Origin of the sequence: Alistipes sp. UBA1686, assembly GCF_002320215.1 — a bacterium.
GTDB lineage: Bacteria > Bacteroidota > Bacteroidia > Bacteroidales > Rikenellaceae > Alistipes > Alistipes onderdonkii.
Map to the genome: position 1 here is coordinate 56,715 of NZ_DCKA01000007.1, position 55,952 is coordinate 112,666.

Here is a 55,952-nt window from a genome sequence, read left to right on the forward strand (position 1 = left end):
CGTGGTGAACTGCATCATTCTGGGGCGTGCCGAGGCTTTCGCCTCGAAGAATACGCCGCTGGACTCGGTGCTCGACGGTGTCGGGATCGGTTTGGGCTTTACGCTTTCCCTGACGGCCGTAGGTGCCGTGCGCGAGATCCTGGGCAGCGGCGCGATCTTCGGCATCAGCCTCGGAACGGCCGATTACATGCCGCTGATCTTCGTCCTCGCACCGGGGGCATTCCTGGTGCTGGGGTACCTCATGGTATTGTTTAATAAATTAGCCAAGAAATAGTTATGGAGCTTTCATATTTCGCAATCATCATCGGCGCCATCTTCGTCAACAACGTCGTGCTGGCGCAGTTCCTCGGCATCTGCCCGTTCCTGGGCGTGTCGTCGAAGGTCGAGACCTCGATGGGTATGGGCGCTGCCGTAACGTTCGTCATGGCAATCGCCGCCGTGGTGGCCTGGCTGATCCAGGCTTATGTGCTTGTGCCGCTGGACATCGTCTACATGCAGACGATCGTTTTCATTCTCGTGATCGCCGCGTTGGTGCAGATGGTCGAGATCATGCTCAAGAAACTTTCGCCTTCGTTATATCAGGCACTGGGCATCTTCCTGCCCCTGATCACGACCAACTGCGCCGTGCTGGGCGTGGCGATCCTGATGATCCAGAAAGAGTTCAACCTTTTGCAGAGCGTCACCTACTCGGTGGCTACGGCGCTGGGATTCGCCCTGGCGCTGGTGCTTTTCGCCGGTATCCGCGAGAGGCTCGAATTCGAGGACGTGCCCAAGGCTTTCAGGGGCGTGCCTATCGCGCTGATCACGGCCGGCATCCTCGCCATGGCCTTCATGGGATTCTCGGGGCTGGTATAACGACGTCCCGCAATGCGAAACAGCCACCTTCGGAAATGAGGGTGGCTGTTTTTGTGGAACGGAGGGGGATTGTGGTTACCGGTATATCCGAACCCGGGCGGCGCCGATCACGCCTTCCTGGTCGATGCCGAAGGCGAAGCCGTAGCGGTTGCCGTTTTCAGGCTTGCGGATGAAGACCGGGACGTAATCGGATTCACGGGGCCGTCCGTCGATTGGCAATGGTGTTCGAAGATCCCACGGTTGCAGGGTAAATCCGTTTTCGGCCCGGAAGGTTTGTCGAGGCCGCGAATTTTTACCGGATTTTCTTCCGGATGGATAAAAGTAAGGCGGTCAACTTCGTCGGAGGTCGAAAATTTACCGGAAAGCCTCTCTTGTGTGCCTTTCGCGGGGGTAAATCGGGTGTCCGGCGTTGCGGATGAGGAAAAAATGTGTAATTTAGAATTCCGAAAACTACCGTTCATGCGTCCGAATCTGATACTTTCCCGCCTTTTTGCAGCTGTGTCGGCCATGCTTGCCATGGTGGGGTACGTGTCTGCCGAACCCTATTCCAAAATCCGGTTCGAGCCGATCCCTTCCGACATCCTGCCGTCGAGCGAAGTGCGCAAGCTCTATCAGGATTCCGACGGGTATATCTGGATTCCGACCTATAACGGCCTGGCACGGTATGACGGGTACGGAGTGGTCACTTACGGTATGCACGACGTTTCGGGCGTGGCGTTCAATTCGTTCGTGAATGTCGTGGCCGAAGACCGCGACAAGGTGATCTGGATCGGGACGGAACGCGGGTTGTTCCGGCTCGACAAGAAGACGGGCACGATCTCGGCGACGGGCTGCGAAGCGGTCGACGATTGCAACATTTCGGTCATTATCTGCGATACGGGTAACGGGATATGGGTCGGAAGCGACAAAGGCCTGTTCCGGAAAAATGCCTCGGAACATTATTTCCGTCCGGTTACGATGCGCAATGCCGACGGGAAGCTCGTCACGGACATCACTTCGGTCGTCAAGGATGCCAATTGCAGCCTGTGGGTCGCCTCCTACGGCAGCGGATTGCTGCGCTACGATCTCCGCGAAGAACGTACCTACACGTATGACGACGAAATCCTGCGGCATGCGCATGTCGTCTTCTGCGATGCGGACGGGAATGTCTGGGTGGGCACATGGGGCGCGGGACTGATCCGCCTGATAAACCCCTATGCTCCCGGGCGGATGCAATATGCCCGTTACATGCACCGTGAAGACGACGATACGGCGCTGCTCGACGACATTGTCTATGCCATCGAAGAGGATATTACGCAGAACACGCTGTGGGTGGGAACCCGCAGCGGACTGAGTATCCTGCATGACCCGGATCACCGGCCCTCGTTCCAGAATTTCAAACCCGGCGAGGATGTGGGCGACCTGCCATACAACGAGGTCAATTCGATTATGCGGGCCCGGGACAACCTCATGTGGATCGGGATGCTGGGCGGCGGCGTCTGCAAGATACAGACCGCAGGCATGAAATTCGAATTCAACCGGCTCGATCCGGTGCGTGCCCGCTTCAACACCAGTTCCGTACGGAGTATGTATTACATCGGCGAGGGCGAATATTGGCTCGGGCTGCTCGATTTCGGGCTGATCAGGTATAATACCCGCAGCGGCCGTATCGTCAGCTACCGGGAGCATCCCGACCTGTGTGTGCTGCCTTATACTTCGACCGTCAATGCCATAATCAGGAGGAACGCCACTTCGGAACTGTGCTTTGCGACGTGGAGTTCGGGTGTATGGTGCTACGACGAGAAACGCCATCGCGTGCGCCAGATCAACCGGAATACGCTGCCGCTGTTTGCCGACGACTGCGTGCTCGCGCTGCGGGAGGATCCGGACGGGAATTTGTGGATCGGTTCGAGGTCGGGAATTTATATCGAATCGGCGTCCGGGCAGCTCTCGACGCTCGACATGTGGCTGGGGCGGAAGACGCCCTTCGCATCGACGCGCATATTCGATATCTGCTGCGTCGGCGGCGGGGTCGTATGGATTGCGACCAACGGAGACGGGATCATCCGTGTCGATACGAAAAGACGTGACTGGATCCAGTATCGACGCGGGGCGGGGATGACGGCCGATAACGTCTATTGCCTCGGTACGGACGATGCGGGTAACCTCTGGGCGGGGACGATTGCCGACGGACTGGCGGTATATTCGCCCTCGGAGGATCGTTTCAAGGCGGTCACGGCATTTCCCAACATCGAGAAAAAGGGGATCACCAACATTGCAAGGGATGAGAACGGCCGCATGTGGATTACGACCAACGATGCCGTGTTCTCGTTCTCGCCCGACGAAAACGGTACTCCCGAGCATATCAACACCTATATTATTACGGCAGACCTGCAATCGTTCTTCTTCAACCGCAATGCATCGGCACGTGTCGAATACGGACGCATGGCGTTCGGCGGTTCGAACGGACTGCGCATCTTTACGGGCAACCGCATCCAGCCCCACCAGTCGAAACTTCCGATCGTATTGACCGATTTCCGGGTTCACAACCAGTCCCTGCGTACCATGCCGGAAAAGGAGCGGGAGCATATCAGCTCCCGGGAGATCGACTATGCAGATGAGGTGACGCTGACCCACCGGCAAAACAATTTCTATATCGAATTTTCGATGCTTTCCTATGCCAATCCGAGGGACAACATCTTTAAATACAAGCTGGACGGGTTCGACAAGGAGTACGTATTGGTCGATTCACAGCACCGCTTCGCCTCCTACAACAACCTGCCTGCGGGCATTTATACCTTCCATTTGCAGGCGGCGGGCGGCAACGGTGTCTGGAGCAGCAACGAGCGGGTGCTGAAGGTGCGTATCCTGCCGGCACCCTGGCGCTCGTGGTGGGCCGTGGCGTTCTATCTCGCAGCCCTTGCGGGGGTGGCCTACGGCGCGATCCGCTTCCTGCGCTACCGACTGCGTATGCAGCATGAAATCCGCATTTCGAAATTCGAACGCCGGAAAACCGAGGAGCTGAACCACGCGAAATTGCAGTTCTTTACCAATGTCACCCACGAGCTGATGACGCCCCTGACGATCATCATTACCTCGCTTGACAGCCTGCGCAGCACCTCCACAGACCGGGAGGCGCTCTACAACGTAATCTCGGTCAACGCGACGCGTCTGATGCGCCTCATCCAGCAGATACTCGAATTCCGCAAGGTCGAGAGTGGTAACCTGAAGATCCGGGTTTCGCAAGGCGATGTGGCGGCATTCGTTCGCAAATGTGTCGAGGCATTCGCCCCGCTGGTATCGAAAAAGCGCCTTCGGGTCTACTTCCAGAGTTCTGCCGACCGTATCGAAGGCTGGTTCGATTCCGACAAACTCGATAAGATCGTCTACAACCTGCTTTCCAACGCTGCCAAATACACACCCGACGAAGGGGAAATAAAAATCCGTGTGGGGATGGAAAGCCCCGGTTTTGTCGGTATAATGATCGCCAATAGCGGTGAATGCATGAGCCAGCAGACTATCGACGGGCTTTTCAAGCGCTTCTACGACGGTAATTACCGTAAGTTCCATACCATCGGTACGGGTATCGGGTTGTCGCTGGTGAAGGATCTGACCGATATCCACAAGGGGCATATCCGGGTTTCGAGCAGCGAACGGGAGGGAAATTGTTTCCGGGTCGTATTGCCCATAGGCCGGGACGCCTACTCCGGGGAAGAGGTCGACGAATCGGTGCCAGGGCCCGATTCGGCGGATTTGATGCCGGGATCGGCGGAGTTGCCGTCCATGCGGCCGGACGAGGCGGTTGCCGGAGACGGGCTGATGTATACGATTCTGATCGTGGATGACAACGAGGAACTGCGGGTGCTGGTGTCCAACTTGCTGGCGGCTTATTTCCACATCGAAATGGCATCCGGAGGCGAAGAGGCACTGCAACTTTTGGCCGAAAAACCGGTCGATCTGGTCGTTTCCGACATCATGATGCCCGGGATGGACGGGATCGAGTTGTGCGCCAAGATCAAGGGGACGTTCGAATATTGCCATATCCCTGTCATCCTTCTGACGGCCAAAAATACGGACGACAGCCGTATCGAAGGGTATGACTCGGGGGCTGACGGTTATGTTACCAAGCCGTTCAACTTCAAGCTGCTCCATGCACAGATCGTGAACCAGCTCAGAAAGCAGGAGCGCAAAGGTTCGCATTTCCGCAACCAGCTTGTCTTTGAGATCGAAGCGTTGGAATATACCTCGATGGACGAAGATTTCATGCGCCGGGCGATGGCGTGCGTCAATGCGCATATCGACGACGGTGAATTTTCGCAGGCCGATTTCACACGGGAAATGAACACGTCGCGTACCGTCCTCACCGAGAAACTCAAATCGCTGACCGGGCTTACTCCGACCGCGTTTATGGTCGACATACGGCTGCGCGCGGCTTACCGGTTGCTGGAACAGCAGCGCCACATGCGGATCGCTGACCTGGCTTATGCCGTAGGGTTCAACGACCCGAAGTATTTCAGCACCTGTTTCCGGAAGAAGTTCGGGATCAGCCCCAAGGAATTCATCGAACAACTCGAGGGCAAGGGTGAAAAAATCGTATAACCCGGATATTTTCCGAAGGTGTTTGTGTAATGTGTTGTTATGCATTGTATTGCCTGCATTGTGTCGGTCGGCTGTTGCAGCCGGCCGATTTGCGTCAGAGCCGTTTTACGGTAAAATTTCAACCTCGAAGCCGTCCGGGCAGAGTATTTTCGTATCCGGCAAAAGCCCTTTGGACGGGCTGGCGGAACCGAAAACTAACCTAAAAAACAATGCCATGACATGTTGCAGCCATCCCGGATGAACCGTAGTGTCCGATCCCTTTCCCTTCTTTCCGAATAAACCAACTAAACCCTAACCTATGAAAGCAGATTTCTACAAGAATTACGTGAATTACGTGAGCGCCGTATTCGTCGCGGCGGCGCTGTCCTTCTGTTCCTGTTCCGACGACCGGACGGTCGCGTCCGGCGGTCTGCCTTATAAGTCAATCCGCGTGACCGTCGACGGCGAGACGGTTACGGCGGAGCGGATAGATGATAAAAACCTAGCCCTGAGATTCGATATGGCCGAGGATTTCTCACATGCCCGGATCGACGTCGAGCTCAGCGAGGGCTATTCGGTCATTTTCCCGACGGACGTTACCGCCGCCGACCTGGATACCTATCCGGTGCTGAACTTCCGGGCACCCGACAACCGGATCGTCAAGGTGTGGTTCACGATTTCGTCGAAGGCATTTCCGATTATCGATGCCACGAAGGTGACCGCTTCGGGAATCGGGGGCTGCGTCTCCGTATCGGGCAAGACGCTTACGATCACTTATGAACGGAGTATGGATCGGGGTGAAATCGAACTCGATTTTGCCGAAGGTGCTCTGATGGAGGGGGCTTCGATCGCCTCGTCTACGACGTTCGATTTCACGGAGTCGCTTACCCGGCAACTGAAAGTCGAGATGGATGGCAAAGAGCGCATCTACAACGTCAGGATCGACTATTCGAAAGTGATGGACAAACCGATCGTCTACGGGTTTAGCGAGGTCACGGGCAATTATGTCGACCAGCAACTCTATCCGTTCCTCAATGTCTATAAGGCAACTACGGTCAACAGCGTACCCGTACGCGGTGCGGCAACATCCGAAACCCCATGGAGCTGGGATCCCGGTGCCGGTGACCTGGACGTTTACCTTGCCTTTATCGGCAACTGGGCCGCAAACCGCCCGACCGAAACGATCGAGGGAATCGAATTCGCCTTCGCCACGATCGACATTGACAAGGCGAAAGCCTATATGGTCAGCAACGATGCCCGCTCGGTGGTCATGGACGACGTTGCCTCGCTGGTCGCACTCACGGGGATGATGACCAAGGAGAGCACGATGATTTACTACAATGGGAAAGTGCTCTCCGACCGCAATTCCGAGGGCGACTGGCGCGGAACGGTCGGTTTTTACGAGGACGGGCACATCGAATTCTGGAACGCGGGGATCCGCGACGGCGGACTGGTCAGGATGACCCAATGGGTCGATGAGGCGGGACGCGACGGGTATCTTGCGTCGGGGATTCCGTGGGACGTGGTCTCCGCAGCGTCGGGACATCCGTGGTTGGTACGCGAGGGGCATCTGCTGACCCGCCTGGAGATGTATTGGAACGATTCGGGATGGGAAACGGCCCTGGGCGAAGCCTGGAACGGCACGCGCAGCCGTTCGTACATCGGGCTGACCTATGACAACAAACTCGGTGTCGCCGCCGTGTCCGAGGGGACGGGAACCTGCCAGGCTGCGTGGCTGCTCTACAAGATGGGCTGGAAAGACGTGTTCTACGTGGCCGGAAGCAACTACCTGGATGACGGTTTCACGCCGACGCTCAAGGTGGGCGGAAACGTCGTCGTGGGAAAGGCCGACCAGGCCGCGCAATATGCAATCGCCATAGATGTCAAACAGTAACAACTCGCAAATCATGAAGCAAACCATATATCTGATCGCCGTCTGCCTGATGTTCCCGGCTTTTGCACTTGCCGCCGGCGCGGGAGAGCCGGATGCGGCGGGCTTGCAGGCCATCCAGGGCGGCAGCCGGTCGGTAACGTATAAGGGCCGTGTGGTCGACGAAAGAAGTTCCGTACCGCTCGCCGGTGTCGCCATTGTTGTCAAGGACGCCCCGCAAATCGGTATGACGACCAACTCCGAGGGTGAATTCCGGATCACGATTCCCGTCCGCTATCAACCGCTCGTGTCGGTTTCCTATATTGGCTACCAGCCCCGGGAGTCGGTGCTCGTGGCTGCGGCGGACAATGAAATCCGCCTGAAGGAAGAGGCGCAGGCGCTGGAGGAGGTGCAGGTCATCGCCTACGGGCAACAGAAAAAGGTGTCGGTGACGGGCGCCATCGCCTCGATCAATACCAAAGACCTGCTCAAGTCACCGAGCGGCAGTGCCGGCAGTGCCCTTGCGGGGGCCGTGACAGGCATTTCGTCGGTACAGATTTCCGGACAGCCCGGTGCCGAAGACCCCGACATTTATGTCCGCGGTACGGGATCGCTTTCGAACGAGGCGTCGAAGCCGCTTATCCTGGTGGACGGTGTCGAGCGTTCGTTTTTCCAGATGGACTCGCACGAGATCGAGAGTGTGACCGTCCTCAAGGATGCATCATCGACGGCCGTATTCGGTGTCCGCGGCGCCAATGGCGTCATCCTGGTCACGACACGGCGCGGTACGAAGGGCAAGCCACAGATTTCGTGGAATTCGACCTTCGGACTGACTCAGTCGCTGCGCCACCTGACCGGTGTCGACAGTTATACTTACGCTACGCTCTATTCCGAGGCCCAGCGCTCCGACAATCCCGGCATTAAGGATGACCAGCTCACCTTTTCGCCGTTCGTAACGGAAATGTTCCGCACGAAGGCCGATCCGATCATGTTCCCGGATGTGGACTGGAGCAAATACATCTTCAAGAACGTCGCCTGGCAGACACAGCACAACGCGACCCTGTCGGGCGGCGGTGACCGCATCCGCTATTTCGTGTCGTTGGGTTACCTCGACCAGGACGGTATGATGAAGCGTTTCGACGAGAGTTATGACCCGAATTACAATTATCAGCGCTTCAACTACCGCTCGAACATCGACGTAGACATTACGAATACGACTCAGTTGAAAGTCAATATCGGCGGGCGCGTGAGCGACAAACGAGAACCGCTGACCTATTCGCTCTGGCAGAATATCATGTGGTGTACGCCGTTCGCAAGTCCGGGTTTCGTCGACGGGAAGTACATCTACAATTACAAGAACAACTACATCCCACTTACGGAACTCACGAGCGGGCTGGACTGCTACTACAACTGGGGTTACCGCAAAACGACCCAGAATGAACTGAACCTCGACCTTGCGCTTTCCCAGAACCTCGATGTGATTACCAAGGGATTGACCCTCAATGTGAAGGGAGCGTACAATACTTCCTACTATCTGGCGACCAAACGCGCGCCGACCGGTACGAACAGTTCCTATACGCCGATTTATCTGGGGTCGATCACCCAACCCGGAATGGATGTTTCAGACCCGCGGTTCGACAATACGATCGTCTACCAGACCGACGGCGTGACGGGTATGCGCGAGCCGATGACCTATGGTGAGGACGGGTCGGGCAAATTACGCAACTGGTATGTCGAGGCGAGCCTCAATTATCAGCGTACGTTCGGCGACCATGCGGTGTCGGCACTGTTGCTTTACAACCAGTCGAAGACCTACTACCCGGGCCAGTATACCGACATCCCGACCGCCTATGTGGGGTATGTGGGGCGTTTGACCTATGCCTACAAGAACCGCTACCTGGTCGATTTCAACGCCGGTTACAACGGCTCCGAGAATTTCGCCCCCAAAAAGCGCTACGGGTTCTTCCCTGCAGGTTCCGTGGGTTGGATCGTCTCCGAGGAGAATTTCATGAAGAACCAGCAAACCGTCGACTTCCTGAAGCTGAGGGCCTCGTTCGGACTGGTCGGGAACGACAAGTACAGCGGTGCCCGTTTCCTCTACCTCGACGGCTCGTGGACGGGCAACCATGCCGTATGGCAGAACGGCTACGGCAGCTACCAGTTCGGTATGGGCGGAAGTATGACGATGCTGCCCGATGCGGTCGAAAATACGGTCGGGAACTCCGAGGTGACGTGGGAAAAAGTACGCAAGCAGAACTATGGCATCGACCTCAAAATGTTCGGTGCGCGCCTCAGCCTGACGGCCGACTACTTCTTCGAACACCGCTACGACATTCTTTCGACCCGCAATACGCTGCCGTCGATCGTCGCCATCGAGCTGCCGCTGATCAATCTGGGAGAGGTCGATAACCGGGGCTATGAAATCTCACTGGGCTGGAATTCGCGTACCGAGAAGATCGACTGGTGGGTACAGGGCAACGTCTCCTACTCGAAGAACAAGATTATTTTTATGGACGAAGTCATGCCCAACTATCCGTGGATGGCTCAGACCGGACGCAGCACGGGACTGAACTACGGGTACAGGTTCGACCGTTTCCTGCAAGCCGATGACTTCGATGCCGACGGGGCCCTGAAGACCGACGGCGAGGGGAAGCCGCTGCTACCCGTCATGTCGCTGGGATCACCCCGCCCAGGCGACGCGCTCTTTAAAGACCTCAACGGGGACGGCAAGATCGACGGCAACGACAAGACCTACTTCGGTTACAGTCAGCGTCCGGACTACGTGCTCGGCCTGCTGGGCGGATTCCGGTACAAGAATTTCGAAATTTCGATGCAGTGGACGGCCGGCCTGCATGCCTCGCGTATGCTCAGCGGCGAATACCGTAATGCTTTCGGCAGTACAAACGGCCGTGCGCTGCTCAAATTCCTGGCCGACGGGCGTTGGACGCCCGAGAACCCCGATGCGCGTTTTCCACGGCTGACCTTCCTCAACAAGTCGCACTACCTGGAGGATTCCGACCTGTGGCTGATGGACGGCTCGTACCTGCGGCTGAAGGTTGCCGAAATAGGTTATACGTTCAGGGATATTCCGGCATTCCGGAAGGTCGGCGTCAAGTCGCTGAAGGTTTATTTCAGCGGGTACAACCTGTTGACGCTTTTCTCGGATCTCAACGACATCGATATCGACCCCGAGGGGGCGACGAGCGGTTCGAATATCGATTCCTACCCGAACGTGCGCATTTTCAACTTCGGTGTTAACATCACATTCTAATCGACACTCCACTATGAAAAAGACGATAATATCCATTCTGATCTTGGGCGGTTTCGTGTCGGGACTGACCAATTGCAGCGACCTGAAATTCGGGGACGGGTTCCTGGAGAAAGCGCCCGGCGGCGATGTGACCGTCGACACGATCTTCTCGTCGAAGCTCTATGCCGACCGGGCCCTCAATTCGGCCTATGCCACGTTGCGCTGCGGGCTCACGATGCACAATCCCAGCGTTAACGGCGGGTCGTACGAACACCAGAATGCCGGTAACAAACTGGCATGGGACAACCTCGATGCCCTGACCGATATCATCAGCACGCATTGTTCGTGGGGCGGCGTTTACAGCATGTATTACGGGGGCGCATACGACGCCGAGACCGAGAATGAGTCGAGTGGTACGAAGATGGGGTTTAACCCCGAGCAGGACGTGACGTGGACGGGTATCCGCAAGGCGTTCCTCTACATCGAGAATGTTGACCGTGTGCCCGATATGAGCGAGGCGGAAAAGATTCGGCGCAAGGGCGAGGCCCGAATGGTCATTGCGTGCCAGTACCACGAATTGCTGCGCCACTTCGGTGGGGTTCCCCTGCTCAAGACAGCCGTCGAGGCGGGTAAGGAGGCCGATATAGACTATTCGCGCCGGACTTTCGAAGAGACGGTCGAATACATCGTCGCGCTGTGCGAACAGGCTGCCCGGGAGCTCCCATGGACGGTCGACCCGGCCGATGACGGGCGTTTTACGAAAGCTTCGGCGCTGGCGCTCAAGATTCGTGTGCTGCTCTATGCGGCCAGCCCCTTGTTCAATGCGAACCAGCCTTATGCCGAGCCGCAACAACCGGTACTGGGCAATATCGGCAAGATCGCCGAGGAGAGTGTCCGTAAAGTGGCATGGTACGGCAATTACGATGCCCAGCGCTGGAACCGCGTGGTTACGGCTTGCGAAGAGTTCATCACGGAGAATGCCAACAACGGCAATCCCTATAAACTCGTCGAGGCGACCGAAAAGACGGCCGAAGGTTACGGAAAGGCATTCGGTGCATGCTATGCAGACCGTTACAACGGCGAAATACTGATTGCCACCGGGCGGTCGAAGCGTACCTACGGCGATACTTACCATGCCTATTACTTCGGCATTTCGACCGATTTCAACGGCGCGAACGCCCAGGGGTACGGCGGTGGCTGCGTGACGCTTAACTATGTCGATAAATTCCCTTTCTCGAACGGGGAACCGGCGCCTTATGCCGAATGGATCCGGACGCACAATTCGGCCGGAACGGTGACGGACAATCCTTTCTCGAACCGGGATCCGCGCCTCTACCAGTCGGTGATGGTGCCCGGCGGCCCGTTCCGCGACCGTGTGGCCCAGATGTGGGAAGGCGGTGGCAGCGAGGATTTGGTGAACTATGCCAAGGATCGGGCCGCAACGGGTTTCTGCAACCGTAAATACCTCTGGGACTATAACCGTGCGACGTTCTACGACAAACCGATGAACTATTCCTATATGCGCCTGGCCGAGGTTTACCTGGCCTATGCCGAGGCACTGAACGAGACGGGGCGCAAGGACGAGGCCTGCAAGTGGCTCGACAAAACCCGCAACCGCGTGGGGCTGCCCTCCATGACCGACGAATTGCTGCACCGCCTGCACCGCGACAAGGTGCTGCCGTCCTATCCCGAATGTGCGCTTGCCGGGGATGCCGAGCTGCGCGAGGAGATACTCGACGAGCGGGCCCGGGAATTCGCCTTCGAGGAGATTCGTTGGTTCGACATCGTGCGCTGGAAACGTGCCGATATTTTCCGGCAGACGCTTTACGGGATCAGGGTGACGATCCTGGACGGAACGGATTCCTCGAATTTCCGGTTCAATTTCTCTGAGCCGGTTCCCGAAACCGACCGCGCCTGGAAGAACAGCTTTGATCCGAAGTGGTATCTGAGTGCCTTTCCTTCGAACGAAGTCAACAAGGGGTACGGCCTGACTCAGAATGCCGGATGGTAGACATACATGGTTAAACAAACAGAGAGCATACAATGAAAAAGATATCAATCATACTGCTGTTCCTGACTGCCGTTTGCCCGCTGGCACAGGCGCAGCGCGTCAAGGTGTATGTGACCGATGCATGGGACAAGCCGCTGGGCGAGGTTGCCGTGACGCTCGGCCGCGGGCGAACCCCCGTGGCGGTTACGGGCGCCGACGGCATGGCCGAGGTCGATGCCGGGGAGGGTGACCGCATGACGCTTACCCTTCTGAACCGCATGAGCCGCACGGTAGCCGTCAGCGGTGGCGAGATGCATATCCGTCTGACGGACGATGACGTGCTGTTCGACGTGGGCTATGACGAGCGCATCCGCAAAGGCTCCGCGTCGGCATCGCTCGCCGGCGCTACGGCACGTGAGATCGAAGCGGGCGGCCGTACCGACCTGATGAGCAACCTTTACGGCCTGATTCCGGGACTTGGCGTGCGCCAGGGCGAGAACCTGCCGTGGGACTCGGCGCCCGACCTGAATGTGCGCGGCGTCGGTTCGTTCGGCGGGAACAGTGTGGTCGTACTGGTCGACGGCATCGAACGCGATGCGGCCTGCCTGGATCGGGAGGAAGTGGAGCACATCACCGTGCTGAAGGACGCCGCATCGCTGGCACTCTACGGTAACCGGGGCGCCGACGGTATCGTCGCCATTACGACCCGGCGCGGCGGCGACCACGGCCTGCGTACCCGTATCGACTACAATTTCAGTGTGCAGACCCCGTTCCGGATTCCCGATATGGCCGATGCCGCGACCTATGCGACGGCTGTCAACGAGGCGTTGGAAAACGACGGGCTCGCACCCCGCTATACGCAGCGCGACATCCGTTCGATGGTGCGGGGGGAGCGCACCGATGTACTGCCCAATGTCGACTGGCGGAAGGCCGTGCTCCGCAATGCGGGTTTCAACCACGACCTGAATCTCTCGTTCGACGGGAGCGGCGGCAGTATGCGCTATTTCGTGCTGGCCAACTACAACTCCAACCGCGGGTTCCTGGATAATACCGACCTGAACGACGGCTATTCGACCCAGGTCGAGATGTACTCCCTCAAGCTGCGTTCGAATCTCGAGGCCGCGATCACGAAAACCACGACTGCACGGATGAACCTGATGGGGCGGCTGATGCAATACCAACTGCCAAATGCGGGCGTCGCGCTCGACGATATGTACGACACGCCGTCGGCAGCGTTCCCGATCCGGGTTCCCGGCGGGGGCTGGGCCCGCAGCCAGCTGTTCGCCAATCCCCTGGCCGACAAGACCGCGGGCGGGTACAACACGCTGCTGCAACGTACGCTGTTCGCCGACCTGACGATCGATCAGGACTTGTCGGCACTAACCCCGGGACTTTCGGTACAGGTGCGTGTCGCCTATGACAATTCCGCGGAGATTACCGATGCGCACTCACGCAAATACGCCTATTCGAATACCTCGACGGTCTTCGATGCGGACGGCAATGCCGCTTCCCTGGCATTCGTTCCGCAGGGGAACGATACCGAACTGGCATTCGACAGCTTCCTTTCCTATTCGGTCATGCGGGCGTCGGTGTGGGCCAAGGTGCTCTACGACCGTTCTTTCGGAAAACATACGGTGACGGGGCGCCTGATTTTCAGCGAGAACAAATCCCGTTACCGCGGAGCCAACAATACGTACATGTACCGTGACTATATTGCCAGCGCCGGCTACAATTACGACGACCGCTACGTGGTCAATGCCGTCGCTACTTACGGCGGGAGCAGCCGTATGCCCTACGGGGACAAGTACCGCTTCTATCCTGCCGTGTCGGGCGCATGGATCATCTCGAACGAGGCGTTCCTGCGTGACAGCCGTGTCGTCGACCTGCTGAAACTGCGCGCGTCGTTCGGCATTGTGGGTATGGACGCGCGATTGTCGTATGACATGGACAAGCAGTTCAACGGCCCGGGCAACAGTTATATTTTTGCCGGGATCACTTCGTCGAACAGCCTCGCGCAAGGGGCGTTGCCGTCTGCGGGGATCGAACCCGAACGCGACTATAAAACCAATGTCGGGTTGGAACTCAGCCTGCTGGGAAGCCTGAGCGTCGAGGTGGATTTCTTCCGCAACATGCGTCATAACATCCGGACGTCGGCCGCGGGTACCGTTTCCAGCGTGCTGGGAGTCGGCGTGCCCGACGTCTTTACCGGTAAGGTGCGCAACTATGGCGGGGAATTGGCTGTGGGATGGCGCCGCCGCACAGGCGACTTCGGATATGCCGTGCGGGGGAATATCGCCTATGCCCGCAATAAGATACTCAACAAGGAAGAGGAATACAAACCTTTTGACTATATGCGTATTACAGGGCAGCCGGTAGGGACGTTCTACGGATTGGTGGCCGATGGGATGTACCAGGACGGCGATTTCAATGCCGACGGTTCGCTCCGGGAGGGGCTTCCTGTCTCCTCGTACCAGAATACGGTACGCCCGGGCGACGTGAAATACCGCGACCTGAACCGCGATGGCAGGATCGACGACTACGACCGCACCTACCAGCTCTATGCCGCGGTGCCCGAGATTTATTACGGCTTCAGCGTCGAGCTGAAATACAGGGGCTTCGGTGTCAGCGCCTATTTCCAGGGTGTCGCCCATTCGACGCTGGAGACGACGCTGTCGAGCATCTACCAGCCGCTGTACGGCAACGACCGCAACGTTTCGGAGTACTATATGGAGCACCGCTGGTCACGCTTCAATACCGAAGGCCGCTATCCGCGCCTGACCACATTGGCAAACGGGAATAACTACACGCAAAGTTCACTATGGACGGAAAACGGCAATTTCCTGAAATTGCGTACATTGCAGGCTTACTACAAATTGCCGTCGAAGATTGCCCGCAAACTGCGTATGCGCGAATGCAGCTTCTATTTCCGCGGCCTGAACCTTTTCTCGGCCGACCATGTCGGTATTCTCGATCCGGAATACGTCAGCACGGGGTATCCCTCGTCACGCAGCTACCAGATCGGCCTGAATGTCATATTCTAAATACGCCACAACGATGAAAAAATACCTGATCCTATTAGCCGGATGCACGCTCCTGATGGCTGCGTGCAGCGATTTCCTGGAACTCGACGAGTCGGTGTACCAGACGACGAAATATCAATTCTCGACCTTCGACCGCGTGAAGCAGAGTGCGACGAACGTCTACTCGTATGTGCAGGAAGGGTTGCTGGATGTCGAAGGTACGATGATCGACGCTGCGACCGACGATGCGGTATACGCCTGGTCTACGGGCGGTATCAAACGCTTTTACGACGGGAGCTGGAACGGTACGAATCTGATCGACGACCGCTGGGCTTCGCTCTATTCGGCTATTGCCGCGGCCAACTATTTCCTCGACAACTGCCCGGATGATTTTCCCGAGGCACAGTATCAGGACAATTACAAGACGAATCTGGCGGAGCTCAAGAACTATCCGTTCGAAGTGAGGGCCCTGCGTGCCTATTTCCATTTCGAATTGCTCCGGCGCTATAACCGGATCGTGATCGGTGACCGTTCGTTCACGATGCAGGAGGTCAATACGCTCGTTCCGGTCTCGTACGACGATGCCGCCGGATGGATCGTCTCGGAATGCGATGCCGTAATCCCGTCGTTGCCCAAGACCTATCTGGGGACGGAAAAGGGTGAAGTCGCCCGTGTGACAAAGGGCATGGCGATGGCGCTCAAGGCGCGTATGCTGCTATATGCCGCCAGTCCGCTCAACAACCCCGGCGGTGATGCAGGCCGTTACCTGGAAGCCGCGGCCGCGGCCAAGGAGCTCATAGATGCCGGTATTTACAAGCTTGTCAGCGAGGAAACCACGAACAATGCCGATGCGCAGGGACTGATCTTCGGCAAGTGGTGCCCGGTGAGCAGCGATTTCGAGGCGGCCAATTTCCCGGTAGGCTTCGAAGGCGGGAATTCGGGCGTCTGCCCGTCGCAGAACCTCGCCGAGGCATTCGATATGGCGACGGGCGAACCGTTCGACTGGAACGACGAGTCGATGCGGTCGCGGATGTTCATTGCGTCGGCACGCGATCCGCGCTTTGCCAGGACGCTGATATACAACGGGGCGACGTTCAAGGGACAGCCCGTCCAGTCGTATGTCGGCGGCCGTAATGGCCGGCCGCTCGACGGTGCTACACCGACTTCGTACTACCTGCGCAAACACATTGTCGAGGCGACGAGTTTCGTGACGGGCAGCGAGATGAGTTATCAGCACATCTTTCCCTTCTTCCGTTATGCCGAGGTGTTGCTGAACTATGCCGAGGCATTGGCTGCCGCTACGCAGAACCCCGATTTTACGGGCATGAAGGGGGAGGTGGAGTATACGCTCTCACCACGCGAGGCGCTCAATGCAGTCCGTGCCCGGTACAATATGCCGGGGATTACGGAAACGGATTATGCGGCCTTCGTGAAGCGTCTGCGCAACGAGCGTCGTGTGGAACTGGCCTTCGAGGGGCATCGTTTCTGGGACATCCGCCGCTGGAAGATCGGTGCCGAAACGACGAAGGTTTATGGGCTTACGATTACTCCGCAGAACGATGGCTCGTTCAGCTATATGCGGTCGGTGATCCAGCAGCGCGGCTGGGAGGACAGGATGAATTTCTATCCGATTGCGGATGCCGAGCTTTTCAAAAATCACAACCTCGTCCAAAACGACGGTTGGAAATAGTCAAACCGATAAAAATACGATACGATGAAAAACAAGATTTGGGCGACATTCGCGTTTGCGGCGATCTTCTGTTCGGCATCCTGCGCCGAGGACGATACGTTTGCCTTCAATCCCGATTACAACACTCAGGACGGGTATACTCCTGACGGGATCGCCTCTTGGCCGCAGGCTATCTTCTGCTTCGACGACAACCGCTGTACGGAGGTGGAAATGGCTCCCAGCCAGGCTGCCCTGCGGGGGATCGAAACATCCGGCAACCGGGCGACGGCGCTCGCATTCGCCTCGCAGGACAACCTCTCGTTTACGAACACCTCCACCGGGGCGCACTCGACCGAGTATATCCTGCGTGTGGAGGATATCGACGCCGAAATCCCTGCGATCTGGATGCAATGCGCGACGCGGCAGCAGATAAGCAAGGGTTTTACGCTCAAACCGCTTACCTCGTCCGTGAAGGTGGTACTGGTAAATGCCCCCGATACGCTGCGATCCGTCGTACTCACCCTTCCGCGTATGACCGATGCGCTTTACATCGCTTCGGGAAAGACCGAACCTTTCGGTGAGGCGCTGGAAAAACAGGTCGAGGTAGGCCGCGCGGGGGCGGAGTTCAACATCTTCCCGATGGCCCGGCAGACAGCGGCCTGGAAATTGGGGTTCAAGGTCAGGTTCCCCAATTCGGAAGCAGATGGTTACATGATGCTGCGGGAGGGTGTCGCTGCAGGGCAGACGATCGACCTGGAGATAGACTTCTCGAAACTGGAAGAGGAGTTCACGTACGATGTGGCTTACCGCGTTGCGGCCTACGGTGAACAGGGCGGTGAATTGACGAAGGGCGAATTCTTCCCGGTGCTGCCGGGCGATGACAAGTTCAGGGACGCGAATCCCTATTACAACGTATACGTGCTCAAGGATCGCCGCTGGCAGACCGTCGAGGTGCGCAATGCCCTTTGTTCCGATTCCCCGAACCATCACGAGGAAATATGGAATGACTGGGACAACTCCAAGAAACTGCGCGATACGATGTGTTATGCGCTCTTTACCCACGATTTTGCGGATGCCGTGCGTGTGAAGGTCGAAAAACGCAGCGGATTTTCGCGTGTGGCCGTACGTCCGTCGGCGTACGGGATTACGACCAAGGAGAGCGCCAGCAGCAATACGGTCGAATTCACGCTTCCGGCGTATGAGAAACGCAAGGTGTCGGTCGAGTTCGACGGCGACCGCTACCACAACCTGTTCCTCATGCCGAGCCGTCCCGATACACGGAAGCCTGCGGTGTCGGGCGGCAATGTGAGCTACTATGGCCCCGGTGAGCATACGGAAGGCATTATCGTCCTGACCGAGGGGCAAACGCTCTATGTCGACGAAGGGGCGGTGCTCTATCCGCAGAACATACAGGTCAGGGGCAACGGCGTGACGATTGCAGGCCGGGGCGTCATCTCCGGCGAGAAGATGCGCCATTGGGGCGAGGAGTTTTCCAACGCCGATGTGATGATCGACGTGCAGGGGAACAAACACGAGGGCGGCTATACGGACTTCCGGATCGAAGGCGTTACGATGATCGATGCCCCGAGTTGGTGCCTGCGCGTCATGAATACCGATAACGTGGCCATTGAAAACATCAATATGATCCACTGGGATCTCAACGGCGACGGTATCGACCTGTGTACGGTCACCGGGGCCACGATCAACGATTGCATGTTGCGTGCTTACGACGATTGCATCACGCTCAAGGTGCGTTCCAATGCCGATCCCTATGGCAATGTCCACGACATCAGGATCACCAACTGTATCATCTGGGGCGACTATGCCCGCGGCATCGTCGTGGGCCCCGAGTGCGGCAACGTATGGTGGGCATCGGGCGATATCCGCAATATCGAGATCCGCAACTGTACCGTGCTGGAGGCTGCCCGCGGACAGGCGCTCGCCATTATGCAGGAACTGGGCGATTTTTCGGAGGCCGGAGGGCCGGCGCTGATCGACAACGTGCTCTTCGAAGACTGCGTGGTGGACAATATCCATTCTTCGGGCACCCCGATCTATACCAGCCAGGTCAACAAAGGCGAGTCCTGCGAGATGAAGAATGTGGTCTTCCGCAATGTGACGATCCTCGACGGGCTCGGGTGCCAGCCCTCGCAGGTAAATGTCAACAATACCTATACGAGTATAGATTTCGACAACCTGATCTATAATTCGCGCAAGATCACCTCCTTCGGCAAGGAGATCGTCCTGAAAGATGCTTCGAGCGAGCCTTGGGAACACACCTGGATATCGTTCAAATAGTACATTCAATCCATTTTATTCATTCCTGCCCTTTCCGGCGGAGCCCGGTTGTCCGGGCTCCCCGGCAAGGAGTATTAATTTCTATTCCGTATATGAGAATCATTTCAGAGATTTCCGTTGCCGCGAGCCTGCTTTTTGCGGTGGCATGCCACGATCCGCAGCCGGGTGCAGACCTTGTTCCCCTGCCCGCGGAGATGACCTTTACCGGCGGCTATTTCCAGACCGACAGCGTGTCTTTCGCCCGGGGTGTCGCCGACGGCAGGGTCGTCTGTGAACTCGATGCCTCTTCGCCGAACCTTTCACGCGAGGGGTATGGGCTCGAAGTCCGCAGCGACGGCATCCGGATCACCGCGGCCGACTCCGCCGGGCTGTTCTATGCCCGGCAGACGCTGCTGCAGCTGCTCACGGCAAAAGGTATCCCGTGTGTGAAGATTACCGATAATCCGCGTTTCGGCTACCGGGGTATCCATCTCGACGTTTCGCGCCATTTCTTTGCCAAAGAAGAGGTTTTCAAGATACTCGATGAAATGGCACGTTACAAGCTTAATGTCTTCCACCTGCACCTGACCGACAACGGTGGCTGGCGCATTCAGATCGACAGGTACCCTTTGCTGACCCGGCTCGGAGCTTTCCGGACGGAGGCCGACTGGCTCAAGTGGTGGGAATTCGGCGACAGACGCTACGTTCCGGAGGGGACGCCCGGGGCCTATGGCGGTTATTATACGAAGGATGACATCCGGCAGATCGTGGCTTATGCTGCGGCCCGTTATATCGAGGTGATTCCCGAGATTGAATTCCCGGCGCACTCCGACGAGGTTTTTATCGGCTATCCGGAATTGTGTTGCAGCGGAAAGCCCTATACGAGCGGCGAATTCTGCGTAGGCAATCCCGCAACTTTCGAATTCATGGACGGTGTGCTGACCGAGGTTATGGAGCTTTTTCCTTCCCGGCGGATACACATCGGCGGCGACGAAGCCCGCAAGGCCGCCTGGAAAACCTGCCCCAAATGCCAGTTGCTCGCCAAGGAGCTGGGTGGTCTGGACGAAGTGCAGTGTTACCTGATCGAACATGCCGAAAAATTCCTTGCCGAACACGGCCGGATGATGGTCGGGTGGGACGAGATACTGCGGAACAATCTGCGGCCTACGTCCGTTGCGATTTCGTACCGCGGACAGAGGGGGGCTATCGAAGCCGCCAACCGCGGGTACGACGCGGTCATGTCTCCGGGCGAAATCATCTATTTCGACTGGTACCAGGCTAATCCGCACACGCAGCCGCGGGCGATGAGCGGATTCTCACCCATCAAGAAAATGTACAGCTTCGAACCTGTCCCCGATACGCCCGAAAGGGCTGCGGCCAACGAGTCGCTTGTTAAAGGCGAATATGTGGCCCCGGATTCGGTCGAGCACATCCGCCCGAATGCTGCATCGCATATTATCGGGGTGCAGGGATGCACATGGGCCGAGTTCATAGGTACTCCCGAGCATTTGGAATACATGATTTTTCCGCGCCTGCTCGCCATTGCCGAATTGGGATGGACACCCCGGGAGCGCCGTCTGTGGGCGGACTTCCGCCGTCGTGTCAATAGCCAGATCCCCCGCTTGCTTGCCCGTGGGGTCAATGCCTTCACGCTTAGCAACGATGTCGAGATCACGGCACGCATCGTCAGGGAGGGCCGCAAGGCCCGGGTTACGCTGGATACGGAAAAATATCCGGCCGAAGTGCGTTATACGCTCGACGGCAGCGACCCGACGGTCGGGTCGGACATCTACTCCGGCCCGTTCGTCGTGGAGGCCGGGACGACCGTGAAGGCGGCCCTGTTTGCCGGAGGGAAACCTGCCGGCAGCATTGCCGAACTCTACGTCGACGCGTGTCATGATGTGGAGAATTATTATACCTATCTCGAAACTCCCGAGGTATATGCTTCGACGAACCGCTGATGCCCCCCCCCTGATTCTCTCGTGCCGGAACCCGGACAGCATGGCCTCCGGGGTTTGTACCTGTGGTATTTGCGTTGCCGGTACGGATTCGGGGCAGGTGCCGGTTCAGAAAAGACCTTGAGTGGATATACCAGAAAACCGAATATCAAAAATAGAAATGAAAAAAATTCCGATTTTGTTTCTGGGCTTGCTGGGCGGACTGGCCGCATGTACCCGGATACCCCCGGCCATAGCGCCCGATAAAAAGATAGAAACCCGCATCGGGGAGCTGCTCCAAAAGATGACCCTCGAAGAGAAGATCGGGCAGATGTGCCAGTTGACGGCCGGGGTGGTGATCGACCAGAGCGACCCGCAGCACCCGGTGTTGAGCGAGGCGCTGCTCGATACGGTGATCGGCCGCTATAAGGTTGGGTCGATCCTGAATATTCCCTTCGGCGTGGGGCAGCCCCGTGAGGTGTGGGCCAGGTTTATCAATTGCATCCAGCAACGTTCGCTCGACGAACTGGGGATTCCCTGTATCTATGGGGTAGACCAGATTCACGGCGCATCCTATACGCAGGGGGCGACCCTCTTTCCGCAGGGCATCAATATGGGGGCGTCGTTCAATCGCGGACTCATGCGCAGATGCTCCGAAATTTCGGCTTATGAGACCCGGGCATGTGCGATACCGTGGACCTTTGCCCCGGTCATGGATCTGGGGCGCGATCCGCGCTGGCCGCGCATGTGGGAGAGTTACGGCGAGGACACTTACGTCAATTCGCAGATGGCCGTGGCGTCGGTGCTCGGATTCCAGGGGGATGATCCCAACCGTGTCGACGACCGTCATGTCGCGGCCTGCATCAAGCATTTCATGGCCTATGGCGTACCCGTGTCGGGCAAGGATCGCACACCCTCTTCGGTGACTCGAAATGTGTTGAGGGAGAAGTATTTCGCTCCTTTTATGGAGTGCATTCGGGCCGGGGCGCTGTCGCTGATGGTCAACTCGGCCAGCAACGGCGGTATGCCGTTCCATGCAGACCGGGAGTTGCTCACGGGATGGGTCAAGGAGGAACTCAACTGGGACGGTCTGATCGTGACGGACTGGAATGACATCTACAACCTTTGCGAGCGCGACCATATTGCCGCGAGCCGTAAGGATGCCGTGCGCATTGCGGTCAATGCCGGTATCGACATGGCTATGGTACCGTCGAGTTGGGATTTCTGTATCTATCTCAGGGAACTTGTCGAGGAGGGGCAGGTCTCCATGGAGCGCATCGACGATGCGGTGAGCCGTGTGCTGCGCCTGAAATTCCGCCTCGGCCTTTTCGAAAAACCGTTTTGGAATACCGGCGATTTCCCGGAATTCGCCAGTGACGAATATGCTGCCGTGGCATTGCAGGCTGCCGTGGAGTCGGAGGTACTGCTCAAGAACGAAGGCGGCCTGTTGCCGCTGGAGCGGTCTGCACGGATACTGCTCGCGGGGCCGAATGCCAATTCGATGCGCTGCCTCAACGGAGGATGGTCGTATTCGTGGCAGGGCGACCGCTGTGACGAATTTGCCGGGGACTACAATACCATTTATGAGGCTTTACGCAATAAATTCGACCATGTGGACTATGTCCCCGGTGTGGAGTATGCGCCGCCCCGCTATGACAACTGGCAGGAAGAGTGCGTGACAGGGATCGACAAGGCCGTATCAGCGGCGGCCGGAGCCGATGTGATTATTGCCTGTATAGGCGAAAATTCCTACTGCGAAACGCCTGGTAACATGGATGACCTGAACCTTTCTCAGAACCAGAAGGAGCTGGTGCGGGCCCTTGCGGCGACCGGGAAGCCGCTTGTGCTGATCCTCAATGAAGGCCGCCCGCGCGTCATAGGCGATATCGAGCCGCTTGCGCAGGCCGTGGTCGACATCCTGCTGCCGGGCAATTACGGCGGCGATGCCCTGGCCGACCTGCTTGCGGGAGATGCAAATTTCAGCGCCCGATTGCCGTTCACTTATCCGCGCATGGTCGGTGCATTGGCGACTTACGACTATAAGCCCTGCGAGAATATGGCAGCCATGACGGGCGAATACAATTACGACGCCGTGATGGATGTGCAGTGGCCGTTCGGGCATGGGCTGAGCTATACGGAATTTGCATATAGCAATTTCGGTGTCGACCGCCGCATGTTCGGTGCCGACGATGTGCTGACCTTTACGGTCGATGTGACCAACGTCGGTAAAGTGGCCGGCAAGGAGGCCGTGATGCTCTATTCGAGCGACCTGGTCGCCAGCCTTACACCGGATGTAATCCGCCTGCGTGATTTCGAGAAGGTTGCGCTCGAACCGGGCGAATCCCGCACGGTGACGTTCGCTGTTCCGGCCAGCGACCTGGCCTTCGTCGGGCACGACGGCTGCTGGAGGCTCGAGGAGGGGGAATTCAGGATGCGCTGCGGCAGTGAAACGCTTCGGATCAGTTGCACGCAAACCAAAGTCTGGGATACACCCAATATCCCGTAAGTACGATTAGGTGTAATATTGAAAGGCCGTCCTCACTGCATGGGACGGTTTTTTCTTGCCTCCTGCCGGAATTATGTGTTGTCGATCCGGCCTGCTGCCGGCTCGGAAACGGGCAACAGCCTTTGGGGGATTCGCATTATTTCGGATTATTTTTGTCGGAATCGTTCGTTTCTTGCAGGCAAATAGTTATTTTTGCACAAATAACCGTAACTGAAATGGAGGATATCATCAAACTTCACGACAAAAAGTTCAGGATCATGATCCCCGCCGCCAAGATCGACGAGGCCGTGGCCGCCGTAGCCTGCCGCATCAACGAGGACTACCGCGACAAGGAGACGCCGTTGTTCGTGGGCGTACTGAACGGCTCGTTCATGTTCATGAGCGACCTGATCAAGAAAATCGAGTTCAACAACGAGCTGTCGTTCGTGAAGCTGGCCTCGTACGAAGGTACTTGCTCGACGGGGTGCGTGAAGAACCTGATCGGGCTGAACAACAGCATCGAAGGCCGCCATGTGATCATCGTCGAGGACATCGTCGACACGGGCGAGAGCATCGAGCACATGATCGGCGAGCTGAAGTCGCATAATCCCGCGAGCATCGAGGTCTGCACGCTTTTTTTCAAACCGGGTTCCTACCGCAAGCAACTGCCGATCAAGTACCGCGCCATGGAGATCGGCAACGAGTTCATCGTGGGCTACGGCCTGGACTACGACCAGTTGGGACGCAGCCTGAAGGATATTTACGTGGTTACCGAATAGATGGCTCTGAAGACCGATATCGAACAGCTCGACGGCGGGCGCAAGCTGCCCCTGGTCGAAGATTTCTACACGATCCAGGGCGAGGGCTTCCATGCCGGGAAACCCGCCTATTTCATCCGCCTGGGCGGATGCGACGTGGGATGCCGCTGGTGCGACGCCAAATACACGTGGAACCCCAGGCTCTATCCCCCGACCGACGTACGGACGGTGATCGACCGTGCTACGGCATGTCCTGCGCAGGCGATCGTCATCACGGGCGGCGAACCGCTGCTTTATCCGCTGGGGGTGCTGACCGAAACACTGCACGCCAAGGGGCTGGAGATATTCCTCGAAACGTCGGGGACGCACCCCTTCTCGGGGTATTTCGACTGGGTGTGCCTGTCGCCCAAGCGGCAGCAACCGCCGCTGGACGAAGCGTTCGGGAAGGCGCACGAACTGAAGGTGATCGTCGGGGACGAGGCCGATTTCGAATGGGCCGAGCGCAATGCCGCACGGGTGGGAGCCGGGTGCATCCTCTACCTGCAACCCGAGTGGAGCGTTGCGGAACGCATGATGCCCGCGATCGTCGAGTATGCGAAGGCGCATCCGAAATGGAATATCTCGATCCAGACTCATAAATACATGCACATACCCTGATGGGCTTCGAAGTAGGCAAAAAGTTCTGGATCGCCGCCACGGCGGTCATCGTCGTCGTCACGTTGTTCGTGGTGGGGCGGAACCTTTTGCATGCAGTGAAGATCAAGCGGCAGATCAACGCCCTGGAGCGGGAACGGGAGTTTTACCGGGCCAGGATCGAACAGGACAGCACGCTGCTGGAGCGCCTGCGCTACGATGACTATCTGGAGGAGTATGCCCGCGAGAACTATCACATGCAGCGCAGCGACGAGCATGTATACATCATCAAGGAGTGATTTTTCCGATCCGTATGACTTGACGGCGACCCGGCGGGCTGCCGTTTTTTTGTGTTACAGCCGTGCCTGCCGGGATGCGGCCGTTTTCCGCCTGCCCGGTAAATCCGGGGTGGTGGCCGTTGCCAACACCCGGTCAGTAATGCGTGAACCCGTGCCAGTCCAGGGCCCGGGGCCGGCCGTTTTCGAGCCACTCCAATTTGCCGCTGCCCGTGATGCGGCCGACGGGGTGGAGCGGCGTGCCGAAGCGTGCGCGGAAATCGGCGGCGAGCCTGTCGGCGGCCGCCGTGTCGGCCGTGAGCAGGAGCTTGTAATCCTCGCCCCCGCAGGCGGCTGTTTCGACGTCTGCCCCTTGGGCGAGGGGGATACGGCCGATGTCGATCGCGGCGCCTACCCCCGAGCGCTCCATGATGTGGCGGATGTCCGAGGCCAGCCCGTCCGAAATGTCCATCATGGCGTGTATTTCGGGGCGTGCGCCGAGCCAGATGCCTTCGGCCACTTGGGGCTGCGGGTTGCGGTGGGCTGCGGCGGCGGGGGTGTCGTAGCGTCCGGCGAGGATGTCATGCAGTCCGGCGCCCGAAAGTCCGAGTTCTCCGGCGACGAGTATCGCGTCGCCGGGGCGTGCCCCGCTGCGGCGCTTGATGTGTGCGTCGGCGATGCGGCCGATGGCCGTGACATTGATCGTGATGCCTGCCGCCGAGCGGGTCGTGTCGCCCCCGGCGAGCGTGACGCCGAACGCTTCGGAGAGTTCCCGGTAGCCGAGCATGAACTCTTCGGCCCATATACCGGCCGCGTCGGCCGGGAGCGACAGCGACAGCAGGGTGGCCACCGGGCGGGCGCCCATCGAAGCGACGTCGCTCAGGTTTACGGCAAGGGATTTGCGCCCCAGTTCGCGGGGCGAAGTTGCGGAATGCAGGAAATGGACGCCTTCGGCGAGCATGTCGGTCGTGAAGACCAGCGATTCGCCCTCCCCGACGGGGAGCACGGCGCAATCGTCGCCGATCCCTTCGAACCCGTTGTCGGGCAGGGCGGCGAAGAGTTCTTTTATGTGGTCTATGAATCCGAATTCGGTCATGGTTCTCGGGTGTGTCCGGCCGCGGCGCCCCGCCGGCCGGTGCGGGTTTTCGGGTTTTTCACGTGCGGCTGCCGCCCCGGGGGCGGAGTCCCCGCCTGGGGACGGGAACGAAGCCTGTGCGAACCGCGGCAGGGGCGTGGGCGGCGTTTGAAATCATTATTTAACGGGCGATGTCGAACAAAGGTATTAAAAATTCTTTAAAATCACTATCTTTGCCTGCGGATTGCGCCCGGGTATGCCGTGCGTGTCAAACAGTCTCGAAGATGAAGATATTGATTCTCAACGGCCCGAACCTCAATTTGCAGGGGCGGCGCGATACCGGGGTCTACGGCACCCGGACTTTCGAAACCTTTTTCGGGGAGCTCGAAGCACTCTATCCGGCCGTCGGGTTCGGTTATTTCCAGTCCAACCTCGAAGGTGAGCTGATCGACGCCGTACAGCAGGCCGACGGCACCTACGACGGTGTGGTGCTCAATGCCGGCGGATATACCCATACGTCGGTGGCGCTGCGCGATGCGGTGTCGGCGGTGTCGGTGCCGGTCGTCGAGGTGCACATCTCGTCGATCCTCGCGCGCGAGGAGTTCCGCCACGTCTCGCTCCTGGCTCCCGTGGCCGTGGGCTCGATCATGGGTTTCGGGTTGGATTCCTACCGGCTGGGCGTCGAGGCCCTGTTGCTCCGCGGCAGGGAGTAAGCTCCGGGTTCCCGGAGCGGCCCATTCCCCGGCCCGGTACGGGAGGGCGTGCGGAAGTTCCCCGGGGCTGTCCGCGCAGAGCGTGTGCAGGAGCGGCACCGGGTGTAACCTAAAATGTCGAAATACTAATATTTTAGCATCATACTTGTATGTATAGAATGAAAAAAACCAAGATCGTCGCAACAATGTCGGATTTCCGTTGCACCGAAGAGTTTGTGAAAAACCTTTTCGATGCCGGTATGGACGTGGTTCGTGTCAATTCGGCGCATGTCTCGGAAGAGGGCGCTACGCATATTGTCGAGACCGTACACCGCGTTAACCCGGCTATCCCGATCATGATAGATACGAAGGGCCCCGAAATCCGTGTCACGACGATCGCCGACGAGTACGGCAACAGTATCAATTTCCGGCCGGGCGACCGTGTCGCCGTGCGCGGCTCGGACGGCAGCGACAAGACGACCCGCAAGGTGGTTTACATGAACGTCCCCAACATCGTGGATGACATACCCGTCGGGGCGCGGATGCTCATCGCCGACGGCGAACTGGAGATCCGTGTCGTGGAAAAGACCGCCGAGGAGCTGATCTGCGAATTCGTCGTGGGCGGCGCCATGCGTTCGCGCAAGAGCGTCAACGTGCCGTCGGTGTCGATCAACCTGCCTTCGGTGACGGAGAAAGACCGCCGGTTTATCGAGTGGGCCGTGAAGAACGACGTGGATTTCATCGCACACTCGTTCGTGCGCAGCGCCAGGGACATCAAAGCCGTGCAGGACATCCTCGATGCCCACGGCAGCAAGATCAAGATCATCTCGAAGATCGAGAACCGCGAGGGGCTCGACAACATCGACGAGATCATCGAGGCGTCGTACGGCATCATGGTGGCGCGCGGCGACTTGGGCGTGGAGCTTCCCGCCGAGGCGATTCCCAATACCCAGCGGCGTATCGTCGAGAAGTGCATTTGCGCCAAGCGTCCGGTGATTATCGCCACTCAGATGCTCTATTCGATGGTCAAGAGCCCGCGTCCGACGCGCGCCGAGGTGAGCGACGTGGCGAGTGCCATTTACGAGCGCGTGGACGCCGTGATGCTGAGCGACGAGACGGCGATGGGCGACTTTCCCGTGGAATCGGTGGAAACGATGGCCCGCATCGCCCGCGAGATCGAGCGTGACGAGACGCATTTCAAACCGATGATCGACATGGACATGGTCTCGGTGAACCACGAGATCACGGCGCAGCTGGCACGTTCGGCCGTGCGTGCCTCGACCAACCTGCCGATAAAATATGTGGTGCTCGACACCAAGACCGGCCGTACGGGCCGTTACCTGGCGGCATTCCGCGGGCAGAAAACCGTGATGGCCGTATGCTACCAGCTGCATGCGCAGCGTATCCTGGCCCTGTCGTACGGCGTGGTGCCGATCCTGCGCAACCAGGAGCTGAAGGACAGGTACCACTTCCTGATCGATGCGCTGGAGGTCATCGAACAGCACCAGAAGCTCGACGGGCAAGACCTGCTGGCAATCGTGGGCGGCAGTTTCGGCCCCGACGGCGGTGCGTCGTACGTCGAGATCGCCAATATCCTCAATATCCGCAAGCGTAACGAAGAGATCGTTGCCGCGCAAAAATCTTAGGCGGTGGACGGGCAGCTCAGGGATAAGGTAGCCAGCGGCGTGGCGTGGAGCATGGCCGAGAAAGTCGGTACGATGCTTCTCCAGCTGGCCGTGAGCCTTACGATCCTGCGGCTGCTGAACCCCGCCATCATGGGGGTGATCGCGATCCCGACGGCCTTCCTTGCCGTAGCGATTGTGATTGCCGACAGCGGCTTTTCGCAGGCGCTGATCCGCAAGGGGACACCTACGGCCGACGATTACAAATCGGTCTTCGCCTTCAACGTCGGGGTTGCGCTCGTGCTTTACGGGGTGCTGGTAGCGCTGGCGGGGAGCATCGCGCGGTTCTACGACATGCCGGAAATCACGCGGATAGCACCGGTATTCTTCCTCCAACTGCCGCTGAGCGCCGCATGTGCGATCCAGAATACGATTTTTGTCCGGACATTCCGCTTCGCACTGCTCTCGAAGGTCACCTTCGCCTCGTGGTTCATCGCCGGGATGGTGGCCATCGGCCTCGCATTGGCCGGGTTCGGGATCTGGTGCATCGTGGTGCAGCGCGTATTGCAGGCCTCCGTGCGGGCCTTGCTGTTGTGGTGGCTGAGCGACTGGCGTCCCTGCGGGAAGTGCAGCCGGCGGCCGCTGCGCGAAATGGCGCCGTACAGTTTCAGCCTGCTGGCTACCGATTTCATCTCGACCCTCTATAACAAGGTGCCCCAGATATTTCTCGGGAAACTCTATCCGCAGGAGACACTCGGCTCGTACGAACAGGCCGTCAAGCTGAAAGACCAGCCGGCGACTTCGGCCATGCAGGCCGTGCAGAGCGTGACATTCCCGGCGCTGGCCAAGATCAAGGACGACGCGCCGAAACTGGCCGAAAGTTACCGGCAGATCGTCATGGTCGTGGCCTATGCCATGTTCCCCGTGATGCTCGGCCTGTCGGCCATCGCCGAGGACATGTTCGCCGTCTTCCTGGGCGGGGAGTGGATGGCGACGGTGCCTTATTTCGAAGCGGTATGTCTGGCCGGGCTTTTTTACCCGCTGGGATTGGTGGCCTACAATGTGTTGAAAGTCAAGAGCGGCGGTGCGCTGATCGTAAAACTGGAGGTCGCCAAGAAAGTGATGATGTCGGTGGTGTTCGCCGTGACGATTCCGGTCAGCGTCCAGGCCGTCATCTGGGGGCTGGTGGTGATCGCCTTCTGCGAGATGGCGATCAACTTCTTCGCCACGACCCGTTTCACGTCATTCGGCGCAGGACGCTTCGTGCGCACGGTGCTGCCGATGCTGCTCGTGGCCGGGGCGATGTACGCTCTTGTGCGGGTTACGGCGCTGGCGGTGCCGGGCAATGCGTTGTTGCGGTTGCTGGCCGAAGTCGCCGCGGGCGTGGTCAGCTACGTCCTGCTTTCTGCACTGTTCCGGCTCGAAGCCTTCCGCGAGGTGGTCGCACTGGCCAGGCGCCAGTTCATCCGCAAATAGGCCGGCTGCCCGGGCTGGCCGTCACTGCCGGATATACACAGGAAAAACGTCCGCCGGATATTGATCCGGCGGACGTTTCTGTTGCGGCGCGGTTCCGTTTTGCAGCCCGGTTTCTGTTTGGCGCGCGGTTCGCCGTTTCGCACGGCGTGTGCGGTGTCCGGGACTTGCTGCCTTGGCGGTCGCTGCCGCTCGGGCGGCTCCGTCGCGTGCGCAGCTCCTTTGCCCGTCAGGCGTAGACCTTCGGGACGATGGTGCCGCGGAGGACGACCAGTGCGTTGGCGACCAGCGATTCGAGTTCGTTCTCGCCGGGGTAGACCGAAACGGGGGCGATGAACGAGCAGTGCTGTTCGATGTACCGCACGACGAACTCGTTGTGGGCGATGCCCCCGGTGAGGATGACGGCGTCGACCCGCCCGCACATGGCGGCGGCCATGGCGCCGATCTGCTTCGAGATGCCGTAGCACATGGCCTCGGCCACGAGCCGGGCTTTTTCGTCGCCCTGCGCGATACGCTCCGAGACCTGCATCATGGAATTGGTGCCCAGGTGCGCAACGAGCCCGCCTTGGCCGGCCAGCATTTTCTGGACTTCGCGGCGCGTGTAACGCCCCGAGAAGCAGAGGTCGGCGAATTCGCCCGCAGGCAGGCTGCCCGCCCGCTCGGGGGCGAAGGGACCGTCGCCGTCGAGCGCGTTGTTGACGTCGACGACACGTCCCTGTTTGTGCGCGGCGACGGAGATGCCCCCGCCCAGGTGCGCGACCACCAGGTTCGCCTTTTCGTAGACGATGCCGATGCGGTCGCAGTGCAGGCGTGCCGTGGCTTTCTGGTTGAGTGCGTGGAAGATCGACTTGCGCGGGCAGTCGGGATGGCCGCTCAGGCGTGCCACATCCTCCATCTCGTCGACGACCACCGGGTCGGCGATGTAGGCTTTGACACCCGCCATGGCGGCGATCTCGGCGGCCAGTAACCCGCCGAGGTTCGAGGCGTGTTCCATCGTGGCGTTCGTTAGGTCGCGCCGCATGGCTTCGTTGACTTCGTATACGCCGGCCGGGATGGGGCGTACGAGCCCGCCGCGTCCGATGACGGCCGACAGCTGCATGATGTCGAACCCGTGTTCGGACAGCGCCGTGAGGATCATTTCCCGGCGCCAGCCCAACTGGTCGATGATGTTGGTGTAACGTGCGATCTGTTCGGCCGTGTGGCGCAGGGTCAGATCCAGCGAAGGACGCTCCTCGTCATAGAGGGCGACCTTGGTGGACGTAGAGCCGGGATTTATCGCTAAGATTTTGAAGCCCATAAATTCGGTTCCGGTTAGTAGTTGGTAGGTTGGTGTAGGTGTGTGCCTATTGTTTTACGGCCAGGCAAGCCAGTGCGATCGAGTAGAGTTTGGTCTTGCTCGTGTCGCCGCGCGAGGTCAGTACGCAGGGCACCTTCGTGCCTGCGACCATGGCGGCCAGTTCGCCTCCGCAGAGGTGCGTCACCGACTTGAAGAAGACGTTGGCCGACTCCAGGTTGGGGAAAAGCAGGCAGTCGGGGTCGCCCGCTACGGACGAACCTTTGACTTTCTTGTGCTCGGCGACATCCTTGTAGAGTGCTACGTCGAGCGACAGGGGGCCGTCGATGATGACGTTGCCCAGCTGTCCGCGGTCGCCCATTTTGGCCAGCAGGGCGCCTTCGGTCGATGAAATGACGCTGGGGAGCAGCTGCTCGGAGGGGGCGATGCAGGCGATCTTGGGGGTTTCGATGCCCAGCAGGTTGGCGACTTTTGCAAGGTAGCCGATTTGCTTGATCTTCTGTTTGAAATCGGGCAGCGGGATGACCGCGACGTCGGAGATGACGAGCAACTTGTGGTAGCAGGGCATCTCGACGATCGACACGTGGCTCAGCACGCCCTTCGGGGGGAACAACCCGGCTTCCTTGTTGAGGATGCCGCGCATGTACTTGTCGGTCGAGACAAGTCCCTTCATCAGCACGTCGGCGTTGCCCGCCACGACGGCGGCCACGGCCTGCTGCACGCATTTCACGTCGCTGGCCTCGTCGACGATGTTGAATGCCTTGATGTCGATGTCGTTTTCGGCGCATACCTGCTCGATGACTTTCTTCTCACCGAACAGCGTGGGCTCCACGATACCTTCCTTGTAGGCTTCGTAGACGGCTTCCAGCGTATGCGAATCCTGGCCGTAGGCTACGGCCAGCCGTTTTTTACCCCTTTTTCTCGCCTCGTCGACGATTTCTGTAAGATGTTGGATCATTGTGGTGTTGTGCTTTTATTTATTTACCAGATTGTACGTGTCGGTGGCGATGACCAGTTCCTCGTCGGTGGCGATGACGGCGACCTTGACCCGCGAGGAGGGTTTCGAAAGGATTTTGTCCATGCCGCGGGCGCCCTTGTTGGCTGCGTGGTCGAACTCGACGCCCATGAATTCGAGCCCCGTGCAGACCGTCTCGCGCATCTCGCACGAATTCTCGCCCACGCCGCCCGTGAAGACGATCAGGTCGACGCCGCCCATTTCGGCGGCATACTCCCCGACGAATTTGCGGATGCGCCCGTAGTGCATGTCGCGGGCGAGGATGGCGCGGGGGTTCCCTTCGTCGTAGGCGCGGTCGATGTCGCGCATGTCGCTCGAAAGGTCGGTGAGCCCCAAAACGCCCGATTTCTTGTTCATCATCTCGTTCACCTCGGCGTAGGACATGCCCTCCTTTTCGCCGATGAAGGTGATGGCGCTGGGGTCGACGTTCCCGCAGCGGGTACCCATCACCAGCCCGTCCACGGGTGAGAAGCCCATCGACGTGTCATGGGATTTGCCGTTGAGCACGGCCGTGACCGATGCGCCGTTGCCGATGTGGCAGGTGATGATCTTCGAATTCTCGAAGTCGAGGCCCGCGAGCCGGGCACCGGTCTGTGCCACGTATTTGTGGCTGGTGCCGTGGAAGCCGTACTTGCGTACGCGGTACTTGTCGTAATAGGCGTGGGGCAAGGCGTACATGTAGTTTACGGCCGGGATGGTCTGGTGGAACGAGGTGTCGAAGACGGTGACCTGCGGGACGCCCGGCAGGACTTTCTCGATCGACAGCACGCCTTCGAGGTTGGCCGGGTTGTGCAGCGGTGCGATTTCGAACAGCGAACGGATCTTGGATTTCACCTCCTCGGTCACGATGCAGCTCTCGGGGAAGAACTCTCCGCCGTGCGCCACGCGGTGTCCGACGGCCTTCACCTCGTCGAGCGAGCCGATGACGCCGTGTGCGGGGTCGGTCAGCGCGTCGAGCACCAGTTTGATGCCGGTGGTGTGGTCGGGGATGGGGCGGTGCAGCTCGAACGGTTCTTTGCCGACGGGCTTATGGGTGAGGTCGCCTTCCGGCAGGCCGATGCGTTCCACGATTCCTTTCGCGAGCAGTTTGCTCGATGCGGCTTCCATGTCGATCACCTGATACTTGATCGACGAGCTACCGCAGTTCAATACCAAAATTACCATTTCTCTTTATAGTTAATTTCTAAATGTCGTTCCTATCCACATGCCGGCGGCTGCAAAAACAATGCATACTGCCACGCTCAGCCCCACGTAGGCCGCCGCCGCCGTGTAACATTCCGCACGCAGCAGGCGCACCGCGTCGGCCGAAAAGGTCGAAAAAGTGGTGAACCCGCCGCAGAAACCCACGATGAGCAGCCATCCGAGTGTCTCGGAGCTGGTAGCTTCGAGTAGAATGCCGATCAGCAGCGAACCCGCGGCATTGACCGTGAACGTACCCGCTGGGAATCCCAGCAGCGTCTGCCCCGCCATGATCCCGCCGGAAAGCAGGTAACGGACGATGCTGCCGGCAGCACCGCCGCATCCTACGGCCAGAAGTTCACGAATCATAAGTTAAATATACGCCAAATTTTAAGGATATGCAAATTTACAGAAAAAATGCTTACGGATTGTTATTTTTCCTGCCGTTTTTTCGAGGTTTTTTGTCGTATCGGGGTTTAAGGTTGGCGGATTTGTCCGTCGCCCGAGACGATATACTTGTAGGTCGTGAGCTCGGGCAGTCCCATCGGGCCGCGGGCGTGGAGTTTCTGCGTCGAGATACCCACTTCGGCGCCGAAGCCGAACTGCCCGCCGTCGGTGAAGGCGGTCGAGACGTTGACGTAGACGCAGGCGGCGTCGACGCTGCGCGTGAACTGCGTGGCGGCCTGCTTGTTTTCGGTGACGATGGCCTCGCTGTGGCGCGACGAGTAGCGGGCGATATGCGCCAGTGCCCCGTCGAGCGACGCGACGGTCTTGACGGCCAGTTTGTAGTCGAGGAACTCGGTGCCGAAATGCTCTTCGGCGGCATGTTCCAGCAACCCGGCGGGGTAGTGCCCGTCGAGGGCGGCGAAAGCCTCTTCGTCGGCGTAGACCGTCACATGCGCCCCGGCCAGCGGTGCGCACAGCTCGGGCAGGTCTGCGAGGCGTCCGCGGTGGACGACCAGGCAGTCGAGGGCGTTGCAGACGCTCACGCGGCGCGTCTTGGCGTTGCAGACCACGGCACGCCCCTTTTCGAGGTCGCCGTCGATGTCGAAATAGGTGTGGACGATGCCGGCGCCCGTTTCGATGACCGGGATGCGGGCGTTCTCGCGGACGAAGCGGATCAGCCCCGCCCCGCCGCGCGGGATGACTACGTCGACATAGCCCACGGCGCCCAGCAGCGCCCCCACGGCTTCGTGCCCCGCGGGGAGCAGCGTGAAGGTGTTTTCGTCGATGCCCTCGGCTGCGAGTGCTTCGTGCAGCAGCGCCGCGATCGCCTCGTTGGAATGGCGGGCGTCGCTGCCCCCTTTCAGGACGCAGGCGTTGCCCGTCTTGACGCAGAGCGCGAAGATGTCGGCCGTGACATTGGGGCGGGCTTCGCAGACCATGCCGACCACGCCGAACGGTACGCGGCGCTTGACGATGGTCATGCCGTTGGGGCGCGTCCAGCGCGCCAGTTCCTCGCCCTGCGGCGAACGCAGGTGCGAAACGGCCTCCATGTCGGAGGCGATGGCGTCGATGCGTTCGGGGGTCAGCCGCAGGCGGTCGAGCATGGGCGACGAGGCGGGCATGGCCTCGATGTCGCGGGCGTTGGCTTCGAGCAATGCGGGCGTATGCCCGCGCAGGAGCCTTGCGGCGTGTTGCAGGATGCGGCCGAGGCGTTCGGGTTCGACGTCGGCCAGCGCCGTCCCGGCCTTCCGGGCGGCCTTGAACAGGGATTCGTAGTCCATAATCGTTTATTCCAGGTAGAGGTAATCGCAGTGGACGAGGGGCTTGAGCCCTTTGCGTCCGATGTTGCGGCGGGCGGTGCCGCTGTCGCACGAGATGCGTCCCACGGCCAGTTGTGCCCCGTCGGGGGCGAGGATGCGCACCAGGTCGTCGCGCTCGAAGTCGCCCTCGACGGCTGTGACGCCCACGGCGAGGATGCTGGCGGCCTTGCTGGCACGGACGGCTTCGGCGGCGCCCTGGTCGATGCGCAGCACGCCCTTGGCGAAGCCTTCGCTGCTGGCGATCCATTTCTTGACGCCCGAGGCTGCCCTCGGAGCCGGTTCGAACCGGGTGCAGGGCACATCCTTTGCGGCCAGTACGAGGTCGGTGAGGATGCCGTCGCGGCGGCCGTTGGCGATGATGACCTCGATGCCTTCGGCCGCCGCACGCGACGAGACGCGGCTCTTGGTGGCCATGCCGCCGCGGCCGCGCGACGAGCGTACGGGGTCGATGTATTGCGAAAGGTCTTCCGAGGGTTTCACGCGGCGGATGACCTGCGACGCGGGGTCGGCGGGCGAGCCGTCGTAGATGCCGTCGATGTTGCTCAGGATGATGAGCGCCTCGGCGTTCATCATGGCCGCGACGAGCCCCGAGAGCTCGTCGTTGTCGGTGAACATCAGTTCGGTGACCGAGATGGTGTCATTCTCGTTGACGATCGGCAGCACGCCGTTGGCGAGCATCGTCACCATGCAGTTGCGCTGGTTGAGGTACTGCCGCCGTGTGGAGAGGCTCTCCTTGGTGGTGAGCACCTGCCCGCAGACGATGCCGTATTCGTTGAAGAGGTCGTAGTAGCGGTTGAGCAGCTTGACCTGCCCCACGGCGGAGAAGAGCTGCCGTGCGGAGACCGAATCGAGCTTCCCGGCGCGTTGCCCGAGGATGCTGTGCCCCGAGGCCACGGCCCCCGACGAAACCAGGATGACCTCGGTGCCCGCGCGGTGGAGCCGGGCCACCTGGTCGACCAGGGCCGAGATGCGGGTGGTGTCGGGACGGCCGTCGTCGCGCGTCAGCACGTTGCTGCCCACCTTGATGACGATGCGCCGGTATTTGTTCTGTGTGTCCATATGCGTTTCATTCGCCGGGAATGGCCCGGCTCAGGGTTCGAATTTGTAGCCCACGCCCTTGATGGTGACGATGCGTTCGTCGCCGATCTTCTGGCGCAGTTTGCGGATGTGCACGTCGATGGTGCGGTCGCCCACGACCACCTCGGTGCCCCAGATCTTCGTATATATCTCCTCGCGCGAGAAGAGCTTCCCGGGCGACGAATAGAGCAGGTCGAGCAGCGCGAATTCCTTGCGCGGAAGGGCTATCTCGTTGCCGTCGCGCGTCACGGTGTAACGCTCGCGGTCGACGGCGATACCTGCCGCGGCAGGTTCCGCCGGCGCGGTTTCGGCGTCGATCCGCTTGAGGATGGCCTGCACGCGGCTGACCAGCAGCTTCATCTTGATCGGCTTGGTGAGGTAGTCGTCCGCCCCGACGCCGAAGCCCGTAAGCTGCTGATCCTCCTCGCCCAGCGCCGAGAGAAATACCACCATCGTGTCGCGCAGCTGCGGATCCTGGCGGATGGCACGGCAGGTCTGCGCACCGTCCATGACGGGCATCATCATGTCCAGCAGGATCAGGTGCGGACGGTACTTGGCGGCGGCCTTCAGCGCCTCGGCGCCGTTCTGCGCCGTGAATACTTCGTAGCCCTCCTTCTGGAGGTTGTACCTCACGAATTCGAGGATGTCGATTTCATCGTCGACAAGCAGGATGCGGTGGCTCATGGTTCCGGTTGACAGGTTTTGTATCGCACGCGGCAATTGGGCGCGGTTGCGTGCCGCTCATATCTCGGGCGAAGTTAGCAAATTTCCGGCTAAATCGTTCGGTAGCCCGGGAAAAATGGTTATATTTGCGAGATTTATATACTTCCGTATATATGGAAATCAAAAACGTGTACTGAGATGGCTACTGAAAATCCGAATCTTCCTGCTCCCGAGGAGCGAGTCAGCGATGCTGCTGAAGATGTGCAGACCGTAACTTCCGAAGTGACTTCCGAAGTCCCTGAAACCGAGGCCTCCGCAGCAGCGGAGGCGGAACCCGTCGTGGAAACACCCGCGGCAGAAGAACCCGAGACGGAAAAATCCGTTGCGGGAACGCCCGCGGCAGAGGTGCCCGCGGCAGAGGTGCCCGTGGCTGAAGCGCCTGCGGCGGAGGAGCCCGTGGCGGAACCCGAGGCCGCGCCGCGTGCGAAGCGTGCCCGTATCAAGCCCGTTGCCGAGGCGGTGGAGACCGAATCTGGCGAGGAGGCCGTGCCGGCCGGTGCCGAAGTGGATTTCGCGGACGAGGAGGCGGCGCTCGCCGCGCAGGATGCCGGGCTGGAACTGGAGGGCGAGACGGCTGAAGAGGCCGCTGCCGACCAACTGGCCCAGGAAGCGCCGTCCGCCGAGGACAAGTTTGCCGGGAAGGGCAAGGAAGAGCTGGTAGCCCTCTTTATGCGTATGCTCGAAGAGCAGCCCGTGCAGTCGATCCGCCGGGATGTGGAGGCGCTGAAGATCGCTTTCTACCGCATCCGCCGCGCCGAGGTCGAGGCCGCACGCCGCAAGTTCGTCGAGGAAGGGGGCCGCGAGGAGGATTTCGCACCGGCCGTGGACGGCGCCGAAGTACAGCTCAAGGAGTTGTTCAAGGAGTACCGCCATCGCCGCGACGAGTTCATCGCAAACCTCGAGGCCGAGAAGGAGAAGAACCTCCAGGTCAAGCTCGGGATCATCGAGGAGCTCAAGGAACTGGTCAATTCGGACGAGACGCTCAACCATACCTTCAATAAGTTCCGCGAATTGCAGCAGCGCTGGAAGGAGACCGGCATCGTGCCGCAGCAGAACGTCAAAGACCTGTGGGAGACCTACAACCTGCATGTCGAGAATTTTTACAGCTTCATCAAAATCAACAAGGAGCTGCGCGACCTCGACCTGAAGAAGAACTACGAGCAGAAGATCGCCCTCTGCGAGCAGGCCGAAGCGCTGGTGCTGGAGCCTTCGGTCGTGGAGGCGTTCCACAAGTTGCAGAAGCTGCATGACGAGTGGCGCGAGACGGGCCCCGTAGCCAATGAATATAAGGAGGTGCTCTGGGAGCGCTTCAAGGCGGCGTCGAGCCGTATCAACAAACAGCATCAGGAGCATTTCGAATCGCTCAAGGGCGAGCAGGTCAAAAACCTCGAACTCAAGACGGAGCTTTGTGCCGCCACCGAGGAGCTGGCCGCGCAGCCGCTCACGACCCGCAAGGAGTGGAACCGTGCGAGCGACCGCCTGCTGGAGATCCAGAAGACCTGGAAAACCATCGGCTTCGCACCCAAGAAGGACAACAACCGTATCTACGAGCGTTTCCGCACGGCATGCGACAGGTTCTTCGAGGCCAAGCGGCAGTTTTATGCCGGGGTGAAGACCGAGATGGAGCACAACCTGCAGCTGAAGACCGAGATATGCGAGGCCGCCGAGTCGCTGATGAACAGCGAGGAGTGGAAGAAGGCCACCGACGAGCTGATCGCCCTGCAGGCCCGCTGGAAGGAGATCGGTGCCGTGTCGCGCCGCCATTCGGATGCGATCTGGAAGCGTTTCCGTGCCGCATGCGACAAGTTCTTCGAGCGCAAGGCTTCGCATTTCGCCAGTGTGGACGGCGAGCACGAGGAGAACCTCCGGCAGAAACTCGCCTTGCTCGATGAGATGGCCGCGGCCGACGTCAAGGCCGGCGGATACGACGTAATCCGCGAGTTCCAGCGCCGCTGGGGCGAGATCGGGTTCGTGCCCATCAAGCAGAAGGATGCCGTACAGAAGAAATACAAGGCCGCCGTCGATGCGCTGTTCAACACGCTGCGCGGTTCGGAGCGCGACCGTTCGATGAACCGTTTCCGCGAGAAGGTCTCGACGCTCAAATCGGCGGGCAGCAACCGCCTGCGTTCGGAGCGCGAGCGCCTTTACAATAAGGTGCGCCAGCTCGAACAGGAGATCGGCCTGCTGGAGAACAACATCGGTTTCTTCGCCAAGTCGAAGAACGCCGAGGCGCTCGTCGCCGATGTGAAGGCCAAGATTGACCGCGCCCGCGAAGAGATGGCCGCCGCGATCGAGAAGGTGAAGCTCATCGACCGCCAGGCACAGGAGGAGAACCAGGAGCACAACGAAAATAAATAGATATAGTCAGTAATGAAACTTTCCAAACCCAAGTACATATTTGTTACGGGCGGTGTCGCATCGTCGCTCGGCAAGGGTATTATTTCGGCCTCGATCGCCCGCCTGCTGCAGGCCCGAGGCTATTCGGTGACCATCCAGAAACTCGACCCCTACATCAACGTCGACCCCGGCACGCTGAACCCCTATGAACACGGCGAATGCTACGTGACCGAGGACGGCGCCGAGACCGACCTCGACCTGGGGCACTACGAGCGTTTCACGAACCAGCCCACGTCGAAGGCCAACAACGTCACGACGGGCAAGATCTACAAGAGCGTGATCGAGAAGGAGCGCAAGGGCGAGTACCTGGGCAAGACCGTGCAGGTCATCCCCCATATCACCGACGAGATCAAGCGCCGTATCCAGATGCTGGCGCAGAAGAAAGTTTACGACGTGATCATCACCGAGATCGGCGGTACGGTGGGCGACATCGAGTCGCTGCCGTTCATCGAATCGGTACGCCAGCTGCGCTATTCGCTGGGCTACAAGAGCACGGCGCTCGTGCACCTGACGCTGATCCCCTATATGGCCGCTTCGGGCGAACTGAAGACCAAGCCCACGCAGCATTCGGTCAAGGCCCTGCTCGAAAACGGGTTGCAGCCCGACATCCTCGTGCTGCGCACGGAGCATCCGCTGTCGACCAACCTGCGCCGCAAGGTGGCGTTGTTCTGCAATGTCGACGCCAACGCCGTGATGGAGTCGATCGACGTGCCGACGATCTACGAAGTGCCGCTGAAGATGCACGAACAGCACCTCGACGAGGTGGTGCTCGACAAGCTGAACCTGCCGGCCGAGAAGGAACCCGACATGGCGGCGTGGACGGCCTTCGTGGAGAAGGTGAAGCACCCGGCCAAGAAGATCGAGATCGCGCTGGTTGGCAAATATACCGAATTGCCCGACGCTTACAAGTCGATTTGCGAATCATTCATCCATGCAGGGGCCGTGAACGACTGCAAGGTCAAGTTGCGCTATGTCAATTCGGAAAAGGTTACAGCCGAGAATGTGGCCGAGAAGCTGGGCAGGATGTCCGGTATCCTCGTGGCCCCGGGCTTCGGCAACCGTGGCATCGAAGGTAAGATCGTCGCTGTGCGCTATGCACGTGAGAACAAGATCCCGTTCCTGGGAATCTGCCTCGGTATGCAGTGCGCCGTGATCGAATTCGCACGCAACGTGCTGGGTCTGGCCGATGCGAATTCGAGCGAAATGGAGTCTACGCCCCATCCGGTGATCGACCTGATGGAAGAGCAGAAGGGCGTGACGGCCAAGGGCGGCACGATGCGTCTGGGCGCTTATCCCTGTACGCTGAAGAAAGGTTCGAAAGTCGCGGCGGCCTACGGCAAGCTCCATATTTCGGAGCGTCACCGTCACCGTTACGAATTCAACAATGATTACCTGGCTGCGTTCGAAGGTGCCGGTATGCAGGCCGTGGGTATCAATCCCGACACGGGGCTGGTCGAGGTCGTCGAGGTCGAGGGGCATCCCTGGTTCGTCGGTACGCAGTACCATCCCGAGTACAAGAGTACGGTGCTGAGCCCCTCGCCGCTGTTCGTGGCATTTGTGGGAGCGGCACTCGAATATGCCGGGAAGAAATAATATCAACACTCATAACAGCGAAAGAACGAAACAATTTTAAATGGATAAAAAAACAATTTTAGGTATTGTCGTCGTGGCGGCGCTTTTCCTGGGGTTCGCCTATTTCAATACCAAACAGCAGGAGAAATATCAGCAGGAAATGGCCGCGTATCAGGCCTACCAGGATTCGGTGGCGGCAGCGACGCGCCCCGTAGTCCCCGTAGCCGACAGTACGGCCGTGGCAGCTTCGAGTGCGGTTGCGCCCGAGGCTGAGGCGAATGCCGCCGATGCCGTACGCCGGCAGCAGGTCGCTGCGCTGGGCGAATACCTTGCCGGTGCGCGCGACGCGGAGGCGGAGGAGTTTACCGTCGAGAACGATGTGATGATCGTGACCTTTTCGACCCGCGGCGGGCGGATCACGGGCGTGACGCTCAAGGATTACACCAAGTATGCACCCCGCGGCAAGCGTGACCAGCTGATCGAGCTGATGGATCCCGCGAGTGCCAGGTTCGACCTTTCGTTCTACGTGAAGAACGGCTTGAATAACGTCAAGGTCAACACGATGGACTATGTCTTCCGGGCCCAGCCCGAACAGGTCGAAGGCGATGCCCGGAGGGTGGTGATGCGCCTGCCCGTGGCTGCGGATGCCTGGCTCGAATATGAGTACCTTATATATAATAAGCAGGTGCCCGAGCGTGACTACCTCGTGGACTTCAACGTGCGGCTGGTGAATATGGCGCCGCAGATGGCCAACCAGGCGTCGATCGGTATCGACTGGTCGAACAATTCCTACCAAAACGAAAAGGGATTCCAGAACGAGAACATGTACACGACGATCTCGTACCGGTTCCCGGGCGAGAGCTCGATCGAGGATCTGGGGATGAGCGAAAAATCCAAGTCGAAGAGCATCTCCACATCGGTCAACTGGGTGGCTTTTAAGCAGCAGTTCTTTTCGTCGGCGTTCATTGCCCCGCAAAATGTCACCAACGCCAACCTGGCGTTCGATACGGCGGCTCCCGGTTCGGAATTACTGAAGAGTTTTTCGGCGCAGATGACCGTGCCCTATACGGTGCAGACCGAAGGGTATGACTTCGCATTCTATTTCGGCCCGAACAAATACGCCATCCTCAAGAAGGTCACCGCTGCGGACGGCGAGGAACTGCACATGGAGCGCCTGATCCCGCTGGGATGGGGTATCTTCGGCTGGGTGAACCGCTGGTGCGTGATCCCGGTCTTCGACTTCCTGCGCAACTATATCGCCAGCTTCGGCATCATCATCCTGATCCTGGTGATTTTGGTGAAACTCGTCATCTCGCCGCTTACGTACAAGAGTTACGTCTCGATGGCGAAGATGCGCCTGATAAAACCGCAGGTGGACGAGCTCAACAAGAAATACCCCAAGAAGGAGGACGCCATGAAAAAACAGCAGGCGACGATGGAGCTCTACAAGAAAGCGGGCATCAACCCCATGGGCGGATGTATCCCCATGCTGATCCAGATGCCGATCCTGATCGCCATGTTCCGCTTCTTCCCGGCTTCGATCGAGCTGCGCGAACAGCCGTTCCTCTGGGCCGACGACCTTTCGTCGTACGACAGCATCGTGAACCTGCCGTTCTCGATCCCGTTCTACGGCGACCATGTGAGCCTTTTCGCCTTGCTGATGGCCGTGTCGCTGTTCGGGTATTCGTATTTCAACTACCAACAGACGGCTTCGTCCCAGCCCCAGATGGCCGGTATGAAGTTCATGATGGTCTACATGATGCCGATCATGATGCTGTTGTGGTTCAACAGCTATTCGAGCGGCCTTTGCTACTACTACCTGCTGTCGAACCTCTTTACCATCGGCCAGACGTTGCTGATCCGCCGCATGGTCGATGACGATAAGATCCATGCCGTCATGCAGGCCAATGCCGCCAAACGGAGCAAGGGCAAGAAGTCGAAGTTCCAGCAGCGCTACGAGGAGCTCCTCCGCCAGCAGGAGGCGCAGCAGCGTACCAAACGCAAGTAAACGGTTCGCACCGGCGCAGGGCCGGCGGCGGGGATTGCCGGATACGGTGCAGGCCAATGCGTGAAGCCCGGTGGCCCGCGTGGTTCCGCGAAGCCCGACGATACGCGATATGAATAGGCCGGAGGCGGTTCCTGCGATGCGGGTTTCCGGCTCCGGCCTCGTTTTTGCTCCGTCAGGTTTGCGATTGTATATCCCGACTACGCGGCGGCGGCCTTTTCAGGTGTTGCCGGACGGCGAGGCAGAAGTCCCCTCGGGGAAGCGCTCCGGGAAGGATCGGGCCGCGGGTGCAGCCGGGACGCTGCACAACAGTTGCCGGGGCGCGCAGCCGGGGATGAAAAAATCCGGGCAGCAAGGCCGAAGTTGCCTCGGGGCAGGACGGTGTTTCGGGCGCGGCCCGGGGGCATAACAGCTGCCGGGGTACGAAGCCGGGTGTGAATCCGGGGCGCAGGATTTGGAGCACGGAAATCCAGGGGGGGGCAGCGTGGGGAACGAAAATCCGGGCCGTGAGGCGGGCGTATCAAGTATATGATTGCCAAATAGTATTGCAGATAACGATGAAACGAACTTTTTTTGTATTGCTCCTGTTGGCGGCCGGAACCGCACTCCGGGCGCAGACATTGGGCGGGGAGTACCGCCTGTCGCGGGTTTTCCCGGTCGAAGGACGGCAGGGGATCGCCGCCGACTCGAACTACTATTATGTTTCGGGCAGTACGGCGCTCTACAAGTACGACAAGCAGGGGCGGCTGGTCGCCCGTAACGGACAGCCGTTCGAAGGGTTGCCGCTCGCCGCTAACCATATCGGCGATATCGACGTCTGGAACGGTGAGATTTATGCCGGCATCGAGACTTTCGACGACGGCAAGGGTGAGAATATCCAGGTCGCCGTGTACGATGCCGACGACTTGACATGGAAGCGGTCGATCGATTGGGAACCGGCTTCGGGGCAGGTCGAGGTGTGCGGACTGGCCGTAGACCGTGACCGGAATATGGTCTGGATGGCCGACTGGGTCGACGGGCGCTACCTGTACGGTTATGACCTGGCGACGGGCAAGTATGTGCGCAAAGTCCACCTGCGCCCGGTGCCGCAGTGGCAGCAAGGGATATATATGGACGGCGGGCAGATGCTCATTTCGGCCGACGACGGCGATGCCGACCTGGACGAGCCGGACAACCTCTATATTGCCGACCTGCGCGACGGGAAAAGCTATGCCACGGTGTTGCCGTTCCGCATGATGTCCGATTTCCGGCGCGCGGGCGAGATCGAGGGACTGACCGTCGACCCTGCGACGGACGAGCTGCTGGTACTTTCGAACCGGGGTTCGCGCATCGTGCTGGGAATGGTCAGGGGTTTCTACCCGGGGTACGACAGCGAACTGCACGAAGTGTATGTCTATGAAAAGGTAAAATAGGAAAAGTCCCGGAAGGGACTTTTTTTGTTGAGGGGTATGTGCCGGATGCCGATCTCGTTGCCGCCAGCCGATGCCTTTGCGTGCGCTTTTTCGGGATTTACTTCGCCCGTCTGGCTTCCGGCATCCTGTTTTCGGGACGCCCGGTTTCGCGGATGGGCGTTTCCCGTTTCCCGTTGCTCTTTGTGCGAGCGTTCTTATTTTGCTGACGACTGACGACGTTTTGCCGATGGCTGACGACAGGGGGCTGTCCGCGGGTATCCGCTTGATTTGCCGGGCGGGCCCTGGCCGTCGCTATATCTTTTCCCGTTCCCGGTCTTCGAGGATAGCGTCGAAATTCTCCTCCGCCCATCCGATAAGCGCTGTGAGGTGGGGCATGAGCGACTCGCCGCGGGGCGTGAGCGCATATTCCACGCGGGGCGGCACCTCGGGGTAGACCTTGCGCGACAGCAGCCCGTCCTGTTCCAGCTTGCGGAGTGTCGATGTGAGCATCTTCTGCGAGATGTCGGCCGTCCGGCGGTGGATTTCCGAAAAACGCAGGCACCCGCTCGTATGGAGGTTGTAGAGTACCAGCAGCGACCACTTGTCCCCGAAGCGGTCGACGATATGGCGGATCGGGCAGTGGGCGTAGGTCGGGTGTGCGGTTTTTTCCATGTCCGTTCGGGGCGGTCTTTCTTTCCTTATTCTACATACAACACCAGTCCCTTGAGGTACTCGCCTTCGGGGTGGTAGATGCTCACCGGGTGGTCGGCGGGCTGCGTCAGCTGGTGCAGGATGCGCACGTTGCGGCCCGCGATGGCCGCAGCCGAGAAGATCATCGTGCGGAACAGCTCCTTCGACACCGCCTGCGAGCAGGAGAACGTGAAGAGGATGCCGCCGGGGCGTATCTGCGAGATGGCGCGGGCGTTGAGGCGCTTGTAGCCCTGCATGGCATTACCCAGCACCTTGTGGTGCTTGGCGAAGGCCGGCGGGTCGAGGATGATCAGGTCGTATTTGTCTTCGATGTCCTTGAGGTACTCCACGGCATCGGCGGCCGTTTCCGTAAAGTTGGCCTGCGGGCCGAAGTTGAGTTTCATGTTTTCCGTGGCCAGCACGACGGCGCGTTCCGAAGAGTCCACCGAGCAGACCTTCTCGGCGCCACCGGCCATGGCATAGACCGAGAAGCCCCCCGTGTAGCAGAAGGTGTTGAGCACCGTGCGCCCCTTCGAGTAGCGTTTGACCAGCTCCCGGTTTTCGCGCTGGTCGAGGAAGAACCCGGTTTTCTGCCCCTGCTCCCAGTTGACGAGGAATTTCTCGCCGTTCTCCGTCACCACGTGCGCCGAATGGTCGGAGCTCCCCCACAGGTATCCGTCCACGGCACCCAGCCTGGCGTTGAAGGGCACGGTTTGCGAACTTTTGTCGTAGATGGCCGTGATGCGGTCGCCGTAGGCAGCCAGGATCGCCCGCGCAATATCCTGGCGGGCAAGGTACATGCCGACGGAGTGGCACTGGACGACGGCCACCGTGCCGTAGATGTCCACCACGAGTCCCGGCAGCCCGTCGCCCTCGCCGTGGACGAGGCGGTAGCAGTCCGTGTCGGGGTTGTCCGTGAGTCCGAGCGTGCGCCGTACGTCGTAGGCCACGGCGATGCGCCGGTTCCACCAGGCCTGGTCGATCGGTTCCTTGTCGAATGTAAGCACACGCACAGCGATCGAGCCGATCTGGTAGTGTCCCAGGGCGATGAAATCGCCCGTGCGGGTATATATTTCGACCAGGGCGCCTTCCGTGATTTCCGATTCGTCTTCAGCCTTGATGTGGTCGATGGCGCCCGAGAAAATCCACGGGTGGCGGCGCATGAGTGATTCTTCCTTGCCTTTGCGCAGGTATACTTGGGGTGTCATAATTCGGGATGTTTGATTTTGGGTGTGTGAAGCAGTCGGTCGTAGATCGCCGTGCAGACCCACGCATCGGTCGCGGCGTAGAGTTTTTGTTTGTCGGTGAATGTCGCGGCCTCCCAGTTGCTCAGCCGCTGGGCTTTCGATACGCGCTGCCCCAGCACGATGGCCGAGAGTTTGCGCAGGCTCTTCTCCCCGATGCCCCACTGGGGGGCTATCGTTTGCAGGTCGACGAACCCTGCGTCGCGGAAATGGCGTATCTGGCGCAGCGAGCGCAGGTCGCCGGCGACGTCGGCGCCGATCTTCAGGATCTCCTTGCTTTCGAGCACCTGCAGGATCGGCTTAGCGAACGGGATCTTGTTCAGCCGGAAAAGGAAGCATAGCTGCGGCGTGGAGAGTTGCAGCAGCGACACGCGGAACGTCACCCCGGGCCGGAACGACGGGCGGGTCTCGGTGTCGAAACCGATGACGCGTTGTTTCATCAGGAATTTGCAGGCGGGGACGATGTCGCGCTCATTGTCGACGATGCGTATTTCGCCCCTGAATTCGATGGCCGGAAGCGCTGCGGCCTCCTCGTTGCTGATCTTATCCGTAAAGTTGTTTGTCGTAGTCATGCCGTGGAACATTCTCACAAAAATAGGGAATTATTTCCGGAAAACGGCATGCGGGGCGATTTTTTACATCCCCGCGGGCGGTTACGACCCTATTTTAACCCGATTTTCCCGTCCCTGCCCGTGCCGGCGATGCCTTCGTCGAGCAATTCGCGCAGCGCCCGGCCTATCTGCTGTGCCTCCCCGGGGAATTCCGCGGCCAGTTCGTGCGGGTCGGCAGCCCCGCGGGACAACCTTTGGAGCAGTTTTTCGCGCAGCCCGCCGTCGGATGACGGCGCAGCGCCGTCCTGCGCCTGCCGCTTCCCGGCACGTTTGTGTGCGAGGCAGATGTCGCATACGCCGCATGCCGCAGGGGCGCCCTCGCCGAAATACCCTTCCAGGACGGCGCTGCGGCAACGGGTCTCGTTCGCGGCGTAGGCGAGCATGTGTTCGAAGCGTTCGCGCATCAGCTCCTGCCGCCGTTTGTAGGTCTCGAGGGCGATGTAGAGGTCGGCGCGGGGCAGCCGCTCCTCGTCCATGAAGAGGATCGGCGAGCGGTTGGAGGGGACGTAGCGGATCACGCGCAACTGCCAGAGGCGTTTGAGCAGCTCCTTGACCCGCTGCACGGTATAGCCGCTCCAGGTGGCGATCTCGCCCTCGTCGATCTGCCGGAATTCGGTGAAGACCCCGTTGTAGAGGCGCAGCAGCGTGCGGATGAAGTGATCCAGCTCGTCGCGCTGTACGCGGAGTTTGTAGAGGTCGTCGCGGCTCACGCAGAACATGATCCGCGCCGGGTTCTCCTGTGCGTCGGTCAGCGTCATGTAACCGTTCTGCTGCAGGAGCTTCAGGGCGCTTACGACCGTGCCGGAGTAGAGGTGCTCGCGGGCGCAGAAGTCGTGGATGTTGAACAGGAACGATGCCTGGGCGCCGTCGCCGATGCCGACCTGCAGGTAGGAGCAGACCCGTTCGTAGATGTCCTTGATCTTTTCGAGCGGCGGGAACTCCTGCTCGAAACGCCGCACGATGCGTTCGCCGTCGTCCGACGATACCAGCAGCAGGGCGTAGCTCCGCATGCCGTCGCGGCCCGCTCGGCCGGCCTCCTGGTAGTAGCTCTCGAGCGAGTCGCACATGCTGTAATGGGCGACGAAGCGCACGTCGGGTTTGTCGATGCCCATGCCGAAGGCGTTGGTGGCGACCATCACGCGCGTCCTGCCCGAGACCCACTCCTCCTGTCGTAGCGAGCGTTCGGCATGCCCCATGCCCCCGTGGTAGGCCGCGGCCGTTATACCCTCCCTGCGCAGCATGTCGGCGACCTGCTCGGTGCCTTCGCGCGTACGGACGTAGACGATGCCCGAACCGGGGACGTTGCGTACCAGGCGCAGCAGCTGCCCGTTCTTGTCGTCGGTGTGGCGGACGCTGTACGAAAGGTTGGGACGTGCGAAGCTGCTCCGCAGGATATGCGGTTCGCCGAACCGCAGGTGGCGCATGATGTCTTCGGCCACGAGTTTCGTGGCCGAGGCCGTGAGCGCCAGCACCGGGACACCGGGCAACTTCTCGCGCAGCTCGGCGATGCGCAGGTACGAGGGGCGGAAATCGTAGCCCCACTGTGAGATGCAGTGGGCTTCGTCGACGGCCACGAGCGATACGTTCATGCGCACGACGCGCAGGCGGAAGGCCTCCGTTGCGAGCCGCTCGGGGGCGACGTAAAGGAACTTGACGTCGCCGTAGACGCAGTTGTCCAGCGCGATGTCGATTGCACGCGGCGAGAGCCCCGAATGGATCGCCACGGCCGGGATGTGCCGTGCCCGCAGGCGGTCGACCTGGTCTTTCATCAGGGCGATCAGGGGCGTCACGACGATGCACAGCCCCTCCTGCGCAAGCCCGGGGATCTGGTAGGTAAGCGACTTTCCGCCGCCCGTGGGCATCAGGGCCAGGGTGTCGCGCCCGTCCATCACCGAACGGATGATACGCTCCTGTACGGGCCGGAATTCGGTGAAGCCCCAGTAGCGTTTCAGCACGTCGTATATCTTGTCCGCTGGCCTTTCCATGAATACAAAGGTAGGAAAAATTAGGTGTTTCCCGGAATTTTTTATACTTTTGCATCGGATTAGACGTTCGACAAATGAAGATAAGCGAAAAATTCAAAGTGCGCGAGATGGCGGGGGAGCATGTGATTATCATGCCGGGCCGCTGCGGTGCCGACATGACCCGTATCCTGGCGCTCAACGATTCGTCGCTCTATCTTTGGGAGGCGCTCGGCGGCAAGGACTTTACCACCGGGGACGCAGCCGCCCTGTTGTTGGAGCGTTACGACGTGGACGAAGCCACCGCACAGCGCGATGCCGGGGCCTGGGCTGCGAAGCTCGCCGAATGCGGCGTGCTGGAGTAACCTGCGCGGCACGTGTCCGCTGCACGGGCGGAAAACCTGAAAGGTAGCATGAAATTGAAAAGACTCATATCGCTGTTGCTGCTCGCCATCTACCTGACGGCGTGGGGCGGCCCTGCGTATGTGTCGCTTTCGTGCAAGTGCGTCACGATGTCGTCGCATGTCTGCTGCCACCACTGCCAGCACAGCGCCGATGCCGCGGGTGCCGGCGAGTCGCTGAAGGCTCCCTGCTGCGGTAACCACCATTCGACCGAAATCGAACTCTATACGGGTTCTTCTTCCGATAACCACGAGAGATTCATCCGCTGCACGGTCACCGACCTGCCGCCCGCATTGGTTGCGGAGGCTCCGGTCGCGGCCGTCCTCAAGTTCTTCGGGGAGACGCTTCCCGAACGCGGCGATCCTTTCGTCATGCGGGGCCACGTGCGCTCCGCAGGCCTTCGTGCCCCTCCCGTATTGGCTTAAAACCTTTTTGGGACGGATGCTGCGCGCATCCGCCCGCAAATAGTTTTAACCAATAACGGAATGTAATGAAAATCAACAAAATCATTTTATCTGTTTCTTCCCTTGCCGTGTGCGGAACCCTCAGCGCACAGGATTTGCGGGGTGTAGTCCGCGACGCCGACAACCAGCCGCTGGTGGGCGCTTCGGTTTACTGGGAGGGTACTACGATCGGTGCCAGCACCGATGCCCAGGGGGCGTTCCTGCTCCATCGGGTAAAAGGTTACGACAATCTGGTTGCCTCGTATCTGGGATATGTGAACGACACGCTGCGTGTGACAGGCGGTGCGGAGCGTATCGAATTCACGCTCGCTTCCGAAGGCGTGGCGTTGGAGGACGTGGTGGTCGAGGGTAATCTGAGAGGCAACTTCGTCAAGCGTGACGGCATCGTCAAGGGCGAGATGATCTCGTTCGCGGGCCTCTGCAAGATGGCCTGCTGCAATCTGGCCGAGAGCTTCGAGAACTCGGCGTCGGTGACCGTCGGGTACAGCGACGCCATTTCGGGCGCACGGCAGATCAAGATGCTCGGCCTGGCAGGTACCTATACCCAGATCCTCGACGAAAACCGCCCGATCATGCGCGGGCTGAGCGCCCCCTACGGACTGAGCTACACGCCCGGCATGTGGCTCAATTCGATTCAGGTATCGAAGGGCGTGGCGTCGGTGACGGCCGGGCATGAGGCCATCACGGGGCAGATCAACCTCGAGCACCGCAAGCCGACGGACGACGAGAGGCTGTTCGTGAACCTCTATCTGGACGACGAACTGCGCCCCGAGGCCAACATCTCGACGGCGTTCCCCGTCACGAAGGACAAGAAACTGTCGAGCGTCATCCTGCTCCACGGTTCGATGGATACCGACGTCCGCAAGATGGATCACAACGACGACGGGTTCCGCGACCTGCCGCTCTCCGACCAGATCAACGTGGCCAACAAGTGGCTTTATGCGGCCGATAACGGTACGCAGATCCGCTGGGGATGGAAATTCGTACAGGAGAACCGCCTGGGCGGTATGCTCGACTACAAGAATTCGATGCGCGGCGAGATGGAGAAGAACTGGAACTGGAAGGAGACGGGCGCCGATATGCCCCTCTACGGTTCGAAGATCCGCAACCGCGGCGCGAACGGTTATTTTAAAATAGGTATGCCCGTCGGCCCGTCGGTCTACGATGCCGACGAGCAGGACGAGATGCGTTCGAACCTGGCTTTCGTGGCCGATTTCGACCACTTCAACGAGAACGCCTATTTCGGGCTGAACGACTACCGCGGCAATGAGAATACGCTCTCGCTGAACCTCATGTACAACCACTATTTCACCTACCGGTCGTCGCTGATCGTCGGTGCACAGGGACATTTGCAGTACTACCGCGAGAGTTTTGCCAACAACACCCCGTGGATTGCGGCAGCTCCGGCTACGCTCTACGACTTCGACCGCAACGAGCAGGAAGTGGGTGCCTATGCCGAGTATACCTATTCGATCAAGGACAAGTTCTCGGTCGTGGCGGGTATCCGCGGCGACTACAATGCGTTTTATGACAAGTTCTTCGTGACGCCCCGCGGGCATATCCGCTGGAACATCACCCCCTCGACCACGCTGCGCGGCTCGGCCGGCCTGGGATACCGTTCGACCAACGTCATCACCGACAACATCGGTATGCTGGCGACCGGACGGCAGATCGTGATCCCCGATTTCGATGGCTTCAACCGGCTGGAGAAGGCGCTCACGGTGGGCGGAAGCCTCACGCAGACCTTCGGGCTGGTCAGTTCCGGCGACGCGACGCTGAGTTTCGACTATTTCCGCACGCAGTTCTACAACTCGGTGATCGCCGACCAGGAGTACAGCGCCGACCAGATCGTGCTCTATAATTCGGACAAGCGTTCCTATACGGATACCTACCAGATCGACTTTTCGTGGACGCCCGTCGAACGGTTGGACATCTTCGCCACGTTCCGTTATACGGACAGCGAGATGACGATCGACCGCCCCGACGGAAAGACCGCCCGCGTGGAACGGCCGCTGGTGAGCCAGTACAAGACGCTGCTCAACATCCAGTACGCCACGAAATTCCGCCGCTGGGTGTTCGACGCGACGGCACAGCTGAACGGCCCTGCACGCATCCCGACGCAGACGGGCGACCTGGCCGACGACAAGTATTCGCCGCGCTACCCGATGTTCTTCGCCCAGATAAGCCGCAAGGTCGGCAAGTTCGACATCTATGCCGGTTGCGAAAACATCGCCGACTACCGCCAGCACGACCCGATCCTCAATGCGGACAACCCCTACTCGACGGGTTTCAACTCGATGAACGTATGGGGGCCGCTGATGGGGCGCAAGTTCTATATCGGCCTGCGGTTCAATTTGTATTGATTAACCTTTAAATAAACACCAGGATGAAGAAAATTTTAATGCTGTGCCTTGCACTCGTGATGGGTGTGGGCATGTGTGCAGCGCAGAAGGCTGCCGACAAAAAGACGGTGACGACGGTTTTCACGACCGACATCGACTGTGAACACTGTGTCAAGAAGATCATGAACAATGTCCCCTCGCTCGGCAAGGGCGTCAAGGACGTGAAGGTCGACCTGCCCAAGAAGGAGGTGACCGTGGTCTACGATTCCACGAAAAACAGCGACGATAATATCGTCAAAGGTTTTGCTTCGATCAAGGTCAAGGCCGAACCGAAAAAAGCCGACACGAAGAAATAACGCCGGCGGGTTTTGTTATCGAAAAGGGAGGACATCATTGTCCTCCCTTTTGTTTCGGTTGTTGGGCGGGCTCCTGTACTGCCGTCGGTTTCCCCCGATCCGCTATCCACTGCCCGCTATCCACCGTCTGCTGTCTACCGTACGATTCCGGACGACAGCCGATAAGGGCCGGTGCATGCCGAACGACGGCCGGGATGCGTTCCGCTTGCCCGGAATCCGCCCGGCTGCCGGTATGCCCGGTTTATCGGTGCGGGTGCCCGTTTGTTTTCATAACATTGTGCCTGCGCCTGCGCAGGTAGAGGTCGAGCCCTGCGAGGCCGAGGAACGTTGCGGCGATAAAGACGTAGAACAGGGACAGCCGCCTGCTTTCGGCCGGGAAATCCGGTTCGGGAAATTTTAAGGAGCCCGGGCCTGTGAACGCGGGCATGTCGGGGAATGAAGGCATGTCGGGGAGTGAGGGCATGTCGGGCAGATGCAGCCCGACGCCCGGTTCGTACCAGAAATACCAGGCGAGCCCGGCGATCACCGCCAGCAGGCAGAGTACGCCCGCCGTGCCCAGCAACCATGTTTCGCGCCGTTCGCGCCGCGCCGATTCGCGTTCCAGCCGTTCCATGAGCCTCTCGCAGAACCCTTCGGGCAGTTGCGTACCCGGGGCTTGCTCCAGCGCGCAACGGATTATGTTATTTTTCGCTTCCATGCAGTTGCGTATTTACCAGTATATACAGTTTTTTGCGGATGCGGTGGAGCCGTACTTTGACGTTGGACTCCGACATCTGCGTGATCTCGGCGCATTCGCTTACGGAGTACTCCTCGTAGTAGAAGAGCGTGACGAGCGCCCGCTCTTCGGGCTCTAACGCTCCGACGGCACGGGCCAGAGCGTCGAGGTATTCCTGCCTTCCCTCCCAGGCATCCATCCGCTCGGCATCGCTGTCGGGCAGGTCCGCCAGCCGCGCCTGGTCGATGCAGGCCCATTCGCGTTTGCGGCGCCGTGTCTCGGAGACCGCCGTGTTGTAAGCGATCCGGAAGAGCCAGGTCGGGAACGAACTGCGCCCGTTGAACCTGTGCAGGTTGCGGAACGCCTTGAGGAAAACGTCCTGAGCCAGCTCCTCGGCATCCTCTGCGCAGCCGACGATGCGGGAAACCAGCGTGTAGACCACCCGCCCGTACCGCCGGGCAAGGATGGCATACAGATCGGTTTCTCCGTTTACGATCCGTCGGATCAGCTCCAGTTCCTCCTGTTGTTGCATTGCTATCCGGTTAGACGCACGTGGCCGGAAAAGGTTACACGCCGATGCTGTTTTCCCGAAAACTGTAACCTTTTTCGCGGAGCTGCGTCTAATAAGGCAAAGATCGCAAAAAACGAATCGCTAATCTCTAATACTTAAAAAATTATGATGGATTTTATTTTTGTTCCCCTGGTCGTAGGCGTGGTCACGCTGGGAATCTACAAGTTCTTCGAACTGCTCGTGTGCCGTCGCGAGCGCCGCATGATCATTGATAAAATGGACGGCAATGCCCTGATCGACTACCTGAAGTTCGTACCGATGGGTGTGAGGATCGGCGCTCCCGTGTCGGTGCGTCCCGTGTCGGGCGGGGTGTCCGGAACCCTGAAGGCCGGTTGCCTTTTGCTGGGCATCGGTTTCGGGCTGCTCTTCGCCTTCATGTTGCTGAACTGGTGTGCCTATGATGCTTCGTACGAAATGCGGAGCATCGTCTACGGCGGGTCGGTTCTCTGTTTCGGCGGCGTCGGACTGATCGTTTCGTTCATCGTCGAGCGCAATATCGTCGGCAGGGAGCGTAAATAGCCCGGCCTTTCCGGATGGAAAAAAGGAGTATCCCTCTTTTGGGGGATACTCCTTTGGTTTTGCAGGGGGCCGTGCGGCGCACCGGGGGCGGAACGGTTTGCTGAGGGCCATGCGGCGCACCGGGGCAGGACAATTTGCCGGGGGGCGGTTGTCGGGGCGGAACGGTTTGCCGGAGCCCGGACGCCTGCCGTTTGCCGACCGGGCGGCCTTACTCCATCGGCCGGATACGCACCTCGGTCACGCCTTCCAACTCCCGTGCGAGACGGTCGATGTCGGTCTTTTCCTCGACTTCGCCGTAGTGGTAGGGGTAGAAGATCGTCGGCCGGATCGCCTTGACGGCCTCGACGGCCTGGTCGACGGTCATCGTGTAGGGCTGGTTGACCGGCAGGAAGACGATGTCGATATTCTTCAGCGCCTTCAATTCGGGCGTGGGTTCGGTATCGCCCGCGATGTAGATGCGCGAGCCGCCTATCGTGAGCACGTAGCCGCAGTCCTCACGCTCTTTGGGGTGGAATTGCAGATGCCCGTCGGTGGTGTTGTAGGCGGCCACGGCCTCGACTTTCAGGTAATCGCGCGGCGTGGCGACACTGCCCGGGCGCATCGTGTAGCAGTTCATTTCGAACGCCTCGGCCGATGTGCGGTCGCAGAGTATCTCGGTCTGCGGGGTCTGGATCGCTTCGACGGCCGCCACGTCCAGGTGGTCGTAGTGCGAGTGGGTGATAAGTACCACGTCGGCCTTGGGCAGGGCGGCGTAGTCGGCATAGCCGCTTACGGGATCTACGTAGATGTATTTTCCGCCGGCCTCGACCGAAAGCGAGGCGTGTCTGAAAAAGGTGATCGTGATTTGCGTACCGTCGCGCGTCGTGAGCGTGTCGGCAGGGTATTCGGGAGCTTTCTTTCCGCATCCGAAAAACGATAGGATCGACATAAGCAACAAGAGTTTTGGGTTTATGCTCAAATATTATATATTACAACGCCAATATAGTGAAAAAAAGTGAAATATTCGTACCTTTGAGCCGCAACCGAACCTGGGAAAACGTTGGGGGCGGTTTCCGGGAAGTTTTCTGAGCCGGGCCTGGCGCACCTTTTGGCGGCGATGATTTGGGGCCGGATGCCCGGTTTGCAGGATGAAAATAGAATAATTCGCACATTTTTCATGCCCGGGCGCAGTATTTTTCGAATCGGGACGTTTATAGTGTGGGCGCCAGATTCAAATGTAC

The 55,952-nt window shown here is 59.5% G+C and carries 43 protein-coding genes (1 of these 43 only partly in view); 26 read left to right on the forward strand and 17 right to left on the reverse strand.

Annotated features, from left to right (window positions below):
• On the forward strand, positions 1-274 hold the final stretch of the coding sequence (locus B3C38_RS01850; protein ID WP_018695001.1) for an RnfABCDGE type electron transport complex subunit E. The gene continues 311 nt to the left of window position 1, outside the view; only the last 274 of its 585 coding nucleotides appear in the window; the start codon falls outside the window, past its left edge; it ends in the stop codon at positions 272-274.
• Between the two features lie 2 nt (positions 275-276).
• The gene (rsxA, locus tag B3C38_RS01855; protein WP_022333297.1) at positions 277-855 is read left to right on the forward strand and encodes an electron transport complex subunit RsxA; all 579 of its coding nucleotides are present in this window, start codon (positions 277-279) and stop codon (positions 853-855) included.
• Between the two features lie 75 nt (positions 856-930).
• Here the strand turns inward: rsxA and B3C38_RS01860 are convergent, their stop codons facing one another.
• The gene (locus tag B3C38_RS01860; RefSeq protein ID WP_193759115.1) at positions 931-1,074 is read right to left on the reverse strand and encodes a hypothetical protein; all 144 of its coding nucleotides are present in this window, start codon (positions 1,072-1,074) and stop codon (positions 931-933) included.
• 240 nt (positions 1,075-1,314) lie between these two features.
• Here B3C38_RS01860 and B3C38_RS01865 point away from each other — a divergent pair, with 240 nt between their 5' ends.
• From B3C38_RS01865 to B3C38_RS01920, 12 genes are all read left to right on the forward strand, one after another.
• Positions 1,315-5,433 carry a hybrid sensor histidine kinase/response regulator transcription factor gene (locus B3C38_RS01865; protein ID WP_276792128.1) on the forward strand — a complete coding sequence of 1,373 codons (4,119 nt, stop codon included), beginning with the start codon at positions 1,315-1,317 and terminating at the stop codon, positions 5,431-5,433.
• A 298-nt stretch (positions 5,434-5,731) separates the two neighbouring features.
• Positions 5,732-7,306, forward strand: a complete 1,575-nt coding sequence (locus tag B3C38_RS01870) for a hypothetical protein (RefSeq protein ID WP_195665536.1) — start codon at positions 5,732-5,734, stop codon at positions 7,304-7,306.
• 13 nt (positions 7,307-7,319) lie between these two features.
• Positions 7,320-10,553, forward strand: coding sequence for a SusC/RagA family TonB-linked outer membrane protein (locus B3C38_RS01875; protein WP_286724766.1), 3,234 nt, complete (start codon positions 7,320-7,322; stop codon positions 10,551-10,553).
• A 13-nt stretch (positions 10,554-10,566) separates the two neighbouring features.
• Positions 10,567-12,543 (forward strand): RagB/SusD family nutrient uptake outer membrane protein, encoded by a 1,977-nt coding sequence (locus B3C38_RS01880; RefSeq protein WP_022333300.1) that lies wholly within the window; start codon positions 10,567-10,569, stop codon positions 12,541-12,543.
• Positions 12,544-12,575: 32 nt separating this feature from the next.
• Complete coding sequence (locus tag B3C38_RS01885; RefSeq protein WP_022333301.1) at positions 12,576-15,563, forward strand: SusC/RagA family TonB-linked outer membrane protein; 2,988 nt, start codon at positions 12,576-12,578, stop codon at positions 15,561-15,563.
• 13 nt (positions 15,564-15,576) lie between these two features.
• Positions 15,577-17,232 carry a RagB/SusD family nutrient uptake outer membrane protein gene (locus B3C38_RS01890; RefSeq protein ID WP_256166339.1) on the forward strand — a complete coding sequence of 552 codons (1,656 nt, stop codon included), beginning with the start codon at positions 15,577-15,579 and terminating at the stop codon, positions 17,230-17,232.
• 24 nt (positions 17,233-17,256) lie between these two features.
• Positions 17,257-19,509: a glycosyl hydrolase family 28 protein gene (locus tag B3C38_RS01895; protein WP_022333303.1), complete on the forward strand. Its 2,253-nt coding sequence runs from the start codon at positions 17,257-17,259 to the stop codon at positions 19,507-19,509.
• Between the two features lie 92 nt (positions 19,510-19,601).
• The gene (locus B3C38_RS01900; protein ID WP_022333304.1) at positions 19,602-21,449 is read left to right on the forward strand and encodes a beta-N-acetylhexosaminidase; all 1,848 of its coding nucleotides are present in this window, start codon (positions 19,602-19,604) and stop codon (positions 21,447-21,449) included.
• A 157-nt stretch (positions 21,450-21,606) separates the two neighbouring features.
• Positions 21,607-23,931, forward strand: a complete 2,325-nt coding sequence (locus tag B3C38_RS01905) for a glycoside hydrolase family 3 N-terminal domain-containing protein (RefSeq protein WP_022333305.1) — start codon at positions 21,607-21,609, stop codon at positions 23,929-23,931.
• A gap of 215 nt (positions 23,932-24,146) precedes the next feature.
• Entirely contained in the window at positions 24,147-24,689 is a 543-nt protein-coding gene (gene hpt, locus B3C38_RS01910; protein WP_022333306.1) for a hypoxanthine phosphoribosyltransferase, read from the forward strand.
• Complete coding sequence (locus tag B3C38_RS01915) at positions 24,690-25,325, forward strand: 7-carboxy-7-deazaguanine synthase QueE (protein ID WP_022333307.1); 636 nt, start codon at positions 24,690-24,692, stop codon at positions 25,323-25,325. It abuts the gene before it with no gap.
• Positions 25,325-25,600, forward strand: coding sequence for an FtsB family cell division protein (locus B3C38_RS01920; protein ID WP_022333308.1), 276 nt, complete (start codon positions 25,325-25,327; stop codon positions 25,598-25,600). Before B3C38_RS01915 ends, B3C38_RS01920 begins: the two co-directional genes overlap by 1 nt.
• A 133-nt stretch (positions 25,601-25,733) precedes the next feature.
• Here B3C38_RS01920 and thiL read toward each other — a convergent pair whose 3' ends face one another.
• A complete protein-coding gene (thiL, locus tag B3C38_RS01925; protein ID WP_286724778.1) occupies positions 25,734-26,672 on the reverse strand; it encodes a thiamine-phosphate kinase in 939 nt (312 codons plus the stop codon).
• A gap of 263 nt (positions 26,673-26,935) precedes the next feature.
• Here thiL and aroQ point away from each other — a divergent pair, with 263 nt between their 5' ends.
• From aroQ to B3C38_RS01940, 3 genes are all read left to right on the forward strand, one after another.
• Complete coding sequence (gene aroQ, locus B3C38_RS01930) at positions 26,936-27,364, forward strand: type II 3-dehydroquinate dehydratase (RefSeq protein ID WP_018695016.1); 429 nt, start codon at positions 26,936-26,938, stop codon at positions 27,362-27,364.
• Positions 27,365-27,513: 149 nt separating this feature from the next.
• Entirely contained in the window at positions 27,514-28,989 is a 1,476-nt protein-coding gene (gene pyk / locus B3C38_RS01935; protein ID WP_022333310.1) for a pyruvate kinase, read from the forward strand.
• Positions 28,990-28,992: 3 nt separating this feature from the next.
• The gene (locus tag B3C38_RS01940; RefSeq protein WP_055211049.1) at positions 28,993-30,441 is read left to right on the forward strand and encodes a lipopolysaccharide biosynthesis protein; all 1,449 of its coding nucleotides are present in this window, start codon (positions 28,993-28,995) and stop codon (positions 30,439-30,441) included.
• Positions 30,442-30,667: 226 nt separating this feature from the next.
• Here the strand turns inward: B3C38_RS01940 and buk are convergent, their stop codons facing one another.
• The 7 genes from buk to B3C38_RS01975 all read right to left on the reverse strand — a co-directional run bounded on the left by buk (position 30,668) and on the right by B3C38_RS01975 (position 37,453).
• The gene (gene buk, locus B3C38_RS01945) at positions 30,668-31,735 is read right to left on the reverse strand and encodes a butyrate kinase (protein WP_055204086.1); all 1,068 of its coding nucleotides are present in this window, start codon (positions 31,733-31,735) and stop codon (positions 30,668-30,670) included.
• Positions 31,736-31,781: 46 nt separating this feature from the next.
• On the reverse strand, positions 31,782-32,690 hold the full coding sequence (locus B3C38_RS01950; RefSeq protein WP_018695020.1) for a phosphate acyltransferase: 909 nt from the start codon (positions 32,688-32,690) through the stop codon (positions 31,782-31,784).
• 15 nt (positions 32,691-32,705) lie between these two features.
• Positions 32,706-33,911, reverse strand: coding sequence for an acetate/propionate family kinase (locus tag B3C38_RS01955; protein ID WP_286724785.1), 1,206 nt, complete (start codon positions 33,909-33,911; stop codon positions 32,706-32,708).
• A gap of 12 nt (positions 33,912-33,923) precedes the next feature.
• Positions 33,924-34,295, reverse strand: a complete 372-nt coding sequence (gene crcB, locus B3C38_RS01960; RefSeq protein ID WP_055204092.1) for a fluoride efflux transporter CrcB — start codon at positions 34,293-34,295, stop codon at positions 33,924-33,926.
• Between the two features lie 107 nt (positions 34,296-34,402).
• Complete coding sequence (locus B3C38_RS01965) at positions 34,403-35,653, reverse strand: glutamate-5-semialdehyde dehydrogenase (RefSeq protein WP_286724789.1); 1,251 nt, start codon at positions 35,651-35,653, stop codon at positions 34,403-34,405.
• A 6-nt stretch (positions 35,654-35,659) separates the two neighbouring features.
• Complete coding sequence (gene proB, locus B3C38_RS01970; protein WP_286724790.1) at positions 35,660-36,751, reverse strand: glutamate 5-kinase; 1,092 nt, start codon at positions 36,749-36,751, stop codon at positions 35,660-35,662.
• 30 nt (positions 36,752-36,781) lie between these two features.
• Entirely contained in the window at positions 36,782-37,453 is a 672-nt protein-coding gene (locus tag B3C38_RS01975; RefSeq protein ID WP_022333316.1) for a response regulator transcription factor, read from the reverse strand.
• 261 nt (positions 37,454-37,714) lie between these two features.
• On the opposite strand from B3C38_RS01975, the gene B3C38_RS01980 reads away from it, so the two are divergent.
• The 4 genes from B3C38_RS01980 (at position 37,715) to B3C38_RS01995 (ending at position 44,878) form a co-directional block, all read left to right on the forward strand.
• Positions 37,715-39,850, forward strand: coding sequence for a DUF349 domain-containing protein (locus B3C38_RS01980; protein WP_407934856.1), 2,136 nt, complete (start codon positions 37,715-37,717; stop codon positions 39,848-39,850).
• Between the two features lie 12 nt (positions 39,851-39,862).
• Entirely contained in the window at positions 39,863-41,482 is a 1,620-nt protein-coding gene (locus B3C38_RS01985; RefSeq protein WP_141405534.1) for a CTP synthase, read from the forward strand.
• Between the two features lie 40 nt (positions 41,483-41,522).
• The gene (yidC, locus tag B3C38_RS01990; RefSeq protein WP_286724791.1) at positions 41,523-43,469 is read left to right on the forward strand and encodes a membrane protein insertase YidC; all 1,947 of its coding nucleotides are present in this window, start codon (positions 41,523-41,525) and stop codon (positions 43,467-43,469) included.
• A 554-nt stretch (positions 43,470-44,023) separates the two neighbouring features.
• On the forward strand, positions 44,024-44,878 hold the full coding sequence (locus tag B3C38_RS01995; RefSeq protein WP_286724793.1) for a hypothetical protein: 855 nt from the start codon (positions 44,024-44,026) through the stop codon (positions 44,876-44,878).
• Between the two features lie 291 nt (positions 44,879-45,169).
• Here the strand turns inward: B3C38_RS01995 and B3C38_RS02000 are convergent, their stop codons facing one another.
• From B3C38_RS02000 to B3C38_RS02015, 4 genes are all read right to left on the reverse strand, one after another.
• Positions 45,170-45,529 carry a winged helix-turn-helix transcriptional regulator gene (locus tag B3C38_RS02000; RefSeq protein WP_022333320.1) on the reverse strand — a complete coding sequence of 120 codons (360 nt, stop codon included), beginning with the start codon at positions 45,527-45,529 and terminating at the stop codon, positions 45,170-45,172.
• Between the two features lie 26 nt (positions 45,530-45,555).
• A complete protein-coding gene (locus B3C38_RS02005; protein ID WP_022333321.1) occupies positions 45,556-46,755 on the reverse strand; it encodes a class I SAM-dependent rRNA methyltransferase in 1,200 nt (399 codons plus the stop codon).
• Positions 46,752-47,363 (reverse strand): 3'-5' exonuclease, encoded by a 612-nt coding sequence (locus B3C38_RS02010; RefSeq protein WP_117507179.1) that lies wholly within the window; start codon positions 47,361-47,363, stop codon positions 46,752-46,754. Before B3C38_RS02010 ends, B3C38_RS02005 begins: the two co-directional genes overlap by 4 nt.
• 89 nt (positions 47,364-47,452) lie before the next feature.
• Complete coding sequence (locus B3C38_RS02015) at positions 47,453-49,387, reverse strand: RecQ family ATP-dependent DNA helicase (protein WP_286724799.1); 1,935 nt, start codon at positions 49,385-49,387, stop codon at positions 47,453-47,455.
• A 74-nt stretch (positions 49,388-49,461) separates the two neighbouring features.
• On the opposite strand from B3C38_RS02015, the gene B3C38_RS02020 reads away from it, so the two are divergent.
• The 4 genes from B3C38_RS02020 (at position 49,462) to B3C38_RS02035 (ending at position 52,927) form a co-directional block, all read left to right on the forward strand.
• Positions 49,462-49,728: a PqqD family protein gene (locus B3C38_RS02020; protein WP_055204114.1), complete on the forward strand. Its 267-nt coding sequence runs from the start codon at positions 49,462-49,464 to the stop codon at positions 49,726-49,728.
• Positions 49,729-49,776: 48 nt separating this feature from the next.
• Entirely contained in the window at positions 49,777-50,190 is a 414-nt protein-coding gene (locus tag B3C38_RS02025) for a hypothetical protein (protein WP_117506879.1), read from the forward strand.
• Positions 50,191-50,255: 65 nt separating this feature from the next.
• Entirely contained in the window at positions 50,256-52,592 is a 2,337-nt protein-coding gene (locus B3C38_RS02030; RefSeq protein ID WP_286724804.1) for a TonB-dependent receptor, read from the forward strand.
• A gap of 23 nt (positions 52,593-52,615) precedes the next feature.
• Entirely contained in the window at positions 52,616-52,927 is a 312-nt protein-coding gene (locus B3C38_RS02035) for a heavy-metal-associated domain-containing protein (protein WP_026318214.1), read from the forward strand.
• Positions 52,928-53,168: 241 nt separating this feature from the next.
• Here B3C38_RS02035 and B3C38_RS02040 read toward each other — a convergent pair whose 3' ends face one another.
• Entirely contained in the window at positions 53,169-53,624 is a 456-nt protein-coding gene (locus B3C38_RS02040) for a hypothetical protein (protein WP_286724807.1), read from the reverse strand.
• Positions 53,608-54,174 carry an RNA polymerase sigma factor gene (locus B3C38_RS02045; RefSeq protein WP_286724809.1) on the reverse strand — a complete coding sequence of 189 codons (567 nt, stop codon included), beginning with the start codon at positions 54,172-54,174 and terminating at the stop codon, positions 53,608-53,610. Before B3C38_RS02045 ends, B3C38_RS02040 begins: the two co-directional genes overlap by 17 nt.
• 144 nt (positions 54,175-54,318) lie before the next feature.
• Here B3C38_RS02045 and B3C38_RS02050 point away from each other — a divergent pair, with 144 nt between their 5' ends.
• A complete protein-coding gene (locus tag B3C38_RS02050) occupies positions 54,319-54,732 on the forward strand; it encodes a hypothetical protein (protein ID WP_286724811.1) in 414 nt (137 codons plus the stop codon).
• A gap of 208 nt (positions 54,733-54,940) precedes the next feature.
• Here B3C38_RS02050 and B3C38_RS02055 read toward each other — a convergent pair whose 3' ends face one another.
• Positions 54,941-55,660, reverse strand: a complete 720-nt coding sequence (locus tag B3C38_RS02055; protein WP_286724814.1) for an MBL fold metallo-hydrolase — start codon at positions 55,658-55,660, stop codon at positions 54,941-54,943.
• A gap of 26 nt (positions 55,661-55,686) precedes the next feature.
• On the reverse strand, positions 55,687-55,952 hold a 266-nt coding region (locus tag B3C38_RS02060), incomplete at its 5' end, for a hypothetical protein (protein WP_286724816.1).

Excerpts from the sequence above, each read along its gene's own strand:
- B3C38_RS02030 (WP_286724804.1), top strand. The coding sequence starts at position 50,256 with ATGAAAATCAACAAAATCATTTTATCTGTTTCTTCCCTTGCCGTGTGC.
- B3C38_RS01895 (WP_022333303.1), top strand. The coding sequence starts at position 17,257 with ATGAAAAACAAGATTTGGGCGACATTCGCGTTTGCGGCGATCTTCTGT.
- B3C38_RS01875 (WP_286724766.1), top strand. The coding sequence starts at position 7,320 with ATGAAGCAAACCATATATCTGATCGCCGTCTGCCTGATGTTCCCGGCT.
- B3C38_RS01905 (WP_022333305.1), top strand. The coding sequence starts at position 21,607 with ATGAAAAAAATTCCGATTTTGTTTCTGGGCTTGCTGGGCGGACTGGCC.
- B3C38_RS01900 (WP_022333304.1), top strand. The coding sequence starts at position 19,602 with ATGAGAATCATTTCAGAGATTTCCGTTGCCGCGAGCCTGCTTTTTGCG.
- pyk (WP_022333310.1), top strand. The coding sequence starts at position 27,514 with ATGTATAGAATGAAAAAAACCAAGATCGTCGCAACAATGTCGGATTTC.
- B3C38_RS01890 (WP_256166339.1), top strand. The coding sequence starts at position 15,577 with ATGAAAAAATACCTGATCCTATTAGCCGGATGCACGCTCCTGATGGCT.
- B3C38_RS02050 (WP_286724811.1), top strand. The coding sequence starts at position 54,319 with ATGATGGATTTTATTTTTGTTCCCCTGGTCGTAGGCGTGGTCACGCTG.
- B3C38_RS02010 (WP_117507179.1), bottom strand. The coding sequence starts at position 47,363 with ATGACTACGACAAACAACTTTACGGATAAGATCAGCAACGAGGAGGCC.
- B3C38_RS01885 (WP_022333301.1), top strand. The coding sequence starts at position 12,576 with ATGAAAAAGATATCAATCATACTGCTGTTCCTGACTGCCGTTTGCCCG.
- B3C38_RS02040 (WP_286724807.1), bottom strand. The coding sequence starts at position 53,624 with ATGGAAGCGAAAAATAACATAATCCGTTGCGCGCTGGAGCAAGCCCCG.
- B3C38_RS01995 (WP_286724793.1), top strand. The coding sequence starts at position 44,024 with ATGAAACGAACTTTTTTTGTATTGCTCCTGTTGGCGGCCGGAACCGCA.
- B3C38_RS01950 (WP_018695020.1), bottom strand. The coding sequence starts at position 32,690 with ATGATCCAACATCTTACAGAAATCGTCGACGAGGCGAGAAAAAGGGGT.
- B3C38_RS01920 (WP_022333308.1), top strand. The coding sequence starts at position 25,325 with ATGGGCTTCGAAGTAGGCAAAAAGTTCTGGATCGCCGCCACGGCGGTC.
- B3C38_RS01880 (WP_022333300.1), top strand. The coding sequence starts at position 10,567 with ATGAAAAAGACGATAATATCCATTCTGATCTTGGGCGGTTTCGTGTCG.
- crcB (WP_055204092.1), bottom strand. The coding sequence starts at position 34,295 with ATGATTCGTGAACTTCTGGCCGTAGGATGCGGCGGTGCTGCCGGCAGC.
- B3C38_RS02055 (WP_286724814.1), bottom strand. The coding sequence starts at position 55,660 with ATGTCGATCCTATCGTTTTTCGGATGCGGAAAGAAAGCTCCCGAATAC.
- B3C38_RS02025 (WP_117506879.1), top strand. The coding sequence starts at position 49,777 with ATGAAATTGAAAAGACTCATATCGCTGTTGCTGCTCGCCATCTACCTG.
- B3C38_RS02005 (WP_022333321.1), bottom strand. The coding sequence starts at position 46,755 with ATGACACCCCAAGTATACCTGCGCAAAGGCAAGGAAGAATCACTCATG.
- B3C38_RS02020 (WP_055204114.1), top strand. The coding sequence starts at position 49,462 with ATGAAGATAAGCGAAAAATTCAAAGTGCGCGAGATGGCGGGGGAGCAT.
- B3C38_RS01865 (WP_276792128.1), top strand. The coding sequence starts at position 1,315 with ATGCGTCCGAATCTGATACTTTCCCGCCTTTTTGCAGCTGTGTCGGCC.
- B3C38_RS02035 (WP_026318214.1), top strand. The coding sequence starts at position 52,616 with ATGAAGAAAATTTTAATGCTGTGCCTTGCACTCGTGATGGGTGTGGGC.
- hpt (WP_022333306.1), top strand. The coding sequence starts at position 24,147 with ATGGAGGATATCATCAAACTTCACGACAAAAAGTTCAGGATCATGATC.
- B3C38_RS01965 (WP_286724789.1), bottom strand. The coding sequence starts at position 35,653 with ATGGACTACGAATCCCTGTTCAAGGCCGCCCGGAAGGCCGGGACGGCG.
- buk (WP_055204086.1), bottom strand. The coding sequence starts at position 31,735 with ATGGGCTTCAAAATCTTAGCGATAAATCCCGGCTCTACGTCCACCAAG.
- B3C38_RS01985 (WP_141405534.1), top strand. The coding sequence starts at position 39,863 with ATGAAACTTTCCAAACCCAAGTACATATTTGTTACGGGCGGTGTCGCA.
- proB (WP_286724790.1), bottom strand. The coding sequence starts at position 36,751 with ATGGACACACAGAACAAATACCGGCGCATCGTCATCAAGGTGGGCAGC.
- B3C38_RS01955 (WP_286724785.1), bottom strand. The coding sequence starts at position 33,911 with ATGGTAATTTTGGTATTGAACTGCGGTAGCTCGTCGATCAAGTATCAG.
- rsxA (WP_022333297.1), top strand. The coding sequence starts at position 277 with ATGGAGCTTTCATATTTCGCAATCATCATCGGCGCCATCTTCGTCAAC.
- aroQ (WP_018695016.1), top strand. The coding sequence starts at position 26,936 with ATGAAGATATTGATTCTCAACGGCCCGAACCTCAATTTGCAGGGGCGG.
- B3C38_RS02045 (WP_286724809.1), bottom strand. The coding sequence starts at position 54,174 with ATGCAACAACAGGAGGAACTGGAGCTGATCCGACGGATCGTAAACGGA.
- B3C38_RS01870 (WP_195665536.1), top strand. The coding sequence starts at position 5,732 with ATGAAAGCAGATTTCTACAAGAATTACGTGAATTACGTGAGCGCCGTA.
- thiL (WP_286724778.1), bottom strand. The coding sequence starts at position 26,672 with ATGACCGAATTCGGATTCATAGACCACATAAAAGAACTCTTCGCCGCC.
- B3C38_RS01915 (WP_022333307.1), top strand. The coding sequence starts at position 24,690 with ATGGCTCTGAAGACCGATATCGAACAGCTCGACGGCGGGCGCAAGCTG.
- B3C38_RS02000 (WP_022333320.1), bottom strand. The coding sequence starts at position 45,529 with ATGGAAAAAACCGCACACCCGACCTACGCCCACTGCCCGATCCGCCAT.
- B3C38_RS01975 (WP_022333316.1), bottom strand. The coding sequence starts at position 37,453 with ATGAGCCACCGCATCCTGCTTGTCGACGATGAAATCGACATCCTCGAA.
- yidC (WP_286724791.1), top strand. The coding sequence starts at position 41,523 with ATGGATAAAAAAACAATTTTAGGTATTGTCGTCGTGGCGGCGCTTTTC.
- B3C38_RS02015 (WP_286724799.1), bottom strand. The coding sequence starts at position 49,387 with ATGGAAAGGCCAGCGGACAAGATATACGACGTGCTGAAACGCTACTGG.